At 52.9% G+C, this 54,988-nt stretch carries 57 protein-coding genes, 2 tRNA genes, 1 other RNA gene and 1 pseudogene (1 of these 61 running past the window's edge); 34 read left to right on the top strand and 27 right to left on the bottom strand.

The window, feature by feature from the left end; all coding sequences use genetic code 11:
• Positions 1–30 precede the first annotated feature (30 nt).
• Positions 31–996 carry a DMT family transporter gene (locus tag ABIB59_RS14080; protein ID WP_354035832.1) on the top strand — a complete coding sequence of 322 codons (966 nt, stop codon included), beginning with the start codon at positions 31–33 and terminating at the stop codon, positions 994–996.
• 15 nt (positions 997–1,011) lie between these two features.
• The gene (gene cgtA / locus ABIB59_RS14075) at positions 1,012–2,178 is read left to right on the top strand and encodes an Obg family GTPase CgtA (protein ID WP_039077467.1); all 1,167 of its coding nucleotides are present in this window, start codon (positions 1,012–1,014) and stop codon (positions 2,176–2,178) included.
• 85 nt (positions 2,179–2,263) lie between these two features.
• On the opposite strand, the gene dacB is transcribed toward cgtA, so the two are convergent.
• On the bottom strand, positions 2,264–3,697 hold the full coding sequence (dacB, locus tag ABIB59_RS14070; protein WP_039077468.1) for a serine-type D-Ala-D-Ala carboxypeptidase: 1,434 nt from the start codon (positions 3,695–3,697) through the stop codon (positions 2,264–2,266).
• A gap of 249 nt (positions 3,698–3,946) precedes the next feature.
• On the opposite strand from dacB, the gene greA reads away from it, so the two are divergent.
• On the top strand, positions 3,947–4,423 hold the full coding sequence (gene greA, locus ABIB59_RS14065) for a transcription elongation factor GreA (protein ID WP_039077469.1): 477 nt from the start codon (positions 3,947–3,949) through the stop codon (positions 4,421–4,423).
• 153 nt (positions 4,424–4,576) lie between these two features.
• Here greA and yhbY read toward each other — a convergent pair whose 3' ends face one another.
• On the bottom strand, positions 4,577–4,870 hold the full coding sequence (yhbY, locus tag ABIB59_RS14060) for a ribosome assembly RNA-binding protein YhbY (protein ID WP_039077470.1): 294 nt from the start codon (positions 4,868–4,870) through the stop codon (positions 4,577–4,579).
• 121 nt (positions 4,871–4,991) lie between these two features.
• On the opposite strand from yhbY, the gene rlmE reads away from it, so the two are divergent.
• The 6 genes from rlmE (at position 4,992) to ABIB59_RS14030 (ending at position 10,550) form a co-directional block, all read left to right on the top strand.
• Positions 4,992–5,621, top strand: a complete 630-nt coding sequence (gene rlmE / locus ABIB59_RS14055) for a 23S rRNA (uridine(2552)-2'-O)-methyltransferase RlmE (RefSeq protein ID WP_039077471.1) — start codon at positions 4,992–4,994, stop codon at positions 5,619–5,621.
• A gap of 55 nt (positions 5,622–5,676) precedes the next feature.
• Positions 5,677–7,608, top strand: a complete 1,932-nt coding sequence (gene ftsH / locus ABIB59_RS14050; protein WP_039077472.1) for an ATP-dependent zinc metalloprotease FtsH — start codon at positions 5,677–5,679, stop codon at positions 7,606–7,608.
• A 100-nt stretch (positions 7,609–7,708) separates the two neighbouring features.
• Entirely contained in the window at positions 7,709–8,563 is an 855-nt protein-coding gene (gene folP / locus ABIB59_RS14045; protein ID WP_354035829.1) for a dihydropteroate synthase, read from the top strand.
• On the top strand, positions 8,556–9,893 hold the full coding sequence (gene glmM / locus ABIB59_RS14040) for a phosphoglucosamine mutase (RefSeq protein WP_039077474.1): 1,338 nt from the start codon (positions 8,556–8,558) through the stop codon (positions 9,891–9,893). The genes folP and glmM overlap by 8 nt, the downstream gene beginning before the upstream one ends.
• Before the next feature lie 226 nt (positions 9,894–10,119).
• Entirely contained in the window at positions 10,120–10,452 is a 333-nt protein-coding gene (gene secG, locus ABIB59_RS14035) for a preprotein translocase subunit SecG (protein ID WP_071194444.1), read from the top strand.
• Between the two features lie 11 nt (positions 10,453–10,463).
• A tRNA-Leu gene (locus tag ABIB59_RS14030) sits at positions 10,464–10,550 on the top strand.
• 182 nt (positions 10,551–10,732) lie between these two features.
• Here the strand turns inward: ABIB59_RS14030 and argG are convergent.
• Positions 10,733–12,076 carry an argininosuccinate synthase gene (gene argG / locus ABIB59_RS14025; protein ID WP_039077476.1) on the bottom strand — a complete coding sequence of 448 codons (1,344 nt, stop codon included), beginning with the start codon at positions 12,074–12,076 and terminating at the stop codon, positions 10,733–10,735.
• A 379-nt stretch (positions 12,077–12,455) separates the two neighbouring features.
• Between argG and ABIB59_RS14020 the strand changes: the two genes are divergently transcribed.
• From ABIB59_RS14020 to mtr, 12 genes are all read left to right on the top strand, one after another.
• A tRNA-Met gene (locus ABIB59_RS14020) sits at positions 12,456–12,532 on the top strand.
• 208 nt (positions 12,533–12,740) lie between these two features.
• Positions 12,741–13,193 carry a ribosome maturation factor RimP gene (gene rimP, locus ABIB59_RS14015; protein ID WP_047373469.1) on the top strand — a complete coding sequence of 151 codons (453 nt, stop codon included), beginning with the start codon at positions 12,741–12,743 and terminating at the stop codon, positions 13,191–13,193.
• Between the two features lie 28 nt (positions 13,194–13,221).
• Positions 13,222–14,709 (top strand): transcription termination factor NusA, encoded by a 1,488-nt coding sequence (gene nusA, locus ABIB59_RS14010; protein ID WP_039077477.1) that lies wholly within the window; start codon positions 13,222–13,224, stop codon positions 14,707–14,709.
• A gap of 24 nt (positions 14,710–14,733) precedes the next feature.
• Positions 14,734–17,448: a translation initiation factor IF-2 gene (gene infB, locus ABIB59_RS14005; RefSeq protein ID WP_039077478.1), complete on the top strand. Its 2,715-nt coding sequence runs from the start codon at positions 14,734–14,736 to the stop codon at positions 17,446–17,448.
• Positions 17,449–17,660: 212 nt separating this feature from the next.
• Positions 17,661–18,065 (top strand): 30S ribosome-binding factor RbfA, encoded by a 405-nt coding sequence (rbfA, locus tag ABIB59_RS14000; protein WP_039077479.1) that lies wholly within the window; start codon positions 17,661–17,663, stop codon positions 18,063–18,065.
• Positions 18,065–19,012: a tRNA pseudouridine(55) synthase TruB gene (truB, locus tag ABIB59_RS13995; RefSeq protein WP_354035824.1), complete on the top strand. Its 948-nt coding sequence runs from the start codon at positions 18,065–18,067 to the stop codon at positions 19,010–19,012. Before rbfA ends, truB begins: the two co-directional genes overlap by 1 nt.
• 144 nt (positions 19,013–19,156) lie before the next feature.
• Entirely contained in the window at positions 19,157–19,426 is a 270-nt protein-coding gene (gene rpsO, locus ABIB59_RS13990) for a 30S ribosomal protein S15 (protein ID WP_004385056.1), read from the top strand.
• 250 nt (positions 19,427–19,676) lie between these two features.
• Entirely contained in the window at positions 19,677–21,812 is a 2,136-nt protein-coding gene (pnp, locus tag ABIB59_RS13985) for a polyribonucleotide nucleotidyltransferase (protein ID WP_071194447.1), read from the top strand.
• Between the two features lie 108 nt (positions 21,813–21,920).
• Positions 21,921–22,805, top strand: a complete 885-nt coding sequence (gene nlpI, locus ABIB59_RS13980) for a lipoprotein NlpI (protein ID WP_039077482.1) — start codon at positions 21,921–21,923, stop codon at positions 22,803–22,805.
• Between the two features lie 107 nt (positions 22,806–22,912).
• The gene (gene yrbN, locus ABIB59_RS13975) at positions 22,913–22,993 is read left to right on the top strand and encodes a protein YrbN (protein ID WP_103245196.1); all 81 of its coding nucleotides are present in this window, start codon (positions 22,913–22,915) and stop codon (positions 22,991–22,993) included.
• Entirely contained in the window at positions 22,986–24,905 is a 1,920-nt protein-coding gene (locus tag ABIB59_RS13970; RefSeq protein WP_039077483.1) for a DEAD/DEAH family ATP-dependent RNA helicase, read from the top strand. Before yrbN ends, ABIB59_RS13970 begins: the two co-directional genes overlap by 8 nt.
• A gap of 137 nt (positions 24,906–25,042) precedes the next feature.
• On the top strand, positions 25,043–26,287 hold the full coding sequence (mtr, locus tag ABIB59_RS13965; protein ID WP_335256956.1) for a tryptophan permease: 1,245 nt from the start codon (positions 25,043–25,045) through the stop codon (positions 26,285–26,287).
• Positions 26,288–26,374: 87 nt separating this feature from the next.
• Here the strand turns inward: mtr and ABIB59_RS13960 are convergent, their stop codons facing one another.
• The 3 genes from ABIB59_RS13960 to ubiU all read right to left on the bottom strand — a co-directional run bounded on the left by ABIB59_RS13960 (position 26,375) and on the right by ubiU (position 29,408).
• Positions 26,375–27,382: a luciferase-like monooxygenase gene (locus ABIB59_RS13960; RefSeq protein ID WP_354035821.1), complete on the bottom strand. Its 1,008-nt coding sequence runs from the start codon at positions 27,380–27,382 to the stop codon at positions 26,375–26,377.
• A 143-nt stretch (positions 27,383–27,525) separates the two neighbouring features.
• The gene (locus ABIB59_RS13955) at positions 27,526–28,404 is read right to left on the bottom strand and encodes a U32 family peptidase (RefSeq protein WP_143348922.1); all 879 of its coding nucleotides are present in this window, start codon (positions 28,402–28,404) and stop codon (positions 27,526–27,528) included.
• Between the two features lie 8 nt (positions 28,405–28,412).
• Complete coding sequence (gene ubiU / locus ABIB59_RS13950) at positions 28,413–29,408, bottom strand: ubiquinone anaerobic biosynthesis protein UbiU (protein ID WP_039077487.1); 996 nt, start codon at positions 29,406–29,408, stop codon at positions 28,413–28,415.
• Positions 29,409–29,648: 240 nt separating this feature from the next.
• Between ubiU and ubiT the strand changes: the two genes are divergently transcribed.
• Together ubiT and ABIB59_RS13940 are read left to right on the top strand one after the other, a co-directional pair.
• Positions 29,649–30,173 carry a ubiquinone anaerobic biosynthesis accessory factor UbiT gene (gene ubiT, locus ABIB59_RS13945; protein WP_039077548.1) on the top strand — a complete coding sequence of 175 codons (525 nt, stop codon included), beginning with the start codon at positions 29,649–29,651 and terminating at the stop codon, positions 30,171–30,173.
• Positions 30,167–30,670: a GNAT family N-acetyltransferase gene (locus ABIB59_RS13940; protein ID WP_039077488.1), complete on the top strand. Its 504-nt coding sequence runs from the start codon at positions 30,167–30,169 to the stop codon at positions 30,668–30,670. Before ubiT ends, ABIB59_RS13940 begins: the two co-directional genes overlap by 7 nt.
• Here ABIB59_RS13940 and ABIB59_RS13935 read toward each other — a convergent pair.
• The gene (locus ABIB59_RS13935; RefSeq protein ID WP_039077489.1) at positions 30,667–30,960 is read right to left on the bottom strand and encodes a GIY-YIG nuclease family protein; all 294 of its coding nucleotides are present in this window, start codon (positions 30,958–30,960) and stop codon (positions 30,667–30,669) included. The two genes, ABIB59_RS13940 and ABIB59_RS13935, sit on opposite strands and share 4 nt — an antisense overlap.
• A gap of 53 nt (positions 30,961–31,013) precedes the next feature.
• On the opposite strand from ABIB59_RS13935, the gene ABIB59_RS13930 reads away from it, so the two are divergent.
• On the top strand, positions 31,014–31,457 hold the full coding sequence (locus ABIB59_RS13930) for a YhbP family protein (protein ID WP_039077490.1): 444 nt from the start codon (positions 31,014–31,016) through the stop codon (positions 31,455–31,457).
• Here ABIB59_RS13930 and ABIB59_RS13925 read toward each other — a convergent pair.
• Complete coding sequence (locus ABIB59_RS13925) at positions 31,437–31,955, bottom strand: type 1 glutamine amidotransferase domain-containing protein (RefSeq protein WP_039077491.1); 519 nt, start codon at positions 31,953–31,955, stop codon at positions 31,437–31,439. The genes ABIB59_RS13930 and ABIB59_RS13925 overlap by 21 nt on opposite strands.
• 118 nt (positions 31,956–32,073) lie before the next feature.
• Between ABIB59_RS13925 and ABIB59_RS13920 the strand changes: the two genes are divergently transcribed.
• The gene (locus ABIB59_RS13920) at positions 32,074–32,712 is read left to right on the top strand and encodes an NAD(P)H-binding protein (protein ID WP_354035818.1); all 639 of its coding nucleotides are present in this window, start codon (positions 32,074–32,076) and stop codon (positions 32,710–32,712) included.
• 74 nt (positions 32,713–32,786) lie between these two features.
• Positions 32,787–33,824: a permease gene (locus ABIB59_RS13915; protein ID WP_039077493.1), complete on the top strand. Its 1,038-nt coding sequence runs from the start codon at positions 32,787–32,789 to the stop codon at positions 33,822–33,824.
• 47 nt (positions 33,825–33,871) lie between these two features.
• Here the strand turns inward: ABIB59_RS13915 and dolP are convergent, their stop codons facing one another.
• Genes dolP through ABIB59_RS13895 form a run of 4 tightly spaced genes read right to left on the bottom strand, consistent with a single transcriptional unit; the run spans position 33,872 to position 37,553 of the window.
• Positions 33,872–34,447, bottom strand: a complete 576-nt coding sequence (gene dolP / locus ABIB59_RS13910; protein WP_039077494.1) for a division/outer membrane stress-associated lipid-binding lipoprotein — start codon at positions 34,445–34,447, stop codon at positions 33,872–33,874.
• A gap of 9 nt (positions 34,448–34,456) precedes the next feature.
• Positions 34,457–35,047: a DnaA initiator-associating protein DiaA gene (diaA, locus tag ABIB59_RS13905; protein ID WP_039077495.1), complete on the bottom strand. Its 591-nt coding sequence runs from the start codon at positions 35,045–35,047 to the stop codon at positions 34,457–34,459.
• 23 nt (positions 35,048–35,070) lie between these two features.
• A complete protein-coding gene (locus tag ABIB59_RS13900; protein WP_039077496.1) occupies positions 35,071–35,466 on the bottom strand; it encodes a YraN family protein in 396 nt (131 codons plus the stop codon).
• On the bottom strand, positions 35,424–37,553 hold the full coding sequence (locus ABIB59_RS13895) for a penicillin-binding protein activator (protein ID WP_317077197.1): 2,130 nt from the start codon (positions 37,551–37,553) through the stop codon (positions 35,424–35,426). The genes ABIB59_RS13900 and ABIB59_RS13895 overlap by 43 nt, the downstream gene beginning before the upstream one ends.
• Positions 37,554–37,615: 62 nt before the next feature.
• Between ABIB59_RS13895 and rsmI the strand changes: the two genes are divergently transcribed.
• Entirely contained in the window at positions 37,616–38,482 is an 867-nt protein-coding gene (rsmI, locus tag ABIB59_RS13890; protein WP_039077498.1) for a 16S rRNA (cytidine(1402)-2'-O)-methyltransferase, read from the top strand.
• 128 nt (positions 38,483–38,610) lie between these two features.
• Here the strand turns inward: rsmI and ABIB59_RS13885 are convergent.
• Positions 38,611–38,799: pseudogene (locus ABIB59_RS13885) on the bottom strand (transcriptional regulator); the annotation flags it as partial.
• A 149-nt stretch (positions 38,800–38,948) separates the two neighbouring features.
• Positions 38,949–40,520 carry a galactarate dehydratase gene (gene garD / locus ABIB59_RS13880; protein WP_039077506.1) on the bottom strand — a complete coding sequence of 524 codons (1,572 nt, stop codon included), beginning with the start codon at positions 40,518–40,520 and terminating at the stop codon, positions 38,949–38,951.
• Between the two features lie 422 nt (positions 40,521–40,942).
• On the opposite strand from garD, the gene ABIB59_RS13875 reads away from it, so the two are divergent.
• From ABIB59_RS13875 to ABIB59_RS13850, 6 genes are all read left to right on the top strand, one after another.
• Positions 40,943–42,277 (top strand): MFS transporter, encoded by a 1,335-nt coding sequence (locus ABIB59_RS13875; RefSeq protein ID WP_132438532.1) that lies wholly within the window; start codon positions 40,943–40,945, stop codon positions 42,275–42,277.
• A 30-nt stretch (positions 42,278–42,307) separates the two neighbouring features.
• Positions 42,308–43,078 (top strand): 2-dehydro-3-deoxyglucarate aldolase, encoded by a 771-nt coding sequence (garL, locus tag ABIB59_RS13870; protein WP_039077508.1) that lies wholly within the window; start codon positions 42,308–42,310, stop codon positions 43,076–43,078.
• Between the two features lie 35 nt (positions 43,079–43,113).
• Positions 43,114–44,004, top strand: a complete 891-nt coding sequence (gene garR, locus ABIB59_RS13865) for a 2-hydroxy-3-oxopropionate reductase (protein ID WP_039077509.1) — start codon at positions 43,114–43,116, stop codon at positions 44,002–44,004.
• A gap of 129 nt (positions 44,005–44,133) precedes the next feature.
• Positions 44,134–45,279, top strand: coding sequence for a glycerate 2-kinase (garK, locus tag ABIB59_RS13860; protein WP_354035813.1), 1,146 nt, complete (start codon positions 44,134–44,136; stop codon positions 45,277–45,279).
• Between the two features lie 32 nt (positions 45,280–45,311).
• Positions 45,312–45,693: RNase P RNA component class A (rnpB, locus tag ABIB59_RS13855), an RNA gene on the top strand.
• Positions 45,694–45,936: 243 nt separating this feature from the next.
• The gene (locus tag ABIB59_RS13850) at positions 45,937–46,347 is read left to right on the top strand and encodes a YybH family protein (protein ID WP_354035811.1); all 411 of its coding nucleotides are present in this window, start codon (positions 45,937–45,939) and stop codon (positions 46,345–46,347) included.
• A gap of 52 nt (positions 46,348–46,399) precedes the next feature.
• Here ABIB59_RS13850 and ABIB59_RS13845 read toward each other — a convergent pair whose 3' ends face one another.
• Both ABIB59_RS13845 and ABIB59_RS13840 read right to left on the bottom strand, forming a co-directional pair.
• The gene (locus tag ABIB59_RS13845; protein WP_165157949.1) at positions 46,400–46,567 is read right to left on the bottom strand and encodes a protein YhaL; all 168 of its coding nucleotides are present in this window, start codon (positions 46,565–46,567) and stop codon (positions 46,400–46,402) included.
• Positions 46,568–46,593: 26 nt separating this feature from the next.
• Positions 46,594–47,295, bottom strand: a complete 702-nt coding sequence (locus ABIB59_RS13840; RefSeq protein WP_039077512.1) for a pirin family protein — start codon at positions 47,293–47,295, stop codon at positions 46,594–46,596.
• Positions 47,296–47,401: 106 nt separating this feature from the next.
• Here ABIB59_RS13840 and yhaJ point away from each other — a divergent pair, with 106 nt between their 5' ends.
• On the top strand, positions 47,402–48,298 hold the full coding sequence (gene yhaJ / locus ABIB59_RS13835) for a DNA-binding transcriptional regulator YhaJ (protein ID WP_039077513.1): 897 nt from the start codon (positions 47,402–47,404) through the stop codon (positions 48,296–48,298).
• 13 nt (positions 48,299–48,311) lie between these two features.
• Here the strand turns inward: yhaJ and ABIB59_RS13830 are convergent, their stop codons facing one another.
• From ABIB59_RS13830 to ABIB59_RS13780, 11 genes are all read right to left on the bottom strand, one after another.
• Complete coding sequence (locus ABIB59_RS13830) at positions 48,312–48,674, bottom strand: DUF805 domain-containing protein (protein WP_222556530.1); 363 nt, start codon at positions 48,672–48,674, stop codon at positions 48,312–48,314.
• Between the two features lie 114 nt (positions 48,675–48,788).
• The gene (locus ABIB59_RS13825) at positions 48,789–49,775 is read right to left on the bottom strand and encodes a glutathione S-transferase family protein (RefSeq protein WP_108700579.1); all 987 of its coding nucleotides are present in this window, start codon (positions 49,773–49,775) and stop codon (positions 48,789–48,791) included.
• 72 nt (positions 49,776–49,847) lie between these two features.
• Positions 49,848–50,240 (bottom strand): DoxX family protein, encoded by a 393-nt coding sequence (locus ABIB59_RS13820; protein ID WP_039077516.1) that lies wholly within the window; start codon positions 50,238–50,240, stop codon positions 49,848–49,850.
• A gap of 211 nt (positions 50,241–50,451) precedes the next feature.
• Complete coding sequence (locus tag ABIB59_RS13815) at positions 50,452–50,742, bottom strand: YqjK-like family protein (RefSeq protein ID WP_039077517.1); 291 nt, start codon at positions 50,740–50,742, stop codon at positions 50,452–50,454.
• The gene (locus tag ABIB59_RS13810) at positions 50,739–51,137 is read right to left on the bottom strand and encodes a phage holin family protein (RefSeq protein WP_071194462.1); all 399 of its coding nucleotides are present in this window, start codon (positions 51,135–51,137) and stop codon (positions 50,739–50,741) included. The genes ABIB59_RS13815 and ABIB59_RS13810 overlap by 4 nt, the downstream gene beginning before the upstream one ends.
• A 2-nt stretch (positions 51,138–51,139) precedes the next feature.
• Positions 51,140–51,445, bottom strand: a complete 306-nt coding sequence (locus ABIB59_RS13805) for an ElaB/YgaM/YqjD family protein (protein WP_039077519.1) — start codon at positions 51,443–51,445, stop codon at positions 51,140–51,142.
• A 39-nt stretch (positions 51,446–51,484) separates the two neighbouring features.
• Complete coding sequence (locus tag ABIB59_RS13800) at positions 51,485–51,853, bottom strand: DUF1090 domain-containing protein (RefSeq protein ID WP_039077520.1); 369 nt, start codon at positions 51,851–51,853, stop codon at positions 51,485–51,487.
• Between the two features lie 145 nt (positions 51,854–51,998).
• Positions 51,999–52,382, bottom strand: a complete 384-nt coding sequence (mzrA, locus tag ABIB59_RS13795) for an EnvZ/OmpR regulon moderator MzrA (protein ID WP_039077521.1) — start codon at positions 52,380–52,382, stop codon at positions 51,999–52,001.
• Complete coding sequence (yqjA, locus tag ABIB59_RS13790; RefSeq protein WP_071194463.1) at positions 52,382–53,047, bottom strand: DedA family general envelope maintenance protein YqjA; 666 nt, start codon at positions 53,045–53,047, stop codon at positions 52,382–52,384. Before yqjA ends, mzrA begins: the two co-directional genes overlap by 1 nt.
• A gap of 341 nt (positions 53,048–53,388) precedes the next feature.
• Entirely contained in the window at positions 53,389–54,165 is a 777-nt protein-coding gene (gene exuR / locus ABIB59_RS13785; RefSeq protein WP_039077523.1) for a transcriptional regulator ExuR, read from the bottom strand.
• A 136-nt stretch (positions 54,166–54,301) separates the two neighbouring features.
• A protein-coding gene (locus tag ABIB59_RS13780) for an MFS transporter (RefSeq protein ID WP_039077524.1) crosses the window boundary here: on the bottom strand, positions 54,302–54,988 show its 3' portion. The gene runs 615 nt beyond the window's last position; the window shows 687 of its 1,302 coding nt (coding positions 616–1,302); its start codon lies beyond the right edge, outside the window; it ends in the stop codon at positions 54,302–54,304.

Below are 54,988 nucleotides of genomic sequence, written 5' to 3'. Positions count from 1 at the left end.
TCCGGAAAAGTTTCTGTAGGGAAAACGGGCATGAAGCAGCAGGCTGGCATTGGTATTCTTTTGGCGCTCACCACCGCAATGTGTTGGGGTGCACTGCCAATTGCAATGAAACAGGTGCTGACAGTGATGGAACCCCCGACGGTGGTGTTTTATCGCTTTCTAATGGCGAGCATTGGCCTGGGGGCCATTCTGGCCGTTAAAGGCAAGCTTCCACCGCTGCGTATCTTTCGTAAGCCGCGCTGGCTGGTAATGCTGGCTATTGCGACGGGCGGTCTGTTCGGTAACTTCATCCTGTTTAGTTCTTCCCTGCAATATCTTAGCCCCACGGCGTCCCAGGTGATTGGTCAGCTTTCACCGGTCGGCATGATGGTAGCCAGCGTCTTTATCCTGAAAGAGAAGATGCGCGGGACGCAGGTGATAGGCGCAATTATGTTGCTTTGCGGTCTGGTCATGTTTTTCAATACCAGCCTGATAGAAATTTTTACCAAACTGACTGACTACACCTGGGGCGTTATTTTCGGTGTCGGGGCTGCAACGGTTTGGGTCAGTTATGGTGTCGCGCAAAAAGTATTATTGAGGCGTCTGGCTTCACAACAGATACTCTTTTTGCTGTACACTTTATGTACGATAGTGTTACTGCCGTTAGCCAGGCCCGGAGTGATTTCCCAGCTCAGCAACTGGCAACTTGCGTGTCTGTTTTTTTGTGGCCTGAATACACTGGTTGGCTATGGCGCGCTGGCGGAAGCAATGGCGCGCTGGCAGGCCGCGCAGGTAAGCGCGCTCATCACCCTGACGCCGCTGTTTACGCTGTTTTTTTCAGATTTATTATCAATGGCCTGGCCCGATGTTTTCGCCAGACCGATGTTAAACCTTATCGGTTATCTCGGTGCGTTTGTCGTGGTTGCGGGAGCAATGTATTCCGCCATTGGCCATCGTCTTTGGGGACGCTGGCGCAAGCGCGAAGTGATTGTCACTTTGCCCCGCTCAGGCGAATGAGTTACGGAGAGTAAAATGAAGTTTGTTGATGAAGCGGTCATCCTGGTCGTGGCGGGTGACGGTGGTAACGGTTGTGTGAGCTTCCGTCGCGAAAAATACATTCCTAACGGTGGCCCGGATGGCGGTGACGGTGGTGATGGTGGCGACGTCTGGCTGGAAGCAGACGAGAACCTGAACACCCTGATTGACTACCGCTTTGAAAAATCTTTTCGCGCTGAACGTGGGCAGAACGGTCAAAGCCGTGACTGCACGGGTAAACGCGGTAAAGATGTGACGGTGAAAGTACCCGTGGGTACGCGTGTGATTGACCAGGGCACTGGCGAAACCATGGGTGATATGACCAAACACGGTCAGCGTCTGATGGTGGCGAAAGGCGGCTGGCACGGTCTGGGTAATACCCGTTTCAAATCATCCGTTAACCGTACGCCGCGTCAGAAGACGATGGGTACGCCGGGTGATAAACGCGACCTCATGCTGGAGCTGATGCTGCTGGCGGATGTGGGGATGCTGGGTATGCCGAATGCGGGCAAATCGACTTTCATCCGAGCGGTCTCTGCGGCAAAACCTAAAGTGGCTGACTATCCGTTTACCACGCTGGTGCCAAGCCTTGGCGTCGTGCGTATGGATAACGAAAAAAGCTTTGTTGTCGCGGACATCCCGGGGCTGATTGAAGGGGCATCTGAAGGTGCCGGTCTGGGCATTCGCTTCCTCAAGCATCTTGAGCGCTGCCGCGTATTGCTGCATCTGATCGATATCGATCCGATTGATGGCTCTGATCCGGTTGATAACGCGCGGATCATCATTGGCGAGCTGGAAAAATACAGCGAAAAACTGGCGGCTAAACCGCGTTGGCTGGTCTTCAATAAAATTGACCTGATGGACAAAGCCACAGCAGAAGCCAAAGCCAAGGAGATCGCCGAAGCATTGGGCTGGGAAGATAAATATTACCTTATCTCTGCGGCCAGCCAGCAAGGTGTTAAGGATCTCTGCTGGGATGTGATGACCTTTATCATCGAAAATCCGATCACTCAGGCGCAGGAAGAGAAGCAGCCAGAGAAAGTCGAGTTTATGTGGGACGATTACCACCGTCAGCAGCTTGAAGAAAATGAAGAAGACGACCTGGACGATGATGACTGGGACGAAGATGACGAAGAAGGCGTTGAGTTCATCTATAAGCATTGACTCTGCTACTTCCCCGCAGGCGCAAGCCTGACGGGGTTACAGGCACTCTGAGCCGGGAAAGCGTTAACGCTACCCGGCTTTTTTATTAGTTGTTCTGGTAGATATCTTTGTACAGACGGCTTTCAAAGCGAACCAGTGGAATACGGCGGTTACGCTGATCGGCGGGTTCTACCGCATAACCTGACAGATATTGCACGAAGGCCATTCGCTGCCCACTGGCGGTAGTAATAAAGCCTGCCAGATTGTAAACGCCTTGCAGTGAACCTGTTTTAGCGGAAACCTTGCCGTCCACACCAGCCTCATGCAGGCCCGCGCGATACTGCAATGAGCCATCATAGCCCGCAAGCGGTAGCATAGAGATGTAGTTAAGCTCGCTGTCATGCTGGGCAATATACTGGAGTACCTGCATCATAGTGGCAGGGGCAATCAGATTATGGCGCGACAGACCGGAGCCATCCGCAATGATCGTGTTTCCGATATCCACACCGGCTTGCTGACGCAGAATTTGACGAACAGCATCAGAACCAGCGCGCCAGGTTCCCGGTACGCCAAAGTGGGCATGACCAATCATGCGGAAAACGGTATCGGCAATCATGTTGTCCGATTTTTTCAGCATGATTTTCAGCAAATCGTGCAAAGGGGCTGATTGCGTGCTGGCGATAACTGTACCAGGTTCGTTGACTTGGGTCTGGCGCAGCAGGGTCCCCGTATAGGTAATGCCTGCATCCTTAAGTTCTGCCTTGATTATGGCCCCCGCATAACTGGCGCCGTCCTGAATGGCAAAAGCCAGCGGAAGCGGGTCAGTACGTTGTGGCAGGCAGCCGGTGAGCGTGAAGCGGTTTAAATCGCCTGGTACAACATCCAGTTCGCAGTATTGCCCTTCGGATGAGCCGCGTGCCAGTGTACGAACCTGGCTGAACATGTTCACGGGGTAGTACGATGCGACGCGGATATAGGCGAGGTCTCCGGGTTTCTGCGCGCTGTATAACGAAACAGAGAAACAGTTGCGGTCGACAATAGCGGCGGCGGGTGGGGCGCTGAAACACTGGGTCATGTCGTTCCAGGGCCAGCCGGGGGCTTTGTCATGGCTGGCAAAAATCGATGTATCGATGAGAACATTACCCTCGATTTTTTGCACACCGGATTTTTTCAGGATAGCGACCATATTGCGGATATTCTGACGTTTTAACGTCGGATCGCCGCCAAATCTCGCTACTAAGTCCCCTTTCAATACACCATCGGTAACCGTACCTTTACTCTCCAGCGTGGTGGTGAAACGGAAATCAGGGCCAAGCTGTAATAAAGCAGCCAGCGCGGTAATGACTTTTTGCGTACTCGCCGGTAAAGCCATTTGCTTGCCGTGATAATCAATGTCCGGTTCTTGTGCACCCACCTTTTGCACCATGAGGGCAAGGTTCGCGCCGTCCGGTAATTGGTTAATGTACTCGTCGACATTCGCGGCCTGGGCATTCAGGGCTATACTTGTGGTCAATCCGATGAAAAATCTGGAAAATCGCATAATCTCGCGCTAACAACCTGGAAACAAGCCGTCATACTACGGCGCATCGACCCGGAAAGTAAACGATGACCCATAGTGAACTTCCGGGTAAAATGCGTATCAAATTGAAAAATTACTGCTGACCTGGGGCTTTGTCTCCGGGTCAGTTTTCTTTTGCTTCTGGTCGGGGGTTATGCGCCTGAATCCGGGCAGACATAGCAGCCGGGGCGGGAGACTGCTCCTTACAGGAATGTTTAAGAGGTATAACAAATGCAAGCTATTCCGATGACCTTACGTGGTGCCGAAAAACTGCGCGAAGAGCTGGATTTTTTGAAATCTGTGCGCCGTCCTGAGATTATTGCCGCGATCGCGGAAGCGCGTGAGCATGGTGACCTGAAAGAAAATGCGGAATACCATGCGGCCCGCGAACAGCAAGGCTTCTGCGAAGGGCGTATCAAAGATATCGAAGCGAAACTGTCCAACGCACAGGTTATCGATATCACTAAAATGCCGAACAATGGGCGTGTGATTTTTGGCAGTACGGTAAGTGTGCTTAATCTGGATACCGAGGAAGAGCAGACTTATCGCATCGTGGGTGACGACGAAGCTGACTTTAAGCAGAATCTGATCTCCGTAAATTCACCGATCGCGCGTGGCCTGATCGGTAAAGAACAAGACGATGTCGTTGTCATTCGTACCCCGGGCGGTGATGTCGAATTCGAAATTATCAAAGTGGAATACCTCTGAATAATTTCGTTAACCGCAGTTGTTGACGTATTGTAAAGAAAAGAAAAAGGCCGCATTGCGGCCTTTTAACAACTCAGTGAGCATGGCATTTTGCTCGTCTGTTAGCGAAAACCCCTCGTTTTACACAGATTTTGTGTTCAATTAAGGATATTCTTAGCGCGGCAGCGAGATTTTGCGCTCTTTAGCAGGACGATAAAGCACCAGCGTTTTACCGATGACCTGTACGTTACAGGCGCCGGTTTCGCGTACAATAGCTTCCACGATCAAGGTTTTAGTCTCGCGGTCTTCGGTAGCGATTTTGACCTTGATAAGTTCATGGTGCTCTAACGCTTGTTCGATCTCGGCCAGTACCCCTTCGGTCAAACCATTATTGCCAAGCATAACTACAGGCTTGAGCGGATGTGCCAGACCTTTCAGGTGCTGTTTTTGTTTAGTACTCAGATTCATCGTATATTTTGCTTACGTTGGGATTGAAAACGGGTCATTCTACCGCCATCTCCCATATATCACCAAATCGCCGCGTGTAATTTTACGTTGCTGTATACGATGAACCCAGACGGAATGTGAAATGACAGGTAAGAAGCGTTCTGCCAGCTCGAGTCGCTGGCTACAGGAACACTTTAGCGATAAATATGTTCAACAGGCGCAGAAAAAAGGGTTGCGTTCCCGTGCCTGGTTTAAACTTGATGAAATACAGCAAAGTGACAAACTTTTTAAGCCGGGAATGACGGTTGTCGATCTCGGTGCTGCTCCTGGTGGCTGGTCGCAATATGCGGTCACGCAAATCGGGGGCACAGGCCGTATCATCGCGTGTGATCTTTTACCTATGGATCCAATCGTTGGTGTGGACTTTCTTCAGGGTGACTTTCGTGATGAATTAGTCCTGAAAGCATTACTGGATCGAGTCGGGGACAGTAAAGTACAAGTTGTCATGTCAGATATGGCACCAAACATGAGCGGAACCCCAGCAGTTGATATTCCCCGCTCTATGTACCTGGTGGAACTGGCGCTGCAGATGTGCCGGGATGTGTTAGCGCCTGGTGGTGGTTTTGTTGTGAAAGTCTTTCAGGGCGAAGGTTTCGATGAGTACCTTAGGGAAATTCGCTCTCTGTTTACGAAAGTGAAAGTTCGTAAGCCGGACTCTTCCCGTGCCCGTTCACGAGAAGTGTACATTGTAGCGACCGGGCGAAAACTATAGTAACCTGACGCTGTTTTTAACACAGTTGTAATATGAGGTTAATCCCTTGAGTGACATGGCGAAAAACCTAATACTCTGGCTGGTCATTGCCGTTGTGCTGATGTCAGTATTCCAGAGCTTTGGGCCCAGCGAGTCTAATGGCCGTAAGGTGGATTATTCTACCTTCCTGCAGGAGGTCAACCAGGACCAGGTTCGCGAAGCGCGTATCAACGGACGTGAGATCAACGTTACCAAGAAAGATAGTAACCGTTACACGACTTACATCCCGGTGAACGATCCGAAACTGCTTGATAACCTGCTGACTAAAAATGTCAAAGTGGTTGGCGAGCCGCCGGAAGAACCGAGCCTGCTGGCTTCGATCTTTATTTCCTGGTTCCCGATGCTGTTGCTGATTGGGGTCTGGATATTCTTTATGCGCCAGATGCAGGGCGGCGGTGGCAAAGGCGCCATGTCGTTCGGTAAAAGCAAAGCGCGAATGTTGACGGAAGACCAGATCAAAACCACTTTTGCCGATGTCGCAGGCTGTGACGAAGCGAAAGAAGAAGTGGGTGAACTGGTTGAGTACCTGCGTGAGCCGAGCCGCTTCCAGAAACTGGGCGGTAAAATCCCGAAAGGCGTTCTGATGGTCGGCCCTCCGGGTACCGGTAAAACGCTGCTCGCAAAAGCTATCGCGGGTGAAGCGAAGGTTCCATTCTTTACCATTTCTGGTTCTGACTTTGTGGAAATGTTCGTTGGTGTCGGTGCATCCCGTGTGCGTGACATGTTCGAACAAGCCAAAAAAGCAGCACCATGCATTATCTTCATCGATGAAATCGACGCCGTCGGTCGCCAGCGTGGCGCTGGCTTAGGCGGTGGTCACGATGAACGCGAGCAGACGCTTAACCAGATGCTGGTTGAGATGGATGGTTTCGAAGGTAACGAAGGTATCATCGTTATTGCTGCGACTAACCGTCCGGACGTTCTTGACCCTGCGCTGTTGCGTCCGGGCCGCTTTGACCGCCAGGTCGTTGTGGGTCTGCCGGATGTTCGCGGTCGTGAGCAAATCCTGAAAGTGCATATGCGTCGCGTACCGCTCTCTCCGGATATTGATGCGGCAATTATCGCGCGTGGTACGCCTGGCTTCTCCGGTGCGGATCTGGCGAACCTGGTGAATGAGGCAGCGCTGTTTGCTGCTCGTGGCAACAAGCGCGTCGTTTCAATGGTTGAGTTCGAAAAAGCGAAAGACAAAATCATGATGGGTGCGGAACGCCGCTCCATGGTGATGACGGAAGCGCAGAAAGAATCTACCGCTTACCACGAGGCGGGCCATGCGATTATTGGTCGTCTGGTGCCGGAACACGATCCGGTGCATAAAGTGACGATTATTCCGCGCGGCCGTGCGCTGGGTGTGACCTTCTTCCTGCCTGAAGGTGACGCAATCAGCGCCAGCCGTCAGAAGCTGGAAAGCCAGATCTCCACGCTGTACGGCGGCCGTCTGGCGGAAGAGATCATCTACGGCGTTGAACATGTTTCTACCGGCGCGTCGAACGACATTAAAGTCGCGACCAACCTGGCGCGCAACATGGTGACGCAGTGGGGCTTCTCTGACAAACTCGGTCCGTTGCTGTACGCCGAAGAAGAGGGTGAAGTATTCCTCGGCCGTAGCGTCGCGAAAGCCAAACATATGTCCGATGAGACCGCGCGTATCATCGACCAGGAAGTGAAATCGCTGATTGAACGTAATTACAATCGTGCGCGTCAGCTCCTGAATGAAAACATGGACATCCTGCACGCGATGAAAGATGCGCTCATGAAATATGAGACCATCGACGCGCCGCAGATTGATGATCTGATGGCTCGCCGTGATGTTCGCCCGCCTGCTGGCTGGGAAGAACCAGGCACCAACAATTCTGACAGTAATGGCACTCCGCGTGCACCGCGTCCGGTAGATGAACCGCGTACGCCGAACCCGGGTAACACGATGTCTGAACAGTTGGGCGACAAGTAAGTTTTTTATTGTCGATAATGTGTTCTTTTGCTGAAACCCTGGGGCTTGCTCCGGGGTTTTTCTTTTTTGCGCAACCAAATATTCAAAAAGGTTTTACGTCATGAAATTGCATGCCCAAGGCACCACCCTCGATCTTTCTCATCCGCATGTGATGGGAATTCTCAATGTAACGCCGGATTCTTTTTCCGATGGCGGAACGCATAACACGTTGGTCGAGGCGGTCAGGCATGCCAATCTGATGATTAATGCTGGCGCAACGATTGTGGATGTCGGTGGCGAATCTACGCGTCCGGGGGCGGCGGAGGTCAGTGTAGAGGAAGAGCTGGAGCGCGTTATTCCGGTCGTCGAAGCGATAGCGCAGCGCTTTGAAGTGTGGATTTCTGTCGATACCTCTAAACCCGACGTTATCCGTGAGTCGGCAAGAGTAGGGGCGCATATCATCAATGATATCCGTTCGCTGACTGAATCCGGCGCGCTGGAAGCCGCTGCAGAAACAGGTTTGCCTGTTTGCCTGATGCATATGCAGGGCCAGCCAAAAACGATGCAGGAAGCGCCTAAGTATGATGACGTATTTACGGATGTGAATAGCTTCTTTATAAATCATATTGCCCGGTGCGAGCGGGCAGGTATCTCAAAAGAGAAATTGTTACTCGACCCTGGATTTGGTTTCGGTAAAAATCTCTCACACAACTACGCGCTCCTCGCCCGCCTGGCGGAGTTTCATCATTTTAACCTGCCCCTGTTGGTAGGAATGTCGCGTAAATCGATGGTTGGCCAGTTACTGAATGTTGGCCCGAACGAAAGGTTGAGTGGTAGCCTGGCATGTGCGGTGATTGCCGCCATGCAAGGTGCGCACATTATTCGTGTCCACGATGTAAAAGAAACGGTTGAAGCCATGCGGGTGGTGGAAGCCACACTGTCAGCGTCAGCGAAGGAAAACAAACGCTATGAGTAATCGTAAATATTTTGGCACCGATGGCATCCGTGGTCGCGTTGGTGATGCGCCAATTACCCCTGACTTTGTGCTTAAGCTGGGCTGGGCGGCTGGTAAGGTGCTGGCCCGTCATGGCTCACGCAAAATTATTATTGGCAAAGACACCCGAATTTCCGGCTATATGCTGGAATCCGCACTCGAAGCGGGTCTCGCTGCTGCGGGGTTATCTGCCTCTTTTACCGGGCCGATGCCCACTCCCGCAGTGGCATACCTGACCCGTACGTTTCGTGCGGAAGCGGGTATTGTCATCTCCGCATCACATAACCCTTTTTATGACAACGGCATTAAGTTCTTTTCTATCGACGGTACCAAACTGCCGGACGCGGTAGAGGAAGCCATTGAAGCTGAGATGGAAAAAGAGCTGACCTGCGTGGATTCAGCAGAGCTGGGGAAAGCCAGCCGTATCGTGGATGCCGCTGGCCGCTATATCGAATTTTGCAAAGCCACATTCCCGAATGAGCTCAGCCTGAACACGCTTAAAATCGTTGTGGACTGCGCGAATGGCGCTACCTACCACATTGCTCCTAGTGTCTTCCGTGAGCTGGGTGCGAAAGTGATCGCAATGGGTTGCGAGCCTGATGGCGTCAACATCAATGAAAACTGCGGCGCAACGGATGTCCGGGCATTGCAGCAACGCGTTCTGAGTGAAAAAGCAGATTTAGGTATCGCTTTTGATGGCGACGGTGACCGTGTGATCATGGTTGACCACGAAGGCAACAAAGTCGATGGTGACCAAATTCTCTATATCATCGCTCGCGAAGCCCTGCGTCAGGGCCAACTGCGCGGCGGTGCTGTCGGTACACTGATGAGCAATATGGGGCTGGAGCTGGCGCTCAAACAGCTCGGCATTCCGTTTGCACGTGCGAAAGTGGGTGACCGCTATGTGCTGGAGAAATTGCAGGAGAAAGGCTGGCGCCTTGGTGCGGAGAACTCGGGCCACGTCATTCTGCTGGACAAAACCACGACAGGCGATGGCATTGTCGCGGGCTTGCAGGTTGTGGCGGCGATGGTGCGTAATCATATGAGCCTGCATGATTTGTGCAGCGGGATGACAATGTTCCCTCAGGTACTGGTGAATGTGCGTTACACCTCCAGTGATATTGATCCGCTTGAAGATGAGCAGGTTAAAAGCGTGACCGCTGAGGTTGAAGCGGCACTGGGGAATCGTGGCCGTGTGCTGTTGCGTAAATCCGGTACTGAACCACTGATTCGCGTCATGGTGGAAGGCGAGGTTGAAGAGCACGTTGTCGCATTTGCCAACCGTATCGCCGATGCGGTTAAAGCGGTTTAACGGTCATTAAGTGTCTAAAAAGGCGGCGTTTGCTGCCTTTTTAATGCGCGACATCCCCGTTTTTGCTGTTTTTTTCCTCACTTGATAAAATGCGATTAAAATGGCCTTGCGAAGGTGATTCGCTTTGGTTAGTATTCACACCCGCTTCAGTGGGAAACATTAACAACCCCACTTTTATTGGTTTGAAGCATTGGCATGCGGCAACCCCGCAAGGAACAGGTTGATTATGTACGAAGCTCTTTTAGTTGTTTTCCTTATTGTGGCAATTGGCCTTGTTGGTTTAATCATGCTGCAGCAAGGTAAAGGCGCTGATATGGGAGCCTCATTTGGCGCAGGCGCTTCTGCAACGTTGTTCGGTTCAAGTGGTTCTGGTAACTTCATGACCCGTATGACCGCTGTGTTGGCGACACTGTTCTTCATCATCAGTCTGGTGCTGGGTAACATTAATACCAACAAAACCAATAAAGGAAGTGAATGGGAAAGACTGAGTGCTCCGGCTCAAACTGAGCAGACTCAGCCAGCAGCTCCGGCGCAGCCGAGCAGCGATATCCCGAAATAAGAAGTCGTCGTACCGAGGTGGTGGAATTGGTAGACACGCTACCTTGAGGTGGTAGTGCCCTAACGGGCTTGTGGGTTCGAGTCCCATCCTCGGTACCAATATTCCGAAAGAAAGACGCTAATAAGCGTCTTTTTTTTCGTCTGTAGAAAAGGCCATGCACCTGAATGTATGTGACTCGGATATGGGTTGATGGCTATCGTCTCCACGGCGTGATGTTACTGCATAAATGCGTGGCATAAAAAAAGCCGCTTTCGCGGCTTTTCTCATTTTTGATCAGCGCTTATTTAGCTTTGTTTTCCAGATTTTCTACCTGCGGCAGACCTGTCGCAGAAGAGGCGGAAAGAAGACCGGACTGCGCATAACCGAACAGTTTTTCACGTGTATCGGTAATGTCCAGGTTACGCATCGTCAACTGACCAATACGATCATCCGGAGAGAATACGGAATCGCCTTTCTCCATGGTCAGACGTTCTGGCTTATAAGTCAGGTTATCAGACACAGTATTCAGGATGGAGTAGTCGTTACCGCGACGCAGTTCCAGCGTCACTTCACCCGTAATCTGGCTCGCCACCCAGCGTTGCAGACCATCACGCAGCATCAGTGCCTGAGAGTCGAACCAGCGGCCCTGATACAGCAAGCGACCCAACTGACGACCATGCGCATGATACTGCTCAATAGTGTCTTCGTTGTGAATACCGGTCAGCAGACGTTCATAGGCGATATGCAGCAACGCCATCCCCGGCGCTTCATAGATGCCGCGGCTTTTCGCTTCGATGATACGGTTTTCAATCTGGTCGCTCATGCCCAGACCGTGACGGCCACCGATCCGGTTAGCTTCCATCATTAGCTCAACATCATCGCTAAACGTTTTACCGTTCAGGGCAACCGGATGGCCTTGCTCAAAACGTACGGTCACTTCTTCTGCCGGGATTTTTACATTTTCATCCCAGAACTTAACGCCCATGATCGGGTTTACGATCTTCACACTGGAGTTCAGGAATTCGAGGTCCTTCGCTTCATGCGTTGCGCCGAGCATGTTCGAGTCGGTGGAATACGCTTTTTCCACGGACATTTTGTAGTCGAAACCACAGGCGATCATGAATTCGGACATTTCCTGACGGCCGCCCAGCTCATCAATAAAATCGGTATCCAGCCACGGCTTATAGATTTTCAGCTCGGCGTTGGTCAACAGGCCATAACGATAGAAACGCTCAATATCATTACCTTTATAGGTACTGCCATCGCCCCAGATGTTAACGCCATCTTCTTTCATTGCAGCAACGAGCATGGTACCGGTTACCGCACGACCGAGCGGGGTGGTGTTGAAGTAGGTCAGGCCGCCCGTTGTGTTATGAAACGCGCCGCACTGAATTGCGGCAATGCCTTCGGCAACCAGTTGCTTACGGCAGTCGATCAGGCGGGCATTCTCCGCGCCATATTCCTTTGCACGACGAGGAATTGCGTCATAGTCGTCCTCGTCCGGTTGACCCAGATTCGCAGTGTATGCGTAAGGAACGGCACCTTTTTTGCGCATCCACAGCAATGCCGCGCTGGTATCCAGGCCCCCGGAGAAGGCGATACCAATACGTTGACCAACCGGAAGATGCTTGAGAATCGTCGTCATAAAATAAATCCCTGCTTAATATACCTATGGTGAGAGACTTAACAGCCACGCCATGATGTTTAATACCATTCACTGTTGTTGCGATAATGAATGGTTATGCAAAATAAATGAGTTTTCATTTAAACATTTTTTGGCGATGACAGGAAGAGAAGAGTGCAATTTTCATCGCAATAATGGCTGATAATGCCCTCTGAAAATGCATCCGCCATTGCGCATGATAATACAAGTCCGGGCGCATAAAAGGCAAACCTGTCAGGGTTGACAGATAGTTATGTTTATCAATATAATGTACGCAGATTATACGTCCCGTCTTCGGTACCAAATCCCAGCATTATTTGCAAATCTTCTGCTAACCGAGTAGAATTTGCCACGTTTCAGGCGCGGGGTGGAGCAGCCTGGTAGCTCGTCGGGCTCATAACCCGAAGGTCGTCGGTTCAAATCCGGCCCCCGCAACCACTTTCCCTAAGTGTTCTTTTTCAAATATACTATGAAGACTTAACGCCTTCGTCGCTGGATTTGAAAAAAATACTCCCGGAAGGTTCTCCAGGCCGCAGTTGCGGCTATAGGGTTCAGTTATTTAAAGCCCCGATTTATCGGGGTTTTTTGTTATCTGACTACGGAATAACTGGGCTTTACGCCCTTTTTTTATGTCTTGGGGGTGGGCTTGTCCACATTAGAGCAAAAATTAACAGAGATGATCACAGCACCGGTTGAAGCACTGGGCTACGAGCTGGTTGGTATTGAATTTGTGCGTGGTCGCACATCTACACTGCGCATCTATATTGATAGTGAAGATGGCATCAATGTTGATGATTGTGCCGATGTCAGCCACCAGGTCAGCGCGGTGATGGATGTTGAAGATCCTATTACCGTTGCTTATAACCTGGAAGTGTCCTCACCAGGCCTTGATCGTCCCTTATTTACAGCGGAACACTACGCGCGTTTTACGGGTGAAGAGGTGTCGCTGGTCTTGCGTATGGCGGTACAGAACCGTCGCAAATGGCAAGGCGTTATCAAAGGTGTCGATGGCGAGATGATCACCGTTACGGTCGAAGGTAAAGATGAAGTGTTCGCATTGAGCAACATTCAGAAAGCGAACCTGGTCCCCCACTTTTAACAGTCTGGATTGAGGTGAAAGGCCCCCGATGAATAAAGAAATTTTGGCTGTTGTTGAAGCTGTTTCTAACGAAAAAGCGCTGCCGCGTGAAAAAATCTTCGAAGCGCTGGAAAGTGCTCTGGCTACAGCAACCAAGAAAAAATACGAGCAAGAGATTGATGTCCGCGTAGAGATCGATCGTAAGAGCGGTGATTTCGATACGTTCCGCCGTTGGGTTGTGGTCGAAGAAGTTACCCAGCCGACGCGCGAAATTACGCTGGAAGCGGCTCGCTTCGAAGACGAAAGCATGAATGTTGGTGATTTTGTTGAAGACCAGATTGAATCTGTCACCTTTGACCGTATTACCACCCAAACGGCAAAACAGGTTATCGTGCAGAAAGTGCGCGAAGCTGAACGTGCAATGGTTGTTGACCAGTTCCGTGAGCATGAAGGCGAGATCATCACGGGTGTGGTGAAGAAAGTGAACCGCGACAACATCACGCTTGATCTGGGTAGCAATGCCGAAGCTGTCATTCTGCGTGAAGACATGCTGCCGCGTGAAAACTTCCGTCCGGGCGACCGTATTCGCGGCGTGCTCTATGCTGTACGTCCCGAAGCGCGTGGCGCACAGTTGTTCGTGACGCGTTCCAAACCTGAGATGCTGATCGAACTGTTCCGCATTGAAGTACCGGAAATCGGCGAAGAAGTTATCGAAATCAAAGCGGCTGCTCGCGATCCGGGTTCTCGTGCAAAAATTGCTGTGAAAACCAACGACAAACGTATCGACCCGGTCGGTGCGTGTGTAGGGATGCGTGGCGCACGTGTTCAGGCAGTATCAACCGAACTGGGCGGCGAGCGAATCGATATCGTCCTGTGGGATGATAACCCGGCGCAGTTCGTTATTAACGCCATGGCGCCTGCAGATGTTGCTTCTATCGTTGTTGATGAAGACAAGCACACCATGGATATCGCAGTTGAAGCCGGTAACCTGGCTCAGGCGATTGGCCGTAATGGCCAGAACGTTCGTCTGGCTTCACAACTGAGCGGCTGGGAACTCAACGTGATGACCGTTGAAGACCTGCAGGCGAAGCATCAGGCAGAAGCCCATGCAGCGATCGACACCTTCACTCGCTACCTCGACATTGACGAAGACTTCGCCACTGTTCTGGTTGAAGAAGGTTTCTCTACGCTGGAAGAACTGGCCTATGTGCCAATGAAAGAGCTGCTGGAAATCGACGGTCTGGATGAAGATACCGTTGAAGCCCTGCGTGAACGCGCGAAAAATGCCCTGACCACCCTGGCTCTGGCGCAGGAAGAAAGCATCGGTAATAAAGAACCGGCTGAAGACCTGCTGAACCTGGAAGGTTTGGATCGTGCGTTGGCGTTTAAACTGGCAGCCCGCGGTGTTTGTACGCTGGAAGATCTCGCCGACCAGGGCGTAGATGACCTGAGCGATATCGACGGTTTGACCGACGAGAAAGCCGGGGAGCTCATCATGGCCGCACGTAATATTTGCTGGTTTGGTGGCGAAGCGTAATAAACTGTAGCAGGAAGGAACAGCATGACAGATGTAACCGTAAAAACGCTGGCCGCTGAGATTCAGACCTCTGTGGACCGCCTGGTACAGCAATTTGCTGATGCAGGGATCCGTAAGTCCGCTGAAGACTCAGTGACGGCACAAGAAAAACAGACGCTGTTAGCGCATCTGAACCGTGAACACGGCTCAGGTCCTGACAAGCTGACGTTGCAGCGCAAGACGCGTAGTACATTAAGCATTCAGGGCACCGGTGGGAAAAGTAAATCGGTGCAGATCGAAGTCCGTAAAAAACGCACCTTTGTAAAACGCGATCCACAAGAGGCGGAACGTCTCGCAGCGGAAGAAGAGGCGAAGCGTGAAGCGGAGGATAAGGCCCGTCGTGAAGCAGAGGAAGCTGCTAAGCGCGAAGCCGAGGAAAAAGCCAAACGTGATGCCGAAGAAAGAGCGAAGCGTGAAGCGGATGAAAAAGCCAAACGCGAGTCTGCTGATAAAGCAAAACGTGAAGCTGCGGAAAATAGCAAAGTGAGCAACCAACAATCTGACGAAATGACCAGGACAGCCCAGGGTGAAAAAGCCCGTCGTGAAGCTGAAGCGCAAGATCTTAAGCGCAAAGCGGAAGAGGAGGCTCGTCGTAAGCTGGAAGAAAATGCGCGTCGCGTAGCGGAAGAAGCTCGTCGCATGGCTGAGGAAAACGAATCCCGTTGGAATGCCAGCAGCGATAAAGAAGAAGAAAGCAGCGACTATCATGTAACCACTTCTCACCATGCACGCCAGGCTGAGGACGATAGCGACCGTGAAGTCGAAGGTGGTCGTGGTCGTGGTCGTAACGCGAAAGCGGCACGCCCAGCGAAAAAAGGCAACAAGCATGCCGAAAGCAAAGCCGATCGTGAAGAAGCCCGTGCGGCCATTCGCGGTGGTAAAGGCGGCAAACAGCGTAAAGGTTCTGCGCTGCAACAGAGCTTCCAGAAGCCTGCGCAGGCAGTTAACCGTGACGTTGTGATCGGTGAAACGCTGACCGTTGGCGAGCTGGCTAACAAAATGGCGGTGAAAGGCTCTCAGGTCATTAAAGCGATGATGAAACTGGGCGCAATGGCCACCATCAACCAGGTTATCGACCAGGAAACCGCGCAGCTTGTAGCCGAAGAAATGGGCCACAAAGTTATCCTCCGTCGTGAAAACGAACTGGAAGAAGCGGTAATGAGCGACCGTGATACGGGTGCTGCGGCTGAACCGCGTGCGCCAGTCGTGACCATCATGGGTCACGTTGACCACGGTAAAACCTCTCTGCTGGACTACATTCGTTCAACGAAAGTAGCCTCAGGTGAAGCGGGCGGCATTACCCAGCACATCGGTGCATACCACGTCGAAACCGAAAACGGCATGATCACCTTCCTGGATACCCCGGGCCACGCCGCGTTTACCGCGATGCGTGCACGTGGTGCGCAGGCAACGGATATCGTGGTTCTGGTTGTGGCTGCTGACGATGGCGTGATGCCGCAAACAATCGAAGCTATCCAGCACGCAAAAGCGGCGCAGGTACCGGTTGTTGTTGCAGTGAACAAAATCGATAAGCCAGAAGCGGATCCGGATCGCGTTAAGAATGAATTGTCCCAGTACGGCATTATGCCGGAAGAGTGGGGCGGCGAAAGCCAGTTCGTTCATGTATCTGCGAAAGCGGGTACCGGTATCGACGAGCTGCTCGACGCTATCCTGCTGCAGGCTGAGGTTCTTGAGCTGAAAGCTATCCGTACCGGTATGGCGAGCGGTGTTGTGATCGAATCCTTCCTGGATAAAGGTCGTGGTCCGGTTGCTTCCGTTCTGGTACGCGAAGGTACTCTGCACAAAGGCGATATCGTTCTGTGTGGCTTTGAATATGGCCGCGTACGTGCGATGCGTGATGAGCTTGGTCGTGAAGTTAGCGAAGCGGGTCCGTCTATTCCGGTTGAAATCCTCGGCCTGTCTGGTGTTCCGGCAGCGGGTGATGAAGCGACGGTTGTTCGCGACGAGAAGAAAGCGCGTGAAGTTGCACTGTATCGTCAGGGTAAATTCCGCGAAGTCAAACTGGCGCGTCAGCAGAAATCCAAACTGGAAAATATGTTCGCCAACATGACCGAAGGCGAAGTCCACGAAGTGAACGTCGTTCTGAAAGCGGACGTTCAGGGTTCTGTGGAAGCGATCACCGATTCTCTGCTGAAACTGTCTACTGACGAAGTGAAAGTGAAGATCGTAGGTTCCGGTGTTGGTGGTATCACCGAAACCGATGCTACCCTTGCAACGGCTTCGAATGCCATTCTGGTTGGCTTTAACGTTCGTGCCGACGCCTCTGCGCGCCGCGTGATCGAAGCCGAAGGTCTGGATCTGCGTTACTACTCCGTCATCTATAACCTGATCGACGAAGTGAAAGCAGCGATGAGCGGCATGCTGTCTCCGGAACTGAAACAGCAGATCATTGGTCTGGCTGAGGTTCGTGATGTGTTCAAATCACCAAAATTCGGTGCGATCGCGGGCTGTATGGTTACCGAAGGCACGATTAAACGTCATAACCCAATCCGCGTCCTGCGTGACAACGTGGTTATCTATGAAGGCGAGCTGGAATCCCTGCGCCGCTTCAAAGATGACGTTAACGAAGTCCGTAACGGCATGGAATGTGGTATCGGCGTTAAGAACTACAACGACGTTCGCGTTGGCGATATGATCGAAGTGTTCGAAATTATCGAGATCCAACGTAGCATCGATTAATTTTCGTCGGCTTTTGGGCCGCCACTGTGTTGGTTACGTTCATTCACCCCGGTCACATAGTTATCTATGCTCCCGGGGATTGATGAGCGTGCCGCCTTGCCGGAATCCAAAAAGCTTAGAAAATTGATTAGCGTAGACCGGGGAAGCGCAGCGCCACCCGGTATGAATTTCAAAAGGGGCTATAAGCCCCTTTTTTGTCTGGAGAATTTATTATGGCGAAAGAATTTGGTCGCCCACAGCGCGTAGCCCAGGAGATGCAGAAAGAAATCGCCATCATCCTGCAGCGCGAAATTAAAGACCCGCGTGTTGGCATGATGACGACTGTATCGGGCGTTGAAGTCTCTCGCGATCTGGCCTATGCCAAAGTGTTTGTGACCTTCCTGAACGACAAAGATGAAGCCGCCGTTAAAGCGGGTATCAAAGCGCTGCAGGAAGCATCCGGTTTCATCCGTACGCTGCTCGGCAAAGCTATGCGCCTGCGTATCGTGCCAGAACTGACTTTCTTCTACGACAACTCACTGGTGGAAGGGATGCGTATGTCTAACCTCGTCACCAGCGTGGTGAAACATGACGATGAACGTCGTGTGAACCCAACGGACGACAGCAAGGAGGACTGATGAGTCGTCCTCGTCGTCGCGGTCGCGATGTGCACGGCGTGCTGTTGCTGGATAAACCGCAAGGCGCATCCAGCAATGATGTACTGCAAAAAGTTAAACGTCTCTTTAATGCCAATCGCGCCGGGCATACTGGCGCGTTGGATCCTCTGGCAACAGGTATGCTACCGGTTTGTCTGGGTGAGGCGACAAAGTTCTCCCAGTATCTGCTGGATTCTGACAAGCGTTACCGTGTGATTGCGAAGCTGGGCCAGCGCACCGATACTTCTGATGCTGATGGTCAAATCGTCGAAGAGCGTCCGGTCGATTTTAGCGCTGAGCAACTGGCCGCCGCACTGGAGACCTTTCGCGGCGATATCGAACAAATACCCTCAATGTATTCTGCACTGAAATATCAGGGCAAAAAGCTGTATGAATACGCGCGCCAGGGTATCGAAGTTCCACGTGAAGCCCGACCTATTACGGTGTATGAACTGTTGTTCATCCGCCACGAAGGCGATGAACTGGAACTGGAAGTTCACTGCTCGAAAGGCACCTATATTCGTACGATTGTTGACGATCTGGGTGAGAAACTGGGCTGTGGCGCACATGTGATTTATCTGCGCCGTCTGGCGGTGAGTAAATATCCTGCTGAGCGGATGGTGACGCTGGAACAATTGCATGGCCTGGTCGCGCAAGCTGAGCAGCGTGATATCCCGGCGGCTCAATTACTCGATCCGTTGTTAATGCCCATGGATAGCCCGGCAGCTGATTACCCTGTTGTTAACCTTCCGTTGACTTCGTCGGTTTACTTCCGCAACGGTAATCCTGTGCGAACCACAGGTGTGCCGCATGAAGGTCTGGTGCGTGTCACTGAAGGTGAAGAGGCGAAATTTATCGGTATGGGCGAAATGGATGACGAAGGGCGTGTTGCTCCGCGTCGTCTGGTGGTTGAGTACCCGCCAGTCTAAGCCTCGTCTTGCGATAACCAGTCACTGAGAGTAGAATATTGGCGCTTAATGCCGGGTCAATTGTTTTACAATATCTGGTATTAATTCCGGGGTTGCTGAATTAGAGATCGGCACCCTCTCATTTTTTTATCACTGGAGTACAAAATGTCTCTAAGCGTTGAAGCTAAAGCAAAAATCGTTTCTGAGTTTGGTCGTGGCGAAAACGACAGCGGTTCTACCGAAGTTCAGGTTGCACTGCTGACTGCACAGATCAACCACCTGCAGGGCCACTTTGCAGAGCACAAAAAAGATCACCACAGCCGTCGTGGTCTGCTGCGTATGGTTTCTCAGCGTCGTAAACTGCTCGACTACCTGAAACGTAAAGATGTTGCACGCTACACCGCGCTGATCGAGCGTCTGGGTCTGCGTCGCTAATTCTTGCGAGTTTCAAGAAAGGGGCCGTAAGGCCCCTTTTTTCAACCAGACGGCAGTAATTAACAGTACAATAATGTATTGTTGCTATGAATGATCTTCGTTGCAGAGGTTCGCGCGGCTAATGAGAGGCTTTACCCACGAGAGCGGGGTTAGGGTTGTCATTAGTCGCGAGGATGCAGGAAGATCGGGTTTAAACGACAGCATCCCTGGGGGTTGCTGTCATTCATTAAGATTAAGAAAGGATAATATTTTGCTTAATCCGATCGTTCGTAAATTCCAGTACGGCCAACATACCGTTACGCTGGAAACCGGCATGATGGCACGTCAGGCGACGGCAGCCGTTATGGTTAGCATGGATGACACTGCGGTATTCGTTACCGTTGTGGGCGCTAAAAAAGCTAAACCGGGCCAGGATTTCTTCCCGTTAACTGTTAACTATCAAGAGCGTACCTACGCTGCTGGTAAAATCCCGGGTGGTTTCTTCCGTCGTGAAGGCCGTCCAAGCGAAGGCGAAACTCTGATTGCGCGTCTGATTGACCGCCCGGTTCGTCCGCTGTTCCCGGAAGGCTTCGTTAACGAAGTTCAGGTTATTGCAACCGTGGTTTCCGTTAACCCGCAGGTTAACCCGGATATCGTTTCTATGATTGGTGCTTCCGCAGCACTGTCTCTGTCAGGTATTCCGTTCAATGGACCGATTGGCGCAGCGCGCGTGGGTTACATTAACGATCAATACGTACTGAACCCGACCCAGGAAGAACTGAAGTCCAGCAAACTGGACCTGGTGGTAGCGGGTACCGAAGGTGCGGTATTGATGGTGGAATCCGAAGCAGAATTGCTGAGCGAAGACCAGATGCTGGGCGCAGTCGTATTTGGCCACGAACAGCAGCAGGTTGTTATCCAGGCCATTAACGACCTGGTAAAAGAAGCGGGCAAACCGCGTTGGGACTGGCAGCCAGAAGCCGTCAACGAAGCGCTGAACGCACGCGTTGCTGCTCTGGCTGAAGCGCGTCTGAGCGATGCTTACCGCATCACTGACAAACAAGAGCGTTATGCTCAGGTTGATGTCATTAAATCTGACGTTGTTGCTGCGCTGGTTGCAGAAGATGAAACCCTGGACGCCAACGAGCTGGGCGACATCCTGCACGCTATCGAGAAAAATGTTGTTCGTAGCCGCGTACTGGCAGGCGAACCGCGTATCGATGGTCGTGAAAAAGACATGATCCGTGGTCTGGACGTGCGCACTGGCGTATTGCCGCGTACTCACGGTTCCGCGCTGTTTACCCGTGGTGAAACTCAGGCTCTGGTTACCGCAACGCTGGGTACAGCCCGTGATGCGCAGATCATTGATGAGCTGATGGGTGAGCGCACTGACAGCTTCCTGTTCCATTACAACTTCCCTCCGTACTCCGTAGGTGAAACTGGTATGGTTGGCTCGCCGAAGCGTCGTGAAATTGGTCACGGTCGTCTGGCGAAGCGCGGCGTACTGGCTGTAATGCCGGAAGCGGATAAATTCCCGTACACCGTTCGTGTGGTGTCTGAAATCACCGAATCCAACGGTTCTTCTTCCATGGCTTCCGTGTGTGGCGCTTCTCTGGCGTTGATGGACGCAGGCGTACCGATCAAAGCAGCCGTTGCGGGTATCGCAATGGGCCTGGTGAAAGAAGGCGACAACTTTGTTGTTCTTTCTGACATCCTGGGCGATGAAGATCACCTTGGCGATATGGACTTCAAAGTAGCGGGCTCCCGCGACGGTATCTCTGCACTGCAGATGGATATCAAAATTGAAGGCATCACCAAAGAGATCATGCAGGTTGCGCTGAACCAGGCTAAAGGTGCTCGTTTGCACATCCTGAGCGTGATGGAGCAGGCGATCAATGCGCCGCGCGGCGATATCTCTGAATTCGCACCGCGTATCCACACCATCAAGATCAACCCGGACAAAATCAAAGACGTCATCGGTAAAGGTGGCTCTGTGATTCGTGCGCTGACCGAAGAAACCGGCACTACCATCGAAATCGAAGATGACGGCACCGTGAAAATCGCAGCGACCGATGGCGAGAAAGCGAAATTCGCTATTCGTCGTATCGAAGAGATCACTGCAGAAATCGAAGTAGGTCGTATCTACAACGGTAAAGTGACCCGCATTGTTGACTTTGGCGCGTTCGTTGCCATCGGCGGCGGTAAAGAAGGTCTGGTTCACATCTCTCAGATTGCTGACAAGCGCGTTGAGAAAGTGACTGACTATCTGCAGATGGGTCAGGAAGTACCGGTGAAAGTTCTGGAAGTTGATCGCCAGGGCCGTATTCGTCTTAGCATTAAAGAAGCCACTGAACAAACTCAGCCTGAAGCAGCGCCGGAAGCGCCGCAAGCAGAGCAGGGCGAGTAAAATGGTGTTTGCCCTCCGCGAAAGCGGAGGGTTATTTAACTGGCAGGACGCCGTGTTTGCAGCCGGGGGACAGGACGTTCATCCAATTGTTGTCTTCGGGAGTGGGAAATGAAGCCTTTTTTGCGCTGGTGTTTCGTTGCGACAGCTTTAACGCTGGCAGGATGCAGCAACTCTGCCTGGCGTAAGAGCGAAGTCCTCGCGGTGCCATTGCAACCGACTTTGCAGCAAGAAGTGATTCTGGCGCGCATGGAACAAATTCTTGCCAGTCGGGCTTTATCCGATGATGAACGCGCACAGCTTTTATATGAGCGCGGAGTATTGTATGATAGTCTTGGTTTGAGAGCACTGGCGCGAAATGATTTTTCACAAGCGCTGGCCATCCGACCGGATATGCCGGAAGTATTCAATTACTTAGGCATTTATTTAACGCAGGCAGGCAATTTTGATGCTGCCTATGAAGCGTTTGATTCTGTACTTGAGCTTGATCCAACTTACAACTACGCGCACTTGAATCGCGGTATCGCATTATATTACGGCGGTCGCGATAAGTTAGCGCAAGATGATCTGCTGGCGTTTTATCAAGACGATCCCAATGACCCTTTCCGGAGTCTGTGGCTTTACATCGTTGAGCGGAAGCTCGATGAGAAGCAGGCTAAAGAAGCGCTGAAACAACGCTTCGAAAAATCGGGCAAAGAGCAATGGGGATGGAACATTGTCGAGTTCTACCTTGGCGATATTAGCGAACAAGAGCTAATGAACCGCCTGAAGGCAGACGCAACGGATAACACCTCGCTCGCTGAGCATCTCAGTGAAACCAACTTCTATTTAGGTAAGTACTACCTAAGTCTGGGGGAAAAGGACAGCGCTGCGGCACTGTTCAAATTAGCGGTGGCTAACAACGTTCATAATTTTGTTGAGCACCGTTATGCATTGTTGGAATTAGCGCTCTTGGGCCAGGAGCAAGATGACCTGGCAGAATCGGACCAGCAATAGCTGACGTACACATCAGCCCGTAATCATTACTTTGATTGCCATCACCTTCGCGGGTGAGGGCGTTGTTGTTCGTTAATACACCTACTTTGAGCCGGTTCACACTTTTAATGAAAATTACCGAAAATTTTCACGATGAGTTATGTAGACTGGCCGCCATTAATATCGAGGCACACGTACTACATGGCTGAATTCGAAACCACTTTTGCAGATCTGGGCCTGAAGGCTCCTATCCTTGAAGCCCTTAACGATCTGGGTTACGAAAAACCATCTCCAATCCAGGCAGAGTGCATTCCGCATCTGCTGGGCGGTCGCGACGTACTGGGTATGGCCCAGACGGGTAGCGGCAAAACCGCAGCGTTTTCATTACCGCTGCTGAACAATCTTGATCCTGAGCTGAAAGCACCGCAAATCCTGGTGCTGGCGCCGACCCGCGAACTGGCGGTTCAGGTTGCCGAAGCCATGACAGATTTCTCTAAACACATGCGCGGCGTGAACGTGGTTGCCCTTTATGGCGGCCAGCGTTATGACGTGCAGTTACGCGCCCTGCGTCAAGGGCCTCAGATTGTTGTCGGTACCCCGGGTCGTCTGCTTGACCACCTGAAACGCGGTACGCTGGATCTCTCTAAACTGAGCGGTCTGGTGCTGGACGAAGCCGATGAAATGTTGCGTATGGGCTTCATCGAAGACGTTGAAACCATCATGGCAGAGATCCCGGACGGTCATCAGACCGCACTGTTCTCTGCAACCATGCCGGAAGCGATTCGCCGCATTACCCGCCGCTTTATGAAAGAGCCGCAGGAAGTGCGCATTCAATCCAGCGTGACTACTCGCCCGGACATCAGCCAGAGCTACTGGTCTGTGTACGGCATGCGTAAAAACGAAGCGCTGGTACGTTTCCTGGAAGCAGAAGATTTTGATGCGGCGATCATCTTCGTTCGTACCAAAAACGCGACCCTGGAAGTGGCAGAAGCGCTGGAGCGTAGCGGCTATAACAGCGCCGCGCTGAATGGCGACATGAACCAGGCCCTGCGTGAGCAGACTCTGGAGCGTCTGAAAGACGGTCGTCTGGATATCCTGATTGCAACCGACGTGGCAGCACGTGGTCTGGACGTTGAGCGTATCAGCCTGGTTGTTAACTATGACATCCCGATGGATTCCGAGTCTTACGTTCACCGTATCGGCCGTACCGGTCGTGCAGGTCGCGCTGGTCGTGCGTTGCTGTTTGTTGAGAACCGCGAACGTCGTCTGCTGCGTAACATCGAACGCACCATGAAGCTGACTATTCCAGAAGTAGAACTGCCGAACGCAGAACTGCTGGGCAAACGCCGTCTGGAAAAATTCGCCGCGAAAGTACAGCAGCAGCTGGAAAGCAGCGATCTGGATCAGTACCGTGCTCTGCTGGCGAAAATCCAGCCGTCTGCGGAAGGTGAAGAGCTGGATCTCGAAACGCTGGCCGCTGCTCTGCTGAAAATGGCACAGGGTGAACGTGCGCTGATCGTTCCGCCAGACGCGCCGATGCGTCCTAAGCGTGAATTCCGTGAGCGTGACGACCGCTTTGAACGCCGTGGCGATCGTAACGACCGTGGTCCGCGTGGCGACCGTCCTGAGCGTGGTGGTGAAGATCGTCCGCGTCGTGAACGTCGTGATGCTGGTGAAATGGAACTGTACCGTATTGAAGTTGGCCGTGATGATGGTGTTGAAGTTCGTCATATCGTTGGCGCGATTGCTAACGAAGGCGACATCAGCAGCCGTTATATCGGTAACATCAAGCTGTTCGGTACCCACTCTACCATCGAACTGCCGAAAGGCATGCCGGGCGAAGTTCTGCAGCACTTTACTCGCACCCGTATCCTGAACAAGCCGATGAACATGCAGCTTCTGGGTGATGCACAGCCGCGTCCTGAGCGTCGTGGCGGTGGTGAGCGTCGTGAAGGTGGCCGCAGCTTCGGTGGTGGTGAACGCCGTGAAGGTGGTCGCAGCTTCGGTGGTGAGCGTCGTGAAGGCGGTCGTAGCGAAGGTCGTAACTTCAGTGGCGAACGTCGCGCTCCGCGTCGTGACCGCGAAGAAGGCTCCAGCCGTCGTCGTTTCGGTGACGCATAATCGCGCAGTAAGCCAGCTTTACACTTCGTAAAGTAATTGATACAACCCCGGTGCAAAACATCGGGGTTTCTTTTATCTGTTATGTACTCTTGTACTGGTACAATGCATCGGTATTTTACCTTACTGGAGAAGATAGCATGGCAACACTGACAACCACACAAGCGACCCCTTCGTTGCTTGCCGGTGTGGTGATTATTGGCGGAACGGTGATTGGTGCGGGGATGTTTTCACTGCCAGTGGTTATGTCAGGCGCGTGGTTCTTTTGGTCGATAGCAGCCCTGGTGTTCACCTGGTTTTGTATGCTGCATTCCGGGCTAATGATTCTGGAAGCGAACCTCAATTACCGCATTGGTGCGAGCTTCGATACCATTACCAAAGATTTGCTGGGCAACGGCTGGAATGTGATTAACGGTCTCTCCATCGCTTTTGTGCTCTATATCCTGACCTACGCTTATATTTCAGCGAGCGGTTCTATTCTGCATCACACCTTTGCTGAGCTGTCGTTAAACGTCCCCCCTCGTGTTGCAGGCCTTGGGTTTGCGCTGCTGGTCGCCTTTATCGTCTGGCTATCTACCCGCGCAGTGAGCCGGATGACGGCGATTGTGCTGGGGGCGAAAGTTATCACTTTTTTCCTCACCTTCGGCAGTTTGCTGGGGCATGTTCAGCCCGCGACATTATTCAATGTGGCGGAAAGCAATGCGTCCTATACGCCGTACTTGCTGATGACACTGCCGTTTTGTCTGGCGTCGTTTGGTTACCACGGTAACGTGCCGAGCCTGATGAAGTTCTACGGTAAAGATCCGCGCACTATCGCGCGTTGCCTGGTATATGGCACGTTGCTGGCGCTGGCCCTGTATATGGTGTGGCTGTTGGGCACGATGGGGAATATTCCACGTCCGGAGTTTATCGGCATTGCCCAGAAGGGCGGCAATATTGATGTGCTGGTGCAGGCGTTAAGCGGCGTGCTGAACAGCCGCAGTCTGGATCTGCTGCTGGTGGTCTTCTCCAACTTTGCGGTGGCGAGTTCTTTCCTTGGCGTGACCCTGGGCCTGTTTGACTATCTGGCCGATCTGTTCGATTTTGATGATTCGGCACAGGGGCGCTTTAAAACTGCGCTGCTGACGTTTCTGCCTCCGATTGTCGGTGGTTTGTTGTGGCCAAATGGCTTTCTCTACGCAATTGGCTATGCGGGGCTGGCGGCGACAATCTGGGCGGCAATTGTGCCAGCTTTACTGGCTAACGCATCGCGTAAACGCTTTGGCAGCCCGCGTTTTCGCGTCTGGGGCGGCAAGCCGATGATTGCGCTGATCCTTGTGTTTGGCGTGGGCAATGCGCTGGTGCATGTGCTGTCGAGCTTTGATCTTTTGCCGGTTTACCGTTAATGCTCCTGTCCCGGCTAACGCTCTGCTTAGCCGGGCTACGGGTGGGGTAACCCGGATAAAGCACAGCGCGCTGCATCCGGGAAAAACCTAACCCAGCAGTTCCTCTTTCACCTGCATCGCCAAATCAAACGAATGCAAACGCGTCTGGTGATCAAAGATTTGTCCGTTAACCATAATCTCATCAGCCTGGGTTTCGCGCAGTACAGACTCCAGCCCGTGACGCACTTTCGCCTTATCGCCCACCAGTGACATCCCCAGCGCCTGCTGTACGCCATATTGCTCTGACGGCGACCAGAACTGATCCATATTTTGGATCGGTGGTGGCAACTGGCCGGTTTCCCCACGGCGCAATTTCACGAAAGCCTGCTGCATGGAGGTAAACAGGAATTCCGCATCGCGGTTACTGTCTGCCGCAACGATATTGATACACACCATGGCATACGGTTTTTCCAGTCGCGCGGAAGGCTTGAATTGGGTGCGATACAGATGCAACGCCTGGAACAGCATGTCCGGTGCAAAGTGCGAAGCAAACGCAAACGGCAGACCAAGCTGTGCCGCCAGTTGAGCACTATAAAGACTGGAACCGAGTAGCCATATCGGAATTTTCTCGCCATAACCCGGCACCGGGCGAACATGCGGATTCGGGTCGTTGGCGTCAAACCAGTCCACCAGTTCTGCAACATCGCGCGGGAAATTATCCACATCGCCGCTCATATGGCGACGCAGTGCCCGCATGGTTGGTTGATCGCTACCTGGCGCGCGCCCAAGACCCAGATCGATACGGCCCGGATAGAGCGTGTTAAGCGTACCGAATTGTTCGGCAATCACCAGCGGAGCATGATTTGGCAGCATGACACCGCCGGAACCCAGATGCAGAGAGGTGGTATTGGCCGCCAGATAGCCAATCAAGACGGATGTCGCCGCACTGGCGATACCCACCATATTGTGGTGCTCAGCCAGCCAGAAGCGGTGATATCCGCGCTTTTCAGCAAGCCTTGCGAGATCAAGAGAATGGGCGAAGGCCTCTTTAGCAGAAGCGCCCTGTGGGATCGGTGCAAGATCCAGCACCGAGAAGGCAATCGTTTTGTCGGTCATAACGGCTCACTTTGCTACAGCATAGTCATCAGATTGAAGGTCTTCTTCCAGCCTGGCGCATCCAGGATGCGTCGGCCAGAAAAGCTGCATCTTTAATAGTGCATTAAAATCTGATGACTGTTGTTAACAAAGTGAGCGGTTTTTTAAGCCTGGAGTTCCAGACCCGGCAGACGTCGCCAGTAGCCGTTACAGTCACTGTTTGCTGTCAGCGGCAAAGGCGCTTGTCCATTTTCATTGGCGCGAAAGGCGTCGAGCATGGCAAACGTCTCTTCCCCCATGGGTGACAACCGTACCATGTCCACGATACCCGCCATCGACTTGAGTTCATTGCCCAGGTTGTAGACGTAACCACTCATGGTCTGGATGCCATTAAGCACGAACACCTGCTGATTTTCCTGCGACAGCATACGGCGTCCATTTGGATATTTAATGCAGCAGGTTTCGCACTCATCTTTCGGCCTGTCTTCCGAGCGTGCGGTAAAGCAGCGCGCGGAATAGGCCAGCGGCAGATGCCCGTAACTCAGCACTTCCACTTCGAACTGATCGCGAATACCCAGCGTTTCGCACTGATCGAGCAAGTTAATGAGCCAGTCGCGCGAAAGTTCTACCGGCATGCACCAGCGCATCATCCCTTGCTTAAGCAGCAGACGCAGCGTAACGGCGTTGTAGCAGTTTAGCGCGTGTCCCGCGACGAAGGGCAATGTGCGCTCGGCACACAGGTTCACCACGCCGAGATCGCTGGCCTCCAGCAGGAAATCGCCGTTATCGACATAGCGTTTGAGTTCGTTAAGCTCTGACGAGGCTTGCACCAGCGCAAGAGTCGAGAGCACGACCTGTTTGCCGCTGTCGGCAAGTTGTTTCGCCATATCCAGCCAGTCGCCCACTTTAGTGGCGCGACGCTTGCTGCACACCGCTTCGCCAAGATAAATCACATCTGCGCTGCTGTTTGCGGCTTGCTGGTAAAACGCCTCTAACGTCTCTTTTGACCAGTACCAGAGCACGGGTCCGAGTGAATATTTCATCGTGTTTCCTACTGCCATTTGCGATGGTAAGCGCCAAGCGTGGTCTGCGTGCCTTCTGACATCGCACCCAGCGTGTTCATCCAGGCGGATTGCGGCACGAAGTTCTGCGGATCGGCAATGCAGCGGTCAATGGCCTGTCGCCAGACTTTGGCCACCTGACTCACATAGGCCGGGCTGCGCTGACGGCCCTCAATTTTCACCGAGGCAATATTGGCCGCCAGCAGTTCAGGCAATAATTCCAGCGTATTCAGGCTGGTGGGCTCTTCCAGCGCGTGGTAGCGCTCACCATCGACCAGATAGCGGCCTTTACACAGCGTCGGATAGCCTGCGTTTTCACCATCCTGGTAGCGGTCGATCAGCACTTCATTGAGGCGTGATTCCAGCCCCTGCGGGGTTTGCTGCCAGCGCACAAAACGTGCCGGAGAGCAGGCGCCCACGGTATTTGGCGACTCACCCGTCAGGTAAGAGGAGAGATAGCAGCGCCCTTCAGCCATGATGCACAGGCTGCCAAAGGCAAAGACTTCCAGCGGCACAGGGGTGACGCGGGCTAACTGTTTAACCTGATGAATAGATAAAACGCGAGGCAGGACAACGCGGGCGACGTCAAAATGGCGATGATAGAAGCGAATGGCTTCTTCATTGGTTGCCGATGCCTGCACAGAAACATGGCGTTCGATATGGGGATAACGCGTTGCAGCATATTCCAGCATAGCCAGATCGGCGAGAATCAACGCATCCGCACCAATTTGCGCGGCCATATCCACAGCGCGCTCCCAGCGTTGATAACCATCAGGATGCGCGAAGGTGTTAATCGCGATATGCAGTTTGCGTCGGTGCTGATGCACAAAACTGACCGCTTCCTGCAGTTTCTTTTCTGTAAAATTGAGACCGGCAAAGTGGCGGGCGTTGGTATCATCTTTCAGGCCGATATAGACGGCGTCGGCACCGTTTTCGATGGCCGCTTTGAGTGCCGGAAGGTTTCCGGCAGGGCAGAGCAACTCCATAATTTATCCTGAAATCAGGGGCTGTATTGGCCCTGGCAACCCACGTGGGGCGCTAAATTGTTAATGAACTGGGATTTTAGTTAACCTGGTAGCGACAATTTTTGATTTGAGGCAGTTAATTGTGTATTGGTGACATCAATAATCGAGGCATTCTTCTTACGTAATTGTTGATTTACGCCGCCATGTCGTTTATCTGATATGGCAAAATAGAAGGAATTTTCATTTCAGGGAGTAATGCTCGTGTTGGAAAAACTGCGCTCACGTCTCGTTCACGTTGGCCCGTCTTTGTTGAGCGTGCCGGTTAAGCTGACGCCTTTCGCCATTAAACGGCAGGTTCTGGAGCAGGTCTTATGCTGGCAGTTCCAACAGGCGCTGGCAGACGGGGAGCTAGAGTTTCTTGAAGGCCGCTGGTTAAGTATCCAGGTTCGCGATATTGGCCTGACGTGGTATACCTCGGTTGAAAATTCACGATTAATCGTGCGTGAGTCTGCCACGGCTGATGTCAGTTTCAGCGCAGATGCCAGCGACCTGTTGATGATCGCCGCGCGCAAACAGGATCCGGATACGCTGTTCTTTCAACGCCGACTGGTCATTGAAGGTGACACGGAGCTTGGGTTGTATGTGAAAAACCTGATGGACGCCATTGAGCTGGAGCAGATGCCGAAAGCACTTCGCATCATGCTACTGCAACTGGCGGATTTTGTTGAAGCCGGCCTGCAAGCGCCGGACTCAACGCCACAATCTTCTGTAGGTGAACCATGCTGATTCGAGTAGAAATTGGGATTGATGCACCGGGAATCGACGCGCTTTTGCGCCGCACTTTTGCGGATGAACGCGAAGCGACGCTGGTGCACGATCTGCGCGAAGACGGCTTAATTACACTTGGGCTTGTCGCAACGGATGATGAAGGGCAGGTCATCGGTTATGTCGCATTCAGTCCGGTTGCCGTGCAGGGCGAAGATTTACAGTGGGTTGGCCTTGCGCCATTGGCCGTCGATGAGGCGTATCGTAGCCAGGGCCTTGCTCGCCAGTTGGTATACGAAGGGTTGGACTCACTCAATGAGTTTGGCTATGCCGCCGTGGTGACGCTGGGTAACCCTGACTTTTTCGGCCATCTGGGCTTTGAGCCTGCGGCGAAGTTCGGTCTGCATTGCCGTTGGCCGGATACCGAAAGCGCTTTCCAGCTCCACCCTTTGGCAGACGATGCGTTAAATCATGTGAAGGGGCTGGTGGAATACCACGAGCACTTTAATCGCTTCTAATCGGCTGCGGTAACCAGGCCTTCTAATAGCGCTTCAAAGATGCCATCTCCGGCAACGAGGCGCTCCTTCTGGCGTTTTGTCAGTTGCTTGATGCGATACTCCATACGCAGCGCCAGCGAGCGCTCTCCCACTGGCGCGGAGAATGCCAGCGTGAGTTCCCCCTTTCCCCGCAGTGCTTTTGCGCCTTTGCCGCTTTGATGCTGCATAAAGCGACGCGCCACATCGGTAGTAATACCGGTATAAAGGCTGTTGTCCGCCGTGCGGATGAGATAAAGAGACCAGAGCGTCATAACGTCATTCATTGTGCTAATGTGAAAGAAAAATAACACGAGGATGAAGAGAAATGGAAACTCTTGCGGCCATTAGTCGCTGGCTGGCGAAGCAGCATGTTGTGACCTGGTGTGTGGCCAACAGGGGGGAGTTGTGGTGTGCGAATGCCTTTTATATCTATGATCCGCAAAAAGTCGCATTTTATCTTCTGAGTGAGGACCATACGCGTCATTCGCAGATGACCGGCCTGCAGGCGAGCGTTGCCGGAACCGTGAATGGGCAACCAAAGACCGTCGCACTTATTCGCGGCGTGCAATTCACCGGGGAGATTCGGCGTCTTGAGGAGGCGGAAAGCGTCGGCCCGCGTGCGCAGTACAACCGACGCTTTCCTGTTGCCCGCGTTTTATCGGCGCCGATGTGGGAAATTCGCCTCACCGAGCTGAAATTCACCGATAACACGCTGGGCTTTGGTAAAAAGCTTCACTGGATACGTGACTCAGGCACCCAGCAGCCGTAATGCTTCGCGGTTAAACGCGGGGAGATCATCAGGCGTACGGCTGGTGACCAGTTGGTTATTATCAACCACCACTTCCTGGTCGTAGAATTCGCCTCCCGCGTTTTTCACATCCACCACGATCGGTTTCACCGCCGTCAATTTTCTGCCGCGCAGAACATCGGCACTAATCAAAAGCTGCGGTCCGTGGCAAATCGCAAACACAGGTTTCCCGCTGTTAATAAAATCGCGGGTAAAGGTGACGAAACGGTTGTCGCCACGCAGAGAGTCTGGCGAATGTCCGCCTGGCAGAAGCAGGGCATCGAAGTCGGCGGGCCGGACGTCATCAATCGCTTCGTCGATGGTCACGCTGGCATCGCCTTGCTTACCTTTCACTGTCTTACCCGCCTGCTTCTCTATCGTAACCACTTCGTGGCCTGCCTTACGAAACTCCTCTGCCGGAGACGTAAATTCTGAATCTTCAAATTCGTCGGTGATCAAGACTGCAATTTTCTTGCTCATGTATCCTCCGTTATTCAGCTCAGGCTGGTCATTTTCAACAATAATGACTATCAGGATTATTAAGCCTGGTTCAGGGCGATGACATTGCAAGGCAGACTATTCTGCAAAAGGAGAGGATATGAGTCGGGTATTGATAACGGGTGCAACCGGGTTGGTTGGCGGGATCTTACTGCGGATGCTGGCGAATGATGCTCGCGTTGATGCCATTGCAGCCCCCACGCGTCGGCCATTAGAGCCGATCTCTGGTGTGTTCAATCCTCATGATCCCCAGTTAACCGATGCACTCGCCATGGTGACGGAGCCCGTTGATACTGTTTTTTGCTGCTTGGGAACGACACGACGTGAAGCGGGTAGCAAAGAGGCCTTTATACATGCCGATTACACACTGGTGGTCGACACGGCGTTAACAGGGCTACGCCTGGGGGCACGGCACATGCTGGTGGTGAGTGCGCTGGGCGCTAATGCACATTCGCCGTTTTTCTATAATCGGGTGAAAGGCGAGATGGAAAATGCGCTGATGGAGCAAGAGTGGGAGCGTTTGACCATTGCGCGCCCGTCGATGCTACTGGGGAACCGTGAAAAGCATCGTGTTAACGAGTCACTGTTTGCCCCGTTGTTTCGCATCATGCCGGGGAATTTGAAATCGATTGCTGCACAGGATGTGGCCAGCGCGATGCTGAAAGCGGCCTTTTCTCCTTCTTCGCAACGTGTGGAGATCCTCTCCTCTGCCCGACTGCGCGCGATGGCAAGTGATTAATCATTTTCAAATAAATAGCCCAGGAGTACTATTCGCCGGGTAATTATTTCTGCATTTATCCCCCGGAGAATGGTATGACTGGTCAGTCTTCATCTCGGGCGGCGACACCGGTGCAATGGTGGAAACCCGCTCTCTTTTTTCTCGTCGTGATCGTGGGTCTCTGGTATGTGAAGTGGCAGCCCTATTACGGAAAAGCCTTCATCGCCGCTGAAACTCACAGTATTGGTAAATCTATTCTCGCTCAGGCCGATGCCAGCCCATTCCAGGCGGCTCTTGACTATGCCATGGTCTATTTTCTTGCCGTCTGGAAAGCGGCGGTGCTGGGGGTGTTGCTGGGTTCGTTAATTCAGGTGCTTATTCCGCGAAACTGGCTGATTCGTACTCTTGGGCAAAAGCGACTGAGCGGGACACTCTTTGGCACGCTGTTTTCCCTGCCGGGCATGATGTGCTCCTGCTGTGCAGCACCCGTTGCGGCGGGAATGCGTCGTCAGCAGGTCTCGATGGGCGGCGCGCTGGCATTCTGGATGGGCAACCCGCTGCTTAACCCGGCAACCCTGGTTTTTATGGGCTTTGTGCTGGGCTGGCATTTTGTCGCTATGCGACTGATTGCCGGGTTAGTGATGGTTATTGGCGTGGCGACACTGGTGCAGTATCTGGTCAAGGATGATATCCAGCAGACGGCACCGGTCGATCTTTCGTTGCCGGAACCGGAAGGGCACTTTTTTGCCCGCTGGGGAAAGGCGCTGTGGGTTCTGTTCTGGAGCACAATCCCGGTTTATATCCTTGCCGTGCTGGTACTGGGCGCCGCCCGTGTCTGGCTGTTCCCGCATGCCGATGGTGCAATTGATAATTCCCTGATGTGGGTGGTTGCGATGGCGATAGCCGGTTGCCTGTTCGTGATCCCAACGGCGGCGGAGATTCCGATTGTCCAGACAATGATGCTGGCGGGGATGGGGACAGCCCCGGCAATGGCGCTACTGATGACGCTGCCTGCGGTCAGCCTGCCGTCGCTGATTATGCTGCGCAAATCCTTTCCGGCCAAAGCACTGTGGCTAACAGGGGGGCTGGTGGCATTAGGCGGGGTGATTACCGGAACGCTGGCATTGTTTTAACTGATTCTCCCCGGTGGTGCTATGCCCGCCGGGGAGAAGAGTCAACGCTATTTAATCATTGTAAACGCGGTGGTGACATGTTTCACACCGCTGACGCGGCTGGCGATATCCGCCGCGGCTCTGCCTTCACGATCGGTCACCAGGCCCAGCAAGAACACTTCGCCATTCTCAGTGGTGACTTTCACATTGGACGATTTCACCTGGTCGCTACTGAGCAGTTGCGTACGCACTTTTGAGGTGATCCAGGTATCGCTGGCGGCCGTTCCCATACCAATTGGCTGGCCCTGGCGAATTTCGTTGTAGACCTCTGTTGCACCGTCTACGCCCATGGCGATTTGCTTAGCACGTGACGAGAGATCGGTGGTTGGCGCCTGACCCACCAGCAGGACTTTCCCCTGATACGCCGTGACGTTTATGCGAGCCTGTTTTTTAATCTGTTCGTCTTTAGACAGCGCGCTGTTAACGCGAAGTTCAAGAGTACCGTCATCCACCTGAGTGCCAACCGTGCGTGGATCGGTTGCCGCTTTGGTACCGACAGCAGCTGAACCGACCACCACTGCGCCTACACAGCCTTGTAGCAGCAGTGCGGAAATAAGGACTGCGAGGGGCGTAAATGCCTTCATATGTACTCCTTAATCATCCTGGTGAGGGAAAAGCGTGTTATCTATCAGATCGCATAAACAATTTACCGTCAGCATATGCATTTCCTGTATGCGTGCGCTGCGGTGGGAAGGAATACGTATCTCGACATCCTGTGGCCCCAACAATCCGGCCAGTTCACCACCGTCATACCCCGTAAGCGCCACGATACTCATGTCGCGCGTTACTGCGGCTTCAACGGCTTTAACAATATCGCGGCTGTTTCCACGCGTGGAAATCGCCAGCAATATGTCGCCTGCGTGTCCGAGTGCCCGAACCTGCTTTGCATAAATTTCGTCATGCAGACGATCGTTTGCGATTGCCGTTAAGACCACATTATCGGTATTAAGTGCAATGGCAGGTAAACTTGGGCGTTCCGTTTCAAAACGATTAATCATACTGGCAGCAAAATGCTGTGCGTTGGCGGCGGAAGTTCCATTGCCACAACAGAGGATTTTGTTGCCGTTAAGCAGGGAATGGACCATGGTCATGGCCGCGCGTGAAATTGCGTCTGGCAGCGCTTCTGCCGCCGCAATCTGGGTTTGAATGCTTTCTGTAAAGCAAACTTTAATTCTATCGAGCACGGGTGATCCCTATCATTCAGTCATTATGAGCGGTCGTTAAAGGCGTTTTGTATCCACTCAACTTCATTTTCGGTGAAGGCTACCACATCGAACCGGCAATCCACAGTATCAAAACTCCCATTGTGCCGGGCCAGCCACAAACGGGCGGCATGCAGTAATTTACGTTGCTTGCTGGCGGTGACACTGGCCGCGGCGCCGCCGAAAAGTGACGACTTGCGATAGCGCACTTCCACAAACACCGTTGTCGACTTGTCCTGCATAATCAAGTCTATCTCACCGCCGCGCTCGCGCACGTTAGCGGCAAGAAAGCGCATTCCCTTGCGCTCAAGCCAGTGACGCGCCTGTAACTCCCACGCATCACCGGTCTGCTTACGGGTCAACTGGCGGGGACGATTTGCCCCTGCTGGTATTTGAGCCATGACAACTTCCTGTTAATCACGCATTCCTGAGTGGCGGTCAAATCGCCCGTGTTACCGTTAATTTCAAACCCTGGCACCTGACGCATTTGCGAGAAGTGGTTCGCCAGCGTCCAGGCATCCGCGCCCATCGCATACAGGCGCGCCAGGGAGTAGTCATTATTGGTATGCATCAACGCCTGTTGCATCAGTGCCGGGTTGCTACCAGCGAGCATCGGTATTTCGCTAAACTGCAACCCTTCCATCTCCAGACGGAAGTCCGGGCCTGAACCGCCCTGAGCGCTACGGGAGCTGGCATACAGAACAATGCCGCTCTGGCTACCGGTACGCATCGCAATCATCGGTTTGATAAGGGCGATTTCATCCTGTGTCGCGACGATATAGACAGAATCAATATTGCCGCCGCCGGTGATCTGCGCTTCAGTTGGCGGAGCCGGAATATTCAACCCGCCAATGGTTACGCCCTGCTGCTGCGGCAGACTGGCCGTGACAGGGCTACCCGTCATTGCAATACCGGAACCGCTGTTAATACCCATGCGTAATTCTGCCGTCGAGCCGAATTTTTGCTGCAGCACGATACCGCCGCCCAGTTTTTGCCACTCCTGGGCGAAAGCGCTGGCGACGCGATCGCCAAGTGAGCTACGCGGCAACAGCAACAGCGGCGTATGACGGCCTTGCTGGTGAATATGGCGTGCCGCATCGCGGGCTTCATCTTCCGGGGAGAGGGCGAAGTAACAGATATTCGGACGGTTTTCGACTTTCTCTGGCTGGTTTAACGCCAGCACGTTCAGCGGTGTCTGGCTACGCATTAGCTCTTCGACGTGATTTTTCAGCAATGGCCCAACAACAATGCTCGCACCATCTTTCTGTACCTGGCTCAACACCTGGTCAAGCGGCTGTGAGCTGGTGTCATAGACTTTCAGCACGGCGGTCGGATTGGCCGGGGTGCTGGCAACGGCAGGAGTATTCACCGGTTGTCCTGCCGGGGCGGCCGGATCGGTTTGTTCAGCAGGAGCCTGTGTGGTTTGCTCAGCAGGTGACGTTTGTTGCGTCTGGTCTGCCGGAGCCTGTACCGGCGGCGTTACCGGTGCGCTAGCCGCAGGCGCGGACTGCGGCGTGGTCAGGTCGCTGACATTGGTTTGGGCGGGGCTGACAACGTCTGCTGTGGTCGCCATTGTCGCGGCCTGGGCTACCTGAACAGGCACGGCCGGGCCAGAAACAGTAGTGGTGCCGTTTTTCGCCGCTTCAAAACCCTGCTGGATCGCGCGGCTAAAGACGGCTGCCTGGCCATTTAACGGCAGCAGCAACGCGATTTGATTGACCGATGCCGGACGGAAATTTTGTACATTCGCCAGTTGGCTCGGTAACAGAACCGCGCCAGGATTTTGCGGGAAGCGTTTCTGCCAGTCCGCAATACCCGCTTTTAGCATGTTCGGATCGTTGCGGTTATTGGACCATACGCGTTGTAAATCCAGCCATCCTTGCAGCACCGTTTCGTCCTGGCTCACCTGAATGGCGTTGGCCTGATCGGGCGTCAGGGAAGAGAGCGTCTGCCAGGTCGCATCAATATTCTTTTGTTTGTCCGGTGCCGCAGTCAGCAGCGGTTGCTGTGCGATAAGGGCACGCAGCAGTGTCGGCGACGGTTTGTTCTGGCTTGCGGTGATCACATCCTGCCAGTAACGGGCTTGCTGATTCTGACTAAACCCTTTCAGATCGACCTTGCTCAGCAGTGCCTGCGCACCGGCGTAGTCTTGTTGCGTGAGTTTGAGCTCAGCACTCAGCAAGGTTTGCTCAGCGCGCTGCTCGTCATTCAACTCTTGAGGTAATTGGCCCAACAATTCACTGGCCTGCTGGGTTCTGCCTTCTTTCAGCAGTGCACGAATGGCGAGTAATTGCCAGTTGGTCTTGCTATCATCTGAGCTTTGCTGCATCTGGTGCAGATAAAAACCCGAATCAGCCTCAGCCTTGCCCTCCAGGTGCCCGGTGCTTTGATCGACCGGGTGTGTGCCGCAGCCTGCGAACAGCAGAGCGGCCAGCACGACAGGCAGGCAGCGCATGGCTTTCGAACGTAGAAATGTTGACGGTAGCATACTGTATCCAGTGATATTTTTTACGCAATGCTCAATATTAAATCGGCAATACGGATAGAACAATGAAACAACACGAATCTGCGGACAATTATCAGGGCCAGCTCTACATTGTCCCTACGCCCATCGGCAATTTGGGTGATATTACCCAGCGTGCGCTCACCGTATTGCAGGATGTCGATCTTATCGCTGCTGAGGACACGCGCCACACCGGACTGCTGCTTTCACATTTCGCCATTAACGCCCGTCTGTTTGCCCTGCACGACCATAATGAGCAACAAAAGGCCGACACGCTGGTGGCGAAGCTAAAAGAAGGGCAAAACATCGCTCTGGTCTCCGATGCTGGCACGCCGCTGATTAACGACCCTGGCTACCATCTTGTACGCACCTGCCGTGAAGCGGGCATCCGTGTCGTTCCATTGCCGGGGCCCTGTGCTGCAATAGCAGCATTAAGTGCGGCGGGGTTACCGTCCGATCGTTTTTGTTACGAGGGGTTTCTGCCCGCCAAATCGAAAGGGCGTCGCGACACCTTAAAATCGCTGGAGACAGAACCACGCACGCTGATTTTTTATGAGTCAACGCATCGCCTGCTGGAAAGCCTGGAGGACATCGTTGCCGTGCTGGGCGAAGCACGTTACGTAGTGCTGGCCCGCGAGCTGACCAAAACCTGGGAGTCGATTTATGGCGCACCGGTAGGGGAATTGCTGGCATGGGTGAAAGAGGACGAAAACCGCCGCAAAGGTGAGATGGTGCTGATTGTCGAAGGCCATAAGGCGCAGGAAGATGCCTTACCCGCCGATGCGCTGCGTACGCTGGCCCTGTTACAGGCTGAACTCCCTCTGAAAAAAGCCGCTGCGCTGGCTGCGGAAATTCACGGCGTGAAGAAAAACGCGCTCTATAAATACGCGCTGGAACAGCAGGGCGATGCCTAACCTTTCTGCCTGGGCATAACAGGGTTATATCCAGGCGATTTCCTGTTTACGAACTCCGGGCTTTCGACCAAAACAGCCATATTATTCATACCATGGCTGTTTTCGTTACGGTCATCGCAGTGGACGCGTTAAACAATCATCACGTCTTTACCCATCTTGTTCAGCGCTACTTTGTCCTTCTCGCTGATGCCCTCATCGGTAATCACGCAGTCGATTTTGTCCATCGGTAACACCTGATTAAACCCGCGGCGATTGAACTTGCTGGCGTCCAGTACCGCCACCACGTCGCTAATCGAATAGCCTTCGTTCAAATGCGTTTATATTGATTTACCTGAGAATTAACGCTGGGTTGTCAGAAAAATGAAAGATACGAAAGCGAAAGGAGGTTTTCGAAAGTTAAGGGCGGCAAAAAAGCAAAAAAAAAGCATGGCCGAAGCCATGCTAAACGATGAGGTTTATTGATGAATCAAGTCACCGGAGCCGGGTTAAAGACAGCCAGTTGGTTGTGCAGGCCCCATTGATCAGAAAAGGTTTTCTTACGACCGCTTGCGACATCAAGGATAAAGTGGAACAGCTTCCAGCCCACCTCCTCGATAGTCTCTTCGCCCGTTGCGATAGTCCCTGCGTTGATATCCATCAGGTCATACCAACGATTGGCCAGTTCAGTGCGGGTTGCCATCTTGATAACCGGCACCGCCATCAGACCGTACGGCGTACCACGACCGGTGGTGAAGACCTGCACGGTGATACCCGACGCAACCTGCTGCGTGCCGCAGACAAAGTCACTGGCCGGCGTTGCCGCGTAAATCAGACCACGTTTGGTCGGACGCTGTCCCGGAGAAAGCACTTCGGAGATGGCGCTCTTACCTGATTTCGCGATCGAGCCCAGCGCTTTTTCCACCACGTTTGCCAGACCGCCTTTCTTGTTACCCGGCGACGGGTTAGCGCTACGGTCAGTTTGCCCCATGTCCAGGTAGTTATCGTACCAGGCCATCTCTTCCAGCAGGCGTTTGCCCACTTCTTCATTGATTGCACGCGGCGTAAGCAGATGGATAGCATCACGCACTTCGGTCACTTCGGAGAACATGACCGTGCCACCGCAACGTATAAGCAGGTCAGAGGCGTAACCGACAGCCGGGTTTGCGGTCACGCCGGAGAAGGCGTCACTACCACCACACTGCATGCCGACAACCAGTTCAGAAGCCGGGCAGGTTTCGCGCTGGCGCTGGTTGAGTTTTTCCAGATGACGAACCGCAACTTGCAAAATATCGTCAACCATGGATTTGAAACCGACATGATGTTCATCCTGCAGACGGACAATACTGGCATCGTCTACCGGAATCGCTTTCACATCTTCTGTACCCTTAAGCAGGCGTTCAGGCTGCAGTTTTTCACAGCCCAGGCCGATGACCATCACTTCACCGCCAAAGTTCGGGTTCAGCGCGATGTTGTGAATAGTGCGGATAGGCACAACGGCTGCCGGTGCGTTAATCGCCACGCCACAACCGTACAGATGGTTCAGACCGACCACGCCATCCACATTCGGATATTTCGGCAGCAGGTCGCGTTCAATAATTTTCACCACATAGTCGACCACACCCGCCACACAATGCACGCTGGTGGTGATGCCAAGGAGATTCTTGGTACCGACGCTGCCATCGGCGTTGCGATAGCCTTCGAAGGTGTAACCCTCCAGCGGCGGCAACGGCTCGGGCACTTTAGTCGCCAGTGGCAGTGTGTTCAACGGCGGCGCTTTCGGTAATTCAACGGTGGATTCGTCAATCCAGCTTCCGCGTGCAATATCACGCACCGCATAACCGATAACTTCACCGTAACGGATAATTTCCCCGTGATGAGGAATATCTACCAGCGCAACTTTATGACCTTGCGGGATATGTTCGATTAATTCGAGACCATCCGGAAAACGGGTACCCGCTTTTAATCCATTGTCATTAACGATGATAGCGACATTATCGGTGTCGTGTACTTTAATATAAAACGCCGTAGGCGACTGCTGTCTAATTTCAATGTCGGCCATTATCAAGTAATCTCCAGCTAACGATACGATGCATTACTCAAAAAAAGAAAGGGAGGATATTCTGTAATTATCAGAAGTTAAAACCTCGTTTGATGAAATAAGAATGTCAGGAGTCTCAATATTAAAATGTGATCTAAATCACTTATTTTCGTGATTACCCGTCCTGTAAGGATGTGAATTACCAGATCTGTGCATCAGCGCCCAGCTATGTGTGCATATGCTCAAAATAATCTTAATGGTTCATATTAAAATTGAGCAAACCACCAGTGCGTGGCTGGCTGGCGGTGATTATACTGTGCGGTAATAAAATACAAACATGCTATTACCTGATATTACTTTTCGTGAGTTTCTTTTTATATATCGGGTAAATTACATATCAAGAAAATTATATCTTTAAATTAAGCTGCACCAGGGGAAACCATATGTCTGTGCAAAGTTCAGTTGAGGTAAAAAGGGGAATGCCAACTCGCTATTTAATTCTGCTCATTATATTTATTGTTACAGCAGTTAACTATGCGGACCGCGCCACGCTCTCTATTGCGGGGACCGATGTCGCGAAAGAGTTGCACCTTGACTCGGTATCGATGGGTTACATTTTTTCTGCGTTTGGCTGGGCGTATCTGCTGATGCAGATCCCAGGTGGCTGGTTACTTGACCGCTATGGCTCGAAAAAAGTGTACACCTGGAGCCTGTTCTTCTGGTCGCTCTTTACCTTCTTGCAAGGCTTTGTCGACGTATTCCCGCTCGCATGGGCCGGGGTCTCGATGTTTATCATGCGCTTTATGCTGGGCTTCTCGGAAGCGCCTTCTTTCCCGGCAAACGCCCGTATTGTGGCGGCCTGGTTCCCGGCAAAAGAGCGCGGTACCGCTTCGGCGATCTTTAACGCGGCGCAGTATTTTTCACTCGCACTATTTTCTCCGTTGCTGGGTTGGCTGACCTTCGCGTGGGGCTGGGAACATGTTTTCACCGTGATGGGCGTGATTGGTTTTGTGCTGACGGCGGCCTGGGTTAAATACATTCATAACCCAACTGACCATCCACGTATGACTCGCGAAGAGCTGGATTACATTTCTGCTAACGGCGCGGTGGTTGATATGGACCACAAAAAAACCGACAGCGATAAGCAATCTGGCCCGAAACTGGATTACATCAAGCAACTGTTATCCAGCCGTATGATGCTCGGCGTGTTCTTCGGTCAGTACTTCCTGAACACGATCACATGGTTTTTTCTGACCTGGTTCCCGATTTACCTGGTGCAGGATAAAGGCATGTCAATTTTGAAAGTGGGTTTTGTCGCGTCCATTCCGGCCCTGTGTGGTTTTGGGGGCGGTGTGCTGGGCGGTCTGTTCTCTGACTACCTGATTAAACGTGGTTGTACTTTGACCATGGCGCGTAAATTCCCCATCGTAGTCGGGATGTTGTTGGCTTCCAGCATCATTCTGTGTAACTACACCGACAACACTGTGCTGGTTATCGCGTTGATGGCACTGGCATTCTTCGGTAAAGGTTTTGGCGCGTTGGGCTGGCCGGTTATCTCCGATATCGCACCGAAAGAAATTGTCGGTCTGTGCGGCGGCGTGTTTAACGTGTTCGGTAATGTGGCATCGATTGTGACCCCGCTGGTAATTGGGTACATGGTCAAAGAGTTGCATTCGTTCAACGGGGCGCTGATTTTTGTCGGATGCTCGGCCCTGATGATGATGGTGTGCTACCTGTTTGTGGTAGGCGACATCAAACGTATGGAATTGAAAAAGTAAGCAACGGCTTAAAAAATTAAGGTGCAAAAGATGAGTAACGATATCTTCCCGAACAAATTTAAAGCTGCGCTGGCGGCAAATCAGGTTCAGATCGGTTGTTGGTCGGCGCTGGGTAGTCATATCAGCACTGAGGTTCTGGGCCTGGCAGGGTTTGACTGGCTGCTGTTGGACGGTGAACACGCCCCGAATGACGTGCTCTCTTTTGTACCGCAGTTGATGGCGCTGAAAGGCAGCGTCAGCGCACCGGTGGTACGTATTCCGACGAACGATCCGGTTGTGATCAAACGTCTGCTGGATATTGGTTTCTACAACTTCCTCGTCCCGTTTGTTGAAACGGCAGAAGAAGCAGCAAACGCCGTGGCGGCAACCCGTTATCCGCCTGAAGGTATCCGCGGCGTGTCCGTGTCTCACCGCGCCAATATGTTTGGCACCGTACCGGATTACTTCGCGCAGTCGAACAAAAACATCACCATCATCGTGCAGATCGAAAGCCAGGAAGGCGTGGATAACCTCGACGCTATCCTCAAAACCGACGGTGTTGACGGTGTATTCGTCGGTCCGAGCGACCTGGCGGCAACCCTGGGTTATATCGGCAATGCTGCGCACCCGGAAGTACAGCGCACCATCCAGCATATTTTTGCGCGTGCAAAAGCACATGGCAAACCGAGCGGTATCCTGGCGCCTGTTGAGGCAGATGCCCGCCGCTATCTGGAATGGGGTGCGACCATCGTTGCTGTTGGCAGCGACCTGGGTGTGTTCCGTGCGGGTACGCAGAAACTGGCTGATGCCTTTAAAAAATAACCAAACCACCACTGGATAAAGAGAGAGACGCAATTATGACGATGAAAGTTGGTTTCATTGGCCTGGGCATCATGGGTAAACCAATGAGTAAAAACCTCATTAAAGCAGGTTACTCACTGGTGGTCTCCGACCGCAATAGCGATGTGGTCGCAGAACTGATCGCCGCTGGCGCAGAAGCCGCAAGCAGCGCTAAAGCCATCGCAGAGCAGTGTGATGTGATCATCACCATGCTGCCAAACTCCCCGCACGTAAAAGAAGTTGCGCTGGGCGAAGGAGGCATCATTGAAGGCGCTAAACCAGGTACTGTTCTGATCGATATGAGCTCCATCGCTCCGCTGGCCAGCCGTGAAATCAGCGAAGGTCTGAAAGCAAAAGGCATCGAGATGCTGGACGCGCCGGTAAGCGGCGGTGAACCGAAAGCGATCGACGGTACCCTGTCCGTAATGGTTGGCGGTGACAAAGCGCTGTTCGACAAATACTACGATTTGCTGAAAGCCATGGCCGGTTCCGTTGTTCATACCGGCGATATTGGCGCGGGTAACGTGACCAAACTGGCTAACCAGGTCATCGTAGCGCTGAACATTGCTGCAATGTCTGAAGCGCTGTCTCTGGCAACGAAAGCGGGTGTGAATCCTGAGCTGGTATTCCAGGCAATCCGCGGTGGTCTGGCTGGCAGCACCGTGCTGGAAGCAAAAGCACCGATGGTACTCAACCGCAACTTTAAACCGGGTTTCCGTATCGACCTGCATATCAAAGATCTCTCCAACGCACTCGATACCTCTCATGGTGTAGGTGCGCAGTTGCCGCTGACTGCCGCAGTCATGGAAATGATGCAGGCATTGCGTGCTGATGGTCACGGTAGCGACGACCACAGCGCTCTCGCGTGCTACTACGAAAAACTGGCGAAAGTAGAAATCTCTCGCTAATAAGAAGGGTGCGGGAGCGCACCCTGAATTTCTTAAGCATCAACACCTTGCAGGTCGATAATCGCGGTGACGTGAATGGCCTGTGAGGTGAAATGAATGCCTTGCGCGGCAATGTCAGGCTAATCAACTATGAAAATCGTAATCGCCCCAGACTCTTATAAAGAAAGCCTTTCTGCTACCGAAGTAGCGCAGGCGATAGAAAAAGGATTTCGGGAAATTTTCCCGAATGCTCAATACGTTTCAGTTCCGGTCGCAGATGGCGGTGAGGGAACGGTTGAAGCCATGATTGCCGCGACAAAAGGTTCTGTGCACAGCGCATCCGTCACCGGCCCTTTAGGTGAAAATGTCGATGCGCGTTGGGGGATGTCCGGCGACGGTAAAACAGCCTTTATAGAAATGGCCGCCGCCAGCGGTCTGGCACTTGTGCCCCCTGAATTACGAAACCCTCTGATCACCACTTCACGCGGCACCGGGGAACTTATTTTGCACGCGCTGGATCATGGGGCGAAAAACATTATTATCGGCATCGGCGGTAGCGCAACGAACGACGGCGGAGCGGGTATGGTACAGGCGCTTGGCGCGAAGCTGTGTGATGCCAATGGTACCGACATCGGCAACGGCGGCGGTAGCCTGATAAGCCTGAATGCTATTGATGTTTCCGGGCTCGATCCGCGTCTTGAAGGCTGCACCATTCGTGTTGCCTGTGATGTGACAAACCCGCTGACCGGCGAAAAAGGCGCATCGCGTATCTTTGGGCCACAAAAAGGCGCGACGGAAGCGCTGATCGTTGAGCTGGACCGTAATCTTGCCCATTACGCCGATGTGATTAAAAAATCGCTGCATATTGATGTAAAAAATGTGCCGGGAGCCGGTGCGGCGGGGGGGATGGGCGCCGCGTTGATGGCATTCCTCGGCGCGGAGCTGCGTAGCGGTATCGAAATCGTAACCCAGGCCTTGAATCTGGAAGAACATATTCATGATTGTACCCTGGTGGTCACCGGCGAAGGCCGTATCGACAGCCAGAGTATCCACGGTAAAGTGCCGGTGGGCGTGGCGAACGTGGCAAAAAAATACCACAAGCCAGTTATCGGTATTGCCGGAAGCCTGACGCGTGATGTTGGCATTGTGCATCAGTATGGTATTGACGCGGTATTCAGCGTTCTGACCAGTATTGGTACGCTGGAAGAGGCGTTCCGTGGTGCGTTTGACAATATTTATCATGCATCCCGCAACATTGCGGCCACCTTACAGGTTGGCATGTCTGCTGAGGGGTGACATCGGCGCGCAAACCCTCTATACTGCGCGCCGAAGCTGACCAGACAGTCGCCGCTTCGTCGTTGTCCTCCTTCGGGGGAGACAGGCGAAGGGGAGGAAAGTCCGGGCTCCATAGGGCAGGGTGCCAGGTAACGCCTGGGGGGTGTAACAGCCTACGACCAGTGCAACAGAGAGCAAACCGCCGATGGCCCGCGCAAGTGGGATCAGGTAAGGGTGAAAGGGTGCGGTAAGAGCGCACCGCGCGGCTGGTAACAGTTCGCGGCACGGTAAACTCCACCCGGAGCAAGGCCAAATAGGGGTTCATAAGGTACGGCCCGTACTGAACCCGGGTAGGCTGCTTGAGCCAGTGAGCGATTGCTGGCCTAGATGAATGACTGTCCACGACAGAACCCGGCTTATCGGTCAGTTTCGATCTTTTCAGGTAAAAACCCGCTTCGGCGGGTTTTTGCTTTTCTGTGGTTTCAAATTTCTGCACGATCTTCCCTCTGGCTCCAGTGGGGCGAGGGGAAGCCTGAACATTCCCCTGTGGCGCTGCGCTTACCGGGGCTACGGTCTCGCCATACTCCTATTTCCGGTAGCTATCCGCGTCTCGCCGTTACATTTTCCGCTGACAATGCTCTACTGAGTACCGGAACATACTCACAGGACGCATCTGACATGAGCTCACACCCAATACGGAAAATCATCGAAGCCTGCGACAAGGCGATATCAGCAAAAGATTACGATACCCTGATGACGTTTTACTCGGACGATGCCGCGCTGGTCATAAAGCCGGGAATGATTGCCAAGGGAAAAGACAATATTCGCAACGCTTTTATGGCCATCGCTGACTATTTCCAGGGGAATCTGGTGGTAGAACAAGGGGAGATGCAGGTCATTGAAGGCGCCGATAACGCGCTGGTCATCATGGAAACCCTGCTGCGTTACCCGGACGGCAAAGGCGGCACTGTTAAGACAATCCGTCGCGCGACATATGTTTTTCGCCACACTGCTTCGCAGGGCTGGTTATGCACTATCGATAATTCTTACGGCACCGATTTGCTGGAAAGCGCGTTGCCGTCAGGCTAATTTTTCCGCAAACCTCACAAAAAAAGCCCCGGTTTTTATACCAGGGCTTCTGTTACGCTGCTTCGTCTTCTTGCGCCAACCGCTGCTCTGCATCGGCGACGATAGCTTCCAGTTCGGTCAACATATCGTCGTAATCAAAAGATTGCGGCGATGCTTCCGGTGTCGTTTGCTCTGTGGAAATGGGTTTTGACGTTCTGTTTTGAACACTCTTTTTTTTCACCTTGGTACTCCGTAAAACTCTTGCGCTTACACGGGTAAATCTATCAGTAAAGCGCGCAACGGCGTATCGGCGACTAACGTTATGTTAGCCTCATCACGAATAAACGCACCGTCACCACAGGTGAGCGCTTCCCGCGATTCGCACGGCATGACGGCGTGTACTGTACCGTGAATCGACTGCAAATAGGCGCGAGGCCCATGCAGTTGAAACGTCAGCTCTTCACCTTTTTCCAGTTCGATATGGTGCAACCACACCTGTTGGCGTAATTGCAGGCTGTCCTGGCTTCCGTCTGGGGATGCCAGCAACTGGCGAGCCTGATCGGCAATCATCACTTTCTGCACCGTCGGATTTTCCCGTTCCGGGCAGGCATCCAGCCACAACTGCATACGCGTCAGCGGCTTGTCTTTGCTCAGATTATGTTCGCTATAGCTAATACCCGGCTGAGTCGCAATGAGCAACGCTTCGCCCGTTTTCGCCTGAATATGGTTACCTTCGCTGTCGCGATACTCGGCTTCGCCTTCCAGAATCAGGTTCAGAATATCGACTTTCGGGTAGGTACGCGGCTGGAATGAGGCACCGGGTGCCAGTACTTCCTGGTTCAGGACGCGCAGGGAGGCGTAGCCCAAAAGTTTCGGGTCAAAGTAATGTCCAAAGGAAAAGGTGTAGCGGGCCTGCAGCCAGCCGAAGTCCGCTTGTCCACATTGTTTGGCTGTTCTGGTAGTAATCATAATTCTTGACCTCTCTTTACACTAAAACAATGGTAAAGGTATGGACGCTGCATTGTTAGCCAGATATTCTGCCCGGTATGTTCAAATTTCCTGAATGAGAACAAAAATGGCGAAAGATAGGGCACTTACGCTGGAAGCGTTACGCGTCATGGACGCAATTGACCGTCGCGGTAGCTTTGCCGCCGCGGCAGATGAACTGGGGCGGGTACCCTCTGCGCTCAGCTATACGATGCAAAAACTGGAAGAAGAGCTGGACGTTGTTCTGTTTGACCGCTCTGGCCATAGAACGAAGTTTACCAACGTTGGTCGCATGCTGCTGGAACGTGGCCGTGTTTTGCTCGAAGCGGCTGACAAACTCACTACCGATGCCGAAGCGCTGGCGCGCGGTTGGGAAACACACCTGACGCTGGTTACCGAAGCACTGGTGCCGACGCCCGAGCTTTTCCCGCTTGTCGATAAACTGGCGGCAAAAGCCAACACGCAACTCTCGATCATTACCGAGGTGCTGGCAGGCGCCTGGGAGCGGCTGGAGCAGGGGCGTGCGGATATCGTGATCGCGCCGGATATGCATTTCCGCTCTTCGTCGGAAATCAACTCTCGCAAGCTGTACAAGGTACTGAACGTTTATGTCGCGGCACCAGACCATCCGATTCACCACGAACCGGAGCCGTTGTCTGAGGTGACTCGCGTGAAATATCGCGGCGTGGCGGTTGCGGATACCGCGCGCGAGCGCCCGGTGCTGACGGTGCAGTTGCTGGACAAACAGCCGCGTCTGACGGTCAGTACCATTGAGGATAAACGTCAGGCTTTACTGGCGGGGTTGGGTGTGGCGACGATGCCTTATCCGTTGGTTGAGCAGGACATTGCAGAAGGGCGTTTGCGCGTCGTCAGTCCTGAATATACCAGCGAAGTCGACATCATCATGGCCTGGCGGCGCGACAGCATGGGCGAAGCGAAAGCCTGGTGTCTGCGCGAAATACCGAAACTCTTCTCCGGAAAATAATTCCCCCGGCCCCTTAAGGAAACGCTTTTGGCTCAGGGCCGAAGCGATTTTCTTCGGGGGTACCGTGCTGGCTCCAGAAGGCCAGCAGCATCAACCAACCCAGGACAGGAACACACCACAACCACAGCCATTTGGCGGTGCGATCGGTATCGTGCAACCGGCGGGACTGAACGGCAAGGGAAGGCAGGAAAACCAGCAGAGCGTAGATCAGGCTTAACAGGCCAATGCCACCCGTGCGCCAGCCAAAAATTTCATCCACCACGACAAGTACGCCAAAGAGAATGAGGTTGACCAGCATAAACATCCAGAACTCCCGGCGATGCGCACGGCCATGAAAGAGGACGTAGTTGCTCAGCACTTTGAAATACCAATCCATTCTCTACCTCGAAAGACGTTCAATACGTTGTTTTCTCAGCGATCACTGTAAGAATAGACGGGGATAAAAGGATGCGTGAAATATTTTCGGGCGCAACGGCTGCGCCCGAAAATATTATGCGAAACGAAGGTCCCGACCGTGAGGCTCGTTAAGATCCTGCCACGGGCCGATGGAGATAATCCCCGTCGGATTGATGGTTTTATGGCTGCGGTAGTAGTGGGTACGAATATGGTCAAAATTGACCGTTTCCGCGATGCCTGGCATCTGGTAGATATCCCGCAGGAAGCCATAGAGGTTGAGATAGTCGCTAATGCGATGCTTATCGCACTTAAAGTGGGTCACGTATACCGGATCGAAACGTATAAGCGTTGTCCACAGGCGAATATCCGCCTCGGTTAACCGATCGCCTGTCAGGTAGCGATGTTGCCCCAGGATTTGTTCCAGCCGGGCGAGGGATTCGAAGACCTTTTCGACGGCTTCATCGTAAGCCTGCTGACTGGTGGCGAAACCGGCCTTATAGACACCGTTATTGACGTTGTCGTAGATCCAGCTATTCAGTTCGTCAATTTGCGTGCGCAATTCTGGTGGGTAATAGTCGCCAGCACGCGCCCCCTGCGCGTCAAACGCAGTGTTGAACATGCGAATGATTTCAGCCGATTCATTGCTGACAATCGTATGGTTCTTTTTGTCCCACAGTACCGGGACCGTTACGCGTCCGGTGTATTGCGGGTCGGCATGAAGATAAAGCTGATAGAGGAATTCATGCTGATAAAGCGCGTCGCCTGTCGCTGCCGGAAAGTTATCATCAAACGTCCAGCCGTTTTCCAGCATCAGCGGATTCACCACCGAAACCGGTAAAAAATCGTCCAGCCCTTTTAGCGTGCGCATGATGAGCGTGCGGTGCGCCCAGGGACAGGCGAGAGAAACATACAGGTGATATCTGTCTTTTTCCGCTGCAAAGCCGCCTTCGCCGGATGGACCCGGTGCGCCATCGGCGGTGAGCCAGTTACGAAATGCGGACACTGAGCGCTGGAAGCGGCCACCGGTTGACTTGGTATCATACCAGGTATCATGCCAGACGCCGTCAATGAGTTGTCCCATGATGCATTCTCCTTTAGATGGCAAAAGCGAGGAGATGTCTCCTCGCTTCATGTCTTTATCAGTATAGAGCGCTTACCACTTTTTATTCAGTACGCGGTCGATGCTGAATGCGCCCGGACCGGTGATAGCCAGCAGCAGGAAGCCACCGGTGATGCTCAGGTTTTTCATAAACATCAGGGAGTTCATGCCTTCCGCAAAGTTACTGTGGAAGATAAACGCGGTCAGCAGGGTGAAGCCTGCGGTGAACAGCGCGGTGGTGCGAGTCAGAAAACCGAACAGAATGGCCAGACCGCCGCCGAACTCAAGCAGGATAACCAGCGGCAACATAAAGCCCGGGACACCCATGGCTTCCATATATTGCTGAGTGCCGGCATAACCGGTGATTTTGCCCCAGCCTGCGGTAATGAACAGGATTGGCATCAGGATACGCGCTACCAGTACACCAACATCTTCTAATTTTTTCATCTTTCTCTCCAGGGAACCACAATGTCTTTTTTAGTGAAAAGTTCGGCAATCACGGGCGCTGGCCGCATGGTTGCTGTCGATGGAGAGGATATTAAACGGGGCGGGAAAAGATTGTTAGCAAGGAAAACTGTCGAAATTTTTCAAAGATACTGATGAAGTTGGTGTAAAAAAAGCTGCTACCCCGGCCAGTATGGTACCGCCGGGGAGTCTGTTAACGCTGTTGATCAAGCGTGGATTTTACCAGCCGCCAGACGCTCCACAGCCCAAGCCCGCGTTTCGCCCAGCGCATCAGCATGCTGGGATGGCGCACCGACCATACGGCCATGAAGCTGCTGCCGACCAGCGCCCAGGAACGCAGGCTAAGGAAGGTGTTCCACCCGCGATCATAGACACCGGTGGCGTCCACCCAGTCACGGCGAGCGGCGGTCAAATCCAGCCGTTGCTGCTGAATTTGGCTGAGCAAAAGGGCTTTACGCTTGAGACGCTCGGCCTTGTGACTCATGGTTTATCCTCTTCCAGTAACTGACGATCATTGGCCAGTTCCTGCCGCGTGTGGCGCAGAATTGTGGATTCGCGGGCTTTACGTAGGGTCCAGATACCGCCAATCAACGCCAGCACCAGGAGCACCACCGTGGTGGCGATCATGGCGTTGAGTCGGTATTGCGGGTCGATGGCCCAGATAACCAGTACCATCAGACTCATCAGGCCAAATGCAGCGAACAGCATGGTCAGCCCTAACATCATGAGCAACTGGAAGAGGTTTGCTTTTTCCTCTTCCAGTTCGACCACTGCCAGCCGGAGCCGCGTTTCCACCATTTCAACCATGATGGAAACAATGCGTTGCCCGATACCCAGTACGCTTTTGCCCGGTCCTTGCGCGTGTCGTGAATCCGCCATAATCAGCGACGCGTCAGGAGCACGCCTAACACGACGCCAATCGCCGCGCCAATGCCCACGCTGGCCCATGGGTTTTCACGTACATATTCGTCAGTTCTTGCAGCGGCTTCGCGGGTCTGGCGGGCAATGGCATCCCCTGTTTCGCCCAGACGATAACGGCTTTCCTGCAAGGCTTTTTCGGCTTTGCTGCGCAGTTTGCTCAACTCTTCTTTTGATTTGTCCCCGGAGGTGCTCAGTACTTCCTCAAGGGTATCCGCCAGGGATTTCAACTCAGCGCGCAGATGTTCAGTATTTGCCTCTTTAGACATAATTCTCTCCAGGTGAGTGAGTGTTAACTTCCATCAAAATCAGTAGTCACGCGCTTCAAGCGCCTTAAGTTCTGCCTCGGCCTCTTTCAGCTTGTGCTCGCGTTTACTTATTTTGTCCGCATCGCCTTTTTGTTTCGCTTTGGCGAGATCTTCGCGACGTTCGGCAACCTCGTCTTTCTGTCTGGCAATTTTGCGCTGGTGCTCCGCACGCAATTTACTGTCGGAACAGGTGGTGCGAACCTCGTGCAGCGCCTTATTCAGCCCTTCAACCCGACTCTGATTGTTGTGCTTTTCGGCATAGCTGATTTCACGCGTAATCTCCTGCTCTTTCTCCTGACAGGGGGAAGCGGCCTGAGACATCGCGCTTACAGATAATAGGGTTAGCGCCAGTGCGATGCGGTATTTCATGGTCGAAACCTTCCATTGTTGGCTGGCGAAACAAGGCTCGCCAGCATCCAGTGACATAACGTGGACTTTGGTTCCATTAACTCAAGCATAGAACGTTAACGGCTAAAGCACCAAAGTAGGTGAAAAGATTCAGAATCCTGGAGGATCAGCCAAATCGATGGGTGGTATCGCGTAAACGTGAAAGCCAGGCAGAGGTCTGGCTTTCGTCATCCTGTAACGCGACGATGTAGCCGTGGGGCAGTGTTCTGTCCAGCACTTCCTTGGCGGCAGCGCTCTGGGCACTGGACTCAAATTTGATTAACAGCGTGTCGTTTTGCGGCGTAATGCTTTTGAAATGGATGCCGTTTGCGTCCAGATGATGCCAAATGGAAAAACCATCCGGCACGCTTGTGTTCTGTGCGATTGGGCGTATCGCCAGCGTAGACTCACGGTTTTGCAGTGTCACCCAACCCAAAAAGAGTACGCTGAACAGCGCCATTGCGGCGATGCCCATAAAAAACCAGCGCAGGAAGGGACGTTGCGATTCCATTATTGACCCCGATTACCGTATTTTTTCTTCCACAACACTACCAGTGTGCCAATCAGGCCAATCACCAGCAGCACAACGGGAAGGAGCATCAAACAAGACATCAACGCGTCTTCATATTTACGAAACACTGGCGTTATACCCAACAAATACCCCAGTGTCGTTAGAATCAGCACCCACAACAAACCGCTCATCCAGTTGAAAAACTGGAAGCGAGCGCTACTAAGACCCGAAATTCCGGCAATAGTTGGTAACAGTGTGCGAACAAATGCAATAAAACGCCCAATCAGCAACGCTGAGAGGCCATGTTTATGAAAAAGATGATGTGCACGTTGGTGATAATGCGCCGGAAGGTGCGATAACCAGTTTTGCACGGTTCGCGTGTTCCCCAGCCATCGGCCCTGAATATAGCTCAGCCAACAGCCCAGACTGGCGGCCGCTGTTAATAACAAAATGGTCTGTGGATAGCCCATCGCCCCTTTGGCAATCAAAACACCCACCAGCACCAGGAGACTGTCGCCAGGAAGGAAAGCGGCCGGAAGCAGGCCATTCTCAAGAAATAAGATGACAAATAACACAAAGTAGAGCATGCCAATCATGGATGGATTGGCCAGCGTTTCGAAATCCTGGCTCCAGAGGGCATGCAGCAGTTGGCTTAAAAGTTCCATTCAATGTTCCTGGTACATCGGTTTACGGCACGTCGATTACCTGTAAAACAGCACGGCGACATTATTGATAGTGACATTATGGTCGCTCGTGGCGCATTCAGCAGCCTGACTATTCCGGTAACAACGCTGTGAGCAAGCGCTAACTCACGCAGTGGCAAAGTGCGTCCAATTGTAACAAATGCCATAGTTCTGCGGCAGAGAAATTACGCTTTGTCAGAAAATGATTTTGCTTGTCGAAAGGAGGGGTGGCGAGGGTATTTACAAAGGCTGACACTCTATACTTTTTACTGACCCTTAAGTGGCCAGGCGCAGAGGGGCTGTGCGCCTGACAGAGAAAAGCATTATTTTACGCCACTTGCTACGGTATCAAGGTGAACCACGGGGTTTTCCGCAAACAAATAGCGGTCAGCATTGAATTCGAAATCATCGCTGGTTTCGTTAAACAACATCTGTTTGGTGTTTTCCAGATGCTGCCACATCGCGACTTTAGCCGCGTGCGGGTCTTTGCGAATCAACGCCTTGAGAATTTGGTCATGATCGTCACACCAGTTATCCACGGTGCGCAAGTCGATATGGTCGTGCAGTTTTTTCCAGTACGGGTTGTGAACACGCTGGGTCCACATTTTTTCGACGATCGCCGCCAGCGCGCTGTTTTGTGTCGCAAGAGCTACCTGCACATGAAACTGTAAATCCCATTCGGAATCGCGGAAGCACTTCTCTTTACGCGCGCTTTCCTGGATTTCCATCAGTTTCATGATGTCCTGCTTGGTCACCTGGGTCGCGGCAAATTCAGCAATGTTGCTTTCAATCAATTGACGTGCCTGTAGCAGCTCAAACGGACCATAATTAGCAAATTCCAGCGATTCGTCAGGGGCCTGGGTATGACGAGGCTGATTGGAAATAACATGAATGCCTGAGCCTTTACGGACTTCAACATAACCTTCAACTTCCAGCATGATGATGGCTTCACGAACCACGGTCCGGCTGACGCTTTTTTCGTCTGCAATAAAGCGCTCGGCGGGAAGTTTGTCACCCACAAGATAGACGCCCTGCTCGATCCGGCTTTTCAGCTCGGCGGCAAGTTGTTGGTACAAACGACGTGATTCAGTGATTTCCATATGCGCTCCAGGCAAGATAAGGCATTAGTAGATTTGTTATACCACTTTTACGCCATTCTCACCACAACAAGGCAAGAAAAAGCCGCCCGAAACGGTGGGCGGCTTTTGGGAAACAGTAGTACGAAGAAGGCGTGTACTAGCTTTGTGTTGCGGTACCGCCGACCGCACTTTCCTGCGCTAATTCACTGGCGGATTTACTTTTCAGCACCGTCCAGATAACTACCGCACCGAGCAGGTCGAACAGGGCCAGCACGGCGAACAGCGGGCTAAAGCCGATGGTGTCAGCCAGCGCACCTACCACCAGAGCGAACATGGTACTTGCTGTCCACGCCGCCATACCGGTCAGACCGTTCGCGGTTGCCACTTCGTTACGACCAAACACGTCGGAAGACAGGGTAATCAATGCACCGGACAGAGACTGGTGAGCAAAGCCACCAATACACAGCAGGCCGATTGCAACATACGGGCTGGTGAACAGACCGATCATGCCTGGGCCGATCATCAGCAACGCACCCATGGTCACTACCATTTTACGGGAAACAATCAGGTTCACACCGAACCAGCGCTGGAACAGCGGCGGCAGGTAACCACCGACGATACAGCCCAGGTCAGCGAACAGCATTGGCATCCAGGCGAACATGGCGATTTCTTTCAGGTTAAAGCCGTAGACTTTGAACATGAACAGCGGGATCCAGGCGTTGAACGTACCCCATGCCGGTTCTGCCAGGAAACGCGGCAGTGCAATACCCCAGAACTGACGGGTGCCCAGAATCTGCAGGACGGACATTTTCTTACCGTTGAAAGTCTGGTGTTGTGCTTCCTG

The sequence above is a fragment of the Citrobacter sp. UYEF32 genome (genome assembly GCF_040546205.1).
Taxonomy (GTDB): Bacteria; Pseudomonadota; Gammaproteobacteria; order Enterobacterales; family Enterobacteriaceae; genus Phytobacter; species Phytobacter diazotrophicus.
The sequence above is the reverse complement of the archived record's forward strand: the minus strand, read 5'-3'. Positions and strand labels throughout refer to the sequence as shown.

Excerpts from the sequence above, each read along its gene's own strand:
- ABIB59_RS13875 (WP_132438532.1), top strand. The coding sequence starts at position 40,943 with ATGTCTGTGCAAAGTTCAGTTGAGGTAAAAAGGGGAATGCCAACTCGC.
- mzrA (WP_039077521.1), bottom strand. The coding sequence starts at position 52,382 with ATGGAATCGCAACGTCCCTTCCTGCGCTGGTTTTTTATGGGCATCGCC.
- yqjA (WP_071194463.1), bottom strand. The coding sequence starts at position 53,047 with ATGGAACTTTTAAGCCAACTGCTGCATGCCCTCTGGAGCCAGGATTTC.
- ABIB59_RS13830 (WP_222556530.1), bottom strand. The coding sequence starts at position 48,674 with ATGGATTGGTATTTCAAAGTGCTGAGCAACTACGTCCTCTTTCATGGC.
- glmM (WP_039077474.1), top strand. The coding sequence starts at position 8,556 with ATGAGTAATCGTAAATATTTTGGCACCGATGGCATCCGTGGTCGCGTT.
- ABIB59_RS14080 (WP_354035832.1), top strand. The coding sequence starts at position 31 with ATGAAGCAGCAGGCTGGCATTGGTATTCTTTTGGCGCTCACCACCGCA.
- yhbY (WP_039077470.1), bottom strand. The coding sequence starts at position 4,870 with ATGAATCTGAGTACTAAACAAAAACAGCACCTGAAAGGTCTGGCACAT.
- secG (WP_071194444.1), top strand. The coding sequence starts at position 10,120 with ATGTACGAAGCTCTTTTAGTTGTTTTCCTTATTGTGGCAATTGGCCTT.
- argG (WP_039077476.1), bottom strand. The coding sequence starts at position 12,076 with ATGACGACGATTCTCAAGCATCTTCCGGTTGGTCAACGTATTGGTATC.
- ABIB59_RS13930 (WP_039077490.1), top strand. The coding sequence starts at position 31,014 with ATGGAAACTCTTGCGGCCATTAGTCGCTGGCTGGCGAAGCAGCATGTT.
- mtr (WP_335256956.1), top strand. The coding sequence starts at position 25,043 with ATGGCAACACTGACAACCACACAAGCGACCCCTTCGTTGCTTGCCGGT.
- ABIB59_RS13840 (WP_039077512.1), bottom strand. The coding sequence starts at position 47,295 with ATGATTACTACCAGAACAGCCAAACAATGTGGACAAGCGGACTTCGGC.
- ftsH (WP_039077472.1), top strand. The coding sequence starts at position 5,677 with ATGGCGAAAAACCTAATACTCTGGCTGGTCATTGCCGTTGTGCTGATG.
- exuR (WP_039077523.1), bottom strand. The coding sequence starts at position 54,165 with ATGGAAATCACTGAATCACGTCGTTTGTACCAACAACTTGCCGCCGAG.
- ABIB59_RS13850 (WP_354035811.1), top strand. The coding sequence starts at position 45,937 with ATGAGCTCACACCCAATACGGAAAATCATCGAAGCCTGCGACAAGGCG.
- nusA (WP_039077477.1), top strand. The coding sequence starts at position 13,222 with ATGAATAAAGAAATTTTGGCTGTTGTTGAAGCTGTTTCTAACGAAAAA.
- ABIB59_RS13970 (WP_039077483.1), top strand. The coding sequence starts at position 22,986 with ATGGCTGAATTCGAAACCACTTTTGCAGATCTGGGCCTGAAGGCTCCT.
- ABIB59_RS13820 (WP_039077516.1), bottom strand. The coding sequence starts at position 50,240 with ATGAAAAAATTAGAAGATGTTGGTGTACTGGTAGCGCGTATCCTGATG.
- ABIB59_RS13900 (WP_039077496.1), bottom strand. The coding sequence starts at position 35,466 with ATGGCTCAAATACCAGCAGGGGCAAATCGTCCCCGCCAGTTGACCCGT.
- ABIB59_RS13935 (WP_039077489.1), bottom strand. The coding sequence starts at position 30,960 with ATGACGCTCTGGTCTCTTTATCTCATCCGCACGGCGGACAACAGCCTT.
- ABIB59_RS13925 (WP_039077491.1), bottom strand. The coding sequence starts at position 31,955 with ATGAGCAAGAAAATTGCAGTCTTGATCACCGACGAATTTGAAGATTCA.
- garR (WP_039077509.1), top strand. The coding sequence starts at position 43,114 with ATGACGATGAAAGTTGGTTTCATTGGCCTGGGCATCATGGGTAAACCA.
- rsmI (WP_039077498.1), top strand. The coding sequence starts at position 37,616 with ATGAAACAACACGAATCTGCGGACAATTATCAGGGCCAGCTCTACATT.
- rlmE (WP_039077471.1), top strand. The coding sequence starts at position 4,992 with ATGACAGGTAAGAAGCGTTCTGCCAGCTCGAGTCGCTGGCTACAGGAA.
- ABIB59_RS13815 (WP_039077517.1), bottom strand. The coding sequence starts at position 50,742 with ATGAGTCACAAGGCCGAGCGTCTCAAGCGTAAAGCCCTTTTGCTCAGC.
- infB (WP_039077478.1), top strand. The coding sequence starts at position 14,734 with ATGACAGATGTAACCGTAAAAACGCTGGCCGCTGAGATTCAGACCTCT.
- cgtA (WP_039077467.1), top strand. The coding sequence starts at position 1,012 with ATGAAGTTTGTTGATGAAGCGGTCATCCTGGTCGTGGCGGGTGACGGT.
- rbfA (WP_039077479.1), top strand. The coding sequence starts at position 17,661 with ATGGCGAAAGAATTTGGTCGCCCACAGCGCGTAGCCCAGGAGATGCAG.
- folP (WP_354035829.1), top strand. The coding sequence starts at position 7,709 with ATGAAATTGCATGCCCAAGGCACCACCCTCGATCTTTCTCATCCGCAT.
- ABIB59_RS13955 (WP_143348922.1), bottom strand. The coding sequence starts at position 28,404 with ATGAAATATTCACTCGGACCCGTGCTCTGGTACTGGTCAAAAGAGACG.
- dolP (WP_039077494.1), bottom strand. The coding sequence starts at position 34,447 with ATGAAGGCATTTACGCCCCTCGCAGTCCTTATTTCCGCACTGCTGCTA.
- ABIB59_RS13895 (WP_317077197.1), bottom strand. The coding sequence starts at position 37,553 with ATGCTACCGTCAACATTTCTACGTTCGAAAGCCATGCGCTGCCTGCCT.
- ABIB59_RS13825 (WP_108700579.1), bottom strand. The coding sequence starts at position 49,775 with ATGGGACAACTCATTGACGGCGTCTGGCATGATACCTGGTATGATACC.
- ABIB59_RS13800 (WP_039077520.1), bottom strand. The coding sequence starts at position 51,853 with ATGAAATACCGCATCGCACTGGCGCTAACCCTATTATCTGTAAGCGCG.
- ABIB59_RS13805 (WP_039077519.1), bottom strand. The coding sequence starts at position 51,445 with ATGTCTAAAGAGGCAAATACTGAACATCTGCGCGCTGAGTTGAAATCC.
- garD (WP_039077506.1), bottom strand. The coding sequence starts at position 40,520 with ATGGCCGACATTGAAATTAGACAGCAGTCGCCTACGGCGTTTTATATT.
- greA (WP_039077469.1), top strand. The coding sequence starts at position 3,947 with ATGCAAGCTATTCCGATGACCTTACGTGGTGCCGAAAAACTGCGCGAA.
- truB (WP_354035824.1), top strand. The coding sequence starts at position 18,065 with ATGAGTCGTCCTCGTCGTCGCGGTCGCGATGTGCACGGCGTGCTGTTG.
- garL (WP_039077508.1), top strand. The coding sequence starts at position 42,308 with ATGAGTAACGATATCTTCCCGAACAAATTTAAAGCTGCGCTGGCGGCA.
- ABIB59_RS13940 (WP_039077488.1), top strand. The coding sequence starts at position 30,167 with ATGCTGATTCGAGTAGAAATTGGGATTGATGCACCGGGAATCGACGCG.
- dacB (WP_039077468.1), bottom strand. The coding sequence starts at position 3,697 with ATGCGATTTTCCAGATTTTTCATCGGATTGACCACAAGTATAGCCCTG.
- ABIB59_RS13810 (WP_071194462.1), bottom strand. The coding sequence starts at position 51,137 with ATGGCGGATTCACGACACGCGCAAGGACCGGGCAAAAGCGTACTGGGT.
- yhaJ (WP_039077513.1), top strand. The coding sequence starts at position 47,402 with ATGGCGAAAGATAGGGCACTTACGCTGGAAGCGTTACGCGTCATGGAC.
- ABIB59_RS13915 (WP_039077493.1), top strand. The coding sequence starts at position 32,787 with ATGACTGGTCAGTCTTCATCTCGGGCGGCGACACCGGTGCAATGGTGG.
- nlpI (WP_039077482.1), top strand. The coding sequence starts at position 21,921 with ATGAAGCCTTTTTTGCGCTGGTGTTTCGTTGCGACAGCTTTAACGCTG.
- garK (WP_354035813.1), top strand. The coding sequence starts at position 44,134 with ATGAAAATCGTAATCGCCCCAGACTCTTATAAAGAAAGCCTTTCTGCT.
- ABIB59_RS13960 (WP_354035821.1), bottom strand. The coding sequence starts at position 27,382 with ATGACCGACAAAACGATTGCCTTCTCGGTGCTGGATCTTGCACCGATC.
- ABIB59_RS13920 (WP_354035818.1), top strand. The coding sequence starts at position 32,074 with ATGAGTCGGGTATTGATAACGGGTGCAACCGGGTTGGTTGGCGGGATC.
- ubiU (WP_039077487.1), bottom strand. The coding sequence starts at position 29,408 with ATGGAGTTGCTCTGCCCTGCCGGAAACCTTCCGGCACTCAAAGCGGCC.
- yrbN (WP_103245196.1), top strand. The coding sequence starts at position 22,913 with ATGAAAATTACCGAAAATTTTCACGATGAGTTATGTAGACTGGCCGCC.
- rpsO (WP_004385056.1), top strand. The coding sequence starts at position 19,157 with ATGTCTCTAAGCGTTGAAGCTAAAGCAAAAATCGTTTCTGAGTTTGGT.